At 64.1% G+C, this 57,671-nt stretch carries 45 protein-coding genes, 1 tRNA gene, 2 rRNA genes and 1 pseudogene (1 of these 49 running past the window's edge); 29 read left to right on the top strand and 20 right to left on the bottom strand.

What is annotated here, in order from left to right:
- Together NNX34_RS15025 and NNX34_RS15020 are read left to right on the top strand one after the other, a co-directional pair.
- Nucleotides 1-830, top strand: the 3' portion of a protein-coding gene (locus NNX34_RS15025) for an amino acid permease (RefSeq protein ID WP_255767332.1). It extends 664 nt beyond the left edge of the window; 830 of the gene's 1,494 nt are visible here — the last part of the coding sequence; the start codon falls outside the window, past its left edge; its stop codon occupies nt 828-830.
- Nucleotides 831-951: 121 nt separating this feature from the next.
- The gene (locus NNX34_RS15020; protein WP_255767331.1) at nt 952-2,646 is read left to right on the top strand and encodes a cyclic nucleotide-binding domain-containing thioredoxin-disulfide reductase; all 1,695 of its coding nucleotides are present in this window, start codon (nt 952-954) and stop codon (nt 2,644-2,646) included.
- Between the two features lie 28 nt (nt 2,647-2,674).
- On the opposite strand, the gene NNX34_RS15015 is transcribed toward NNX34_RS15020, so the two are convergent.
- Nucleotides 2,675-3,511: a PhzF family phenazine biosynthesis protein gene (locus tag NNX34_RS15015; RefSeq protein ID WP_255767330.1), complete on the bottom strand. Its 837-nt coding sequence runs from the start codon at nt 3,509-3,511 to the stop codon at nt 2,675-2,677.
- Between the two features lie 243 nt (nt 3,512-3,754).
- Here NNX34_RS15015 and NNX34_RS15010 point away from each other — a divergent pair, with 243 nt between their 5' ends.
- From NNX34_RS15010 to NNX34_RS14995, 4 genes are all read left to right on the top strand, one after another.
- On the top strand, nt 3,755-4,516 hold the full coding sequence (locus NNX34_RS15010) for a hypothetical protein (RefSeq protein WP_255767329.1): 762 nt from the start codon (nt 3,755-3,757) through the stop codon (nt 4,514-4,516).
- A 112-nt stretch (nt 4,517-4,628) separates the two neighbouring features.
- Nucleotides 4,629-6,008 carry an NAD(P)/FAD-dependent oxidoreductase gene (locus NNX34_RS15005; protein ID WP_255767328.1) on the top strand — a complete coding sequence of 460 codons (1,380 nt, stop codon included), beginning with the start codon at nt 4,629-4,631 and terminating at the stop codon, nt 6,006-6,008.
- Between the two features lies 1 nt (nt 6,009).
- Nucleotides 6,010-6,837: an SDR family oxidoreductase gene (locus NNX34_RS15000; RefSeq protein WP_255767327.1), complete on the top strand. Its 828-nt coding sequence runs from the start codon at nt 6,010-6,012 to the stop codon at nt 6,835-6,837.
- Nucleotides 6,838-7,000: 163 nt separating this feature from the next.
- Entirely contained in the window at nt 7,001-7,585 is a 585-nt protein-coding gene (locus tag NNX34_RS14995) for a DUF3060 domain-containing protein (RefSeq protein ID WP_255767326.1), read from the top strand.
- 68 nt (nt 7,586-7,653) lie between these two features.
- On the opposite strand, the gene NNX34_RS14990 is transcribed toward NNX34_RS14995, so the two are convergent.
- Complete coding sequence (locus NNX34_RS14990; protein WP_255767325.1) at nt 7,654-7,788, bottom strand: hypothetical protein; 135 nt, start codon at nt 7,786-7,788, stop codon at nt 7,654-7,656.
- A gap of 190 nt (nt 7,789-7,978) precedes the next feature.
- Between NNX34_RS14990 and NNX34_RS14985 the strand changes: the two genes are divergently transcribed.
- Complete coding sequence (locus NNX34_RS14985; RefSeq protein WP_255767324.1) at nt 7,979-8,785, top strand: hypothetical protein; 807 nt, start codon at nt 7,979-7,981, stop codon at nt 8,783-8,785.
- 122 nt (nt 8,786-8,907) lie between these two features.
- On the opposite strand, the gene NNX34_RS14980 is transcribed toward NNX34_RS14985, so the two are convergent.
- Together NNX34_RS14980 and NNX34_RS14975 are read right to left on the bottom strand one after the other, a co-directional pair.
- Complete coding sequence (locus tag NNX34_RS14980; protein ID WP_255767323.1) at nt 8,908-9,471, bottom strand: GrpB family protein; 564 nt, start codon at nt 9,469-9,471, stop codon at nt 8,908-8,910.
- Nucleotides 9,472-9,517: 46 nt separating this feature from the next.
- Entirely contained in the window at nt 9,518-10,618 is a 1,101-nt protein-coding gene (locus NNX34_RS14975; RefSeq protein WP_255767322.1) for an acyl-CoA desaturase, read from the bottom strand.
- A 315-nt stretch (nt 10,619-10,933) separates the two neighbouring features.
- Between NNX34_RS14975 and NNX34_RS14970 the strand changes: the two genes are divergently transcribed.
- On the top strand, nt 10,934-12,220 hold the full coding sequence (locus NNX34_RS14970; RefSeq protein WP_255767321.1) for a DUF3500 domain-containing protein: 1,287 nt from the start codon (nt 10,934-10,936) through the stop codon (nt 12,218-12,220).
- Here the strand turns inward: NNX34_RS14970 and NNX34_RS14965 are convergent.
- The 3 genes from NNX34_RS14965 to NNX34_RS14955 form a co-directional block, all read right to left on the bottom strand.
- On the bottom strand, nt 12,210-13,553 hold the full coding sequence (locus NNX34_RS14965; RefSeq protein WP_255767320.1) for an APC family permease: 1,344 nt from the start codon (nt 13,551-13,553) through the stop codon (nt 12,210-12,212). The genes NNX34_RS14970 and NNX34_RS14965 overlap by 11 nt on opposite strands.
- A 519-nt stretch (nt 13,554-14,072) precedes the next feature.
- Nucleotides 14,073-14,450, bottom strand: coding sequence for a fluoride efflux transporter CrcB (gene crcB / locus NNX34_RS14960; protein WP_255767319.1), 378 nt, complete (start codon nt 14,448-14,450; stop codon nt 14,073-14,075).
- A complete protein-coding gene (locus NNX34_RS14955) occupies nt 14,447-15,004 on the bottom strand; it encodes a CrcB family protein (RefSeq protein WP_255767318.1) in 558 nt (185 codons plus the stop codon). The genes crcB and NNX34_RS14955 overlap by 4 nt, the downstream gene beginning before the upstream one ends.
- A gap of 794 nt (nt 15,005-15,798) precedes the next feature.
- Between NNX34_RS14955 and NNX34_RS14950 the strand changes: the two genes are divergently transcribed.
- From NNX34_RS14950 to NNX34_RS14930, 5 genes and pseudogenes are all read left to right on the top strand, one after another.
- Complete coding sequence (locus tag NNX34_RS14950) at nt 15,799-16,311, top strand: universal stress protein (RefSeq protein ID WP_255767317.1); 513 nt, start codon at nt 15,799-15,801, stop codon at nt 16,309-16,311.
- A 223-nt stretch (nt 16,312-16,534) separates the two neighbouring features.
- Nucleotides 16,535-17,117, top strand: a pseudogene (locus NNX34_RS14945) (recombinase family protein).
- Between the two features lie 62 nt (nt 17,118-17,179).
- On the top strand, nt 17,180-17,881 hold the full coding sequence (locus NNX34_RS14940) for a histidine phosphatase family protein (RefSeq protein WP_255767316.1): 702 nt from the start codon (nt 17,180-17,182) through the stop codon (nt 17,879-17,881).
- A gap of 15 nt (nt 17,882-17,896) precedes the next feature.
- Nucleotides 17,897-18,457, top strand: a complete 561-nt coding sequence (locus NNX34_RS14935; protein WP_255767315.1) for a DUF3090 family protein — start codon at nt 17,897-17,899, stop codon at nt 18,455-18,457.
- Nucleotides 18,457-19,224 (top strand): SCO1664 family protein, encoded by a 768-nt coding sequence (locus NNX34_RS14930; RefSeq protein ID WP_255767314.1) that lies wholly within the window; start codon nt 18,457-18,459, stop codon nt 19,222-19,224. The genes NNX34_RS14935 and NNX34_RS14930 overlap by 1 nt, the downstream gene beginning before the upstream one ends.
- Before the next feature lie 103 nt (nt 19,225-19,327).
- Here NNX34_RS14930 and NNX34_RS14925 read toward each other — a convergent pair whose 3' ends face one another.
- Nucleotides 19,328-19,573 (bottom strand): hypothetical protein, encoded by a 246-nt coding sequence (locus NNX34_RS14925; RefSeq protein ID WP_255767313.1) that lies wholly within the window; start codon nt 19,571-19,573, stop codon nt 19,328-19,330.
- Between the two features lie 299 nt (nt 19,574-19,872).
- Between NNX34_RS14925 and NNX34_RS16220 the strand changes: the two genes are divergently transcribed.
- The gene (locus NNX34_RS16220; protein ID WP_255767312.1) at nt 19,873-20,490 is read left to right on the top strand and encodes a heavy metal-binding domain-containing protein; all 618 of its coding nucleotides are present in this window, start codon (nt 19,873-19,875) and stop codon (nt 20,488-20,490) included.
- Nucleotides 20,491-20,521: 31 nt separating this feature from the next.
- Here NNX34_RS16220 and poxB read toward each other — a convergent pair whose 3' ends face one another.
- Nucleotides 20,522-22,240, bottom strand: a complete 1,719-nt coding sequence (gene poxB, locus NNX34_RS14915; protein ID WP_255767311.1) for a ubiquinone-dependent pyruvate dehydrogenase — start codon at nt 22,238-22,240, stop codon at nt 20,522-20,524.
- Between the two features lie 79 nt (nt 22,241-22,319).
- On the opposite strand from poxB, the gene NNX34_RS14910 reads away from it, so the two are divergent.
- The 3 genes from NNX34_RS14910 to NNX34_RS14900 all read left to right on the top strand — a co-directional run bounded on the left by NNX34_RS14910 (nt 22,320) and on the right by NNX34_RS14900 (nt 30,421).
- Nucleotides 22,320-22,667, top strand: coding sequence for a hypothetical protein (locus NNX34_RS14910; protein ID WP_255767310.1), 348 nt, complete (start codon nt 22,320-22,322; stop codon nt 22,665-22,667).
- Nucleotides 22,668-22,930: 263 nt separating this feature from the next.
- Nucleotides 22,931-29,395: an ATP-binding protein gene (locus NNX34_RS14905; RefSeq protein WP_255767309.1), complete on the top strand. Its 6,465-nt coding sequence runs from the start codon at nt 22,931-22,933 to the stop codon at nt 29,393-29,395.
- A 900-nt stretch (nt 29,396-30,295) separates the two neighbouring features.
- Nucleotides 30,296-30,421 (top strand): hypothetical protein, encoded by a 126-nt coding sequence (locus NNX34_RS14900; protein ID WP_255767308.1) that lies wholly within the window; start codon nt 30,296-30,298, stop codon nt 30,419-30,421.
- Between the two features lie 314 nt (nt 30,422-30,735).
- On the opposite strand, the gene NNX34_RS16215 is transcribed toward NNX34_RS14900, so the two are convergent.
- Entirely contained in the window at nt 30,736-32,538 is a 1,803-nt protein-coding gene (locus tag NNX34_RS16215; RefSeq protein ID WP_370647282.1) for an ATP-dependent endonuclease, read from the bottom strand.
- 316 nt (nt 32,539-32,854) lie between these two features.
- Between NNX34_RS16215 and NNX34_RS14890 the strand changes: the two genes are divergently transcribed.
- The 7 genes from NNX34_RS14890 to NNX34_RS14860 all read left to right on the top strand — a co-directional run bounded on the left by NNX34_RS14890 (nt 32,855) and on the right by NNX34_RS14860 (nt 42,602).
- A complete protein-coding gene (locus NNX34_RS14890; protein WP_255767306.1) occupies nt 32,855-34,309 on the top strand; it encodes a DUF3375 domain-containing protein in 1,455 nt (484 codons plus the stop codon).
- Nucleotides 34,306-35,043: a DUF4194 domain-containing protein gene (locus NNX34_RS14885; RefSeq protein ID WP_255767305.1), complete on the top strand. Its 738-nt coding sequence runs from the start codon at nt 34,306-34,308 to the stop codon at nt 35,041-35,043. Before NNX34_RS14890 ends, NNX34_RS14885 begins: the two co-directional genes overlap by 4 nt.
- Entirely contained in the window at nt 35,040-38,351 is a 3,312-nt protein-coding gene (locus NNX34_RS14880; RefSeq protein WP_255767304.1) for an ATP-binding protein, read from the top strand. The genes NNX34_RS14885 and NNX34_RS14880 overlap by 4 nt, the downstream gene beginning before the upstream one ends.
- A 77-nt stretch (nt 38,352-38,428) precedes the next feature.
- Nucleotides 38,429-39,349 (top strand): oxygenase MpaB family protein, encoded by a 921-nt coding sequence (locus NNX34_RS14875; protein ID WP_255767303.1) that lies wholly within the window; start codon nt 38,429-38,431, stop codon nt 39,347-39,349.
- 316 nt (nt 39,350-39,665) lie between these two features.
- The gene (locus tag NNX34_RS14870) at nt 39,666-41,012 is read left to right on the top strand and encodes an HNH endonuclease signature motif containing protein (protein ID WP_255767302.1); all 1,347 of its coding nucleotides are present in this window, start codon (nt 39,666-39,668) and stop codon (nt 41,010-41,012) included.
- Nucleotides 41,013-41,273: 261 nt separating this feature from the next.
- The gene (locus tag NNX34_RS14865) at nt 41,274-41,975 is read left to right on the top strand and encodes a VOC family protein (protein WP_255767301.1); all 702 of its coding nucleotides are present in this window, start codon (nt 41,274-41,276) and stop codon (nt 41,973-41,975) included.
- A gap of 33 nt (nt 41,976-42,008) precedes the next feature.
- Nucleotides 42,009-42,602, top strand: coding sequence for a GNAT family N-acetyltransferase (locus NNX34_RS14860; protein WP_255767300.1), 594 nt, complete (start codon nt 42,009-42,011; stop codon nt 42,600-42,602).
- Between the two features lie 2 nt (nt 42,603-42,604).
- Here the strand turns inward: NNX34_RS14860 and NNX34_RS14855 are convergent, their stop codons facing one another.
- A complete protein-coding gene (locus NNX34_RS14855; RefSeq protein WP_255767299.1) occupies nt 42,605-43,498 on the bottom strand; it encodes a LysR family transcriptional regulator in 894 nt (297 codons plus the stop codon).
- 203 nt (nt 43,499-43,701) lie between these two features.
- On the opposite strand from NNX34_RS14855, the gene NNX34_RS14850 reads away from it, so the two are divergent.
- From NNX34_RS14850 to NNX34_RS14840, 3 genes are all read left to right on the top strand, one after another.
- Nucleotides 43,702-44,394 carry a thioredoxin domain-containing protein gene (locus NNX34_RS14850; RefSeq protein WP_255767298.1) on the top strand — a complete coding sequence of 231 codons (693 nt, stop codon included), beginning with the start codon at nt 43,702-43,704 and terminating at the stop codon, nt 44,392-44,394.
- 140 nt (nt 44,395-44,534) lie between these two features.
- The gene (locus tag NNX34_RS14845; RefSeq protein WP_255767296.1) at nt 44,535-45,599 is read left to right on the top strand and encodes a phosphatase PAP2 family protein; all 1,065 of its coding nucleotides are present in this window, start codon (nt 44,535-44,537) and stop codon (nt 45,597-45,599) included.
- Nucleotides 45,600-45,639: 40 nt separating this feature from the next.
- Nucleotides 45,640-46,950 (top strand): hypothetical protein, encoded by a 1,311-nt coding sequence (locus NNX34_RS14840; RefSeq protein ID WP_255767295.1) that lies wholly within the window; start codon nt 45,640-45,642, stop codon nt 46,948-46,950.
- A gap of 17 nt (nt 46,951-46,967) precedes the next feature.
- Here the strand turns inward: NNX34_RS14840 and NNX34_RS14835 are convergent, their stop codons facing one another.
- The 5 genes from NNX34_RS14835 to NNX34_RS14815 all read right to left on the bottom strand — a co-directional run bounded on the left by NNX34_RS14835 (nt 46,968) and on the right by NNX34_RS14815 (nt 52,805).
- Nucleotides 46,968-48,203: a beta-ketoacyl synthase gene (locus NNX34_RS14835; protein ID WP_255767294.1), complete on the bottom strand. Its 1,236-nt coding sequence runs from the start codon at nt 48,201-48,203 to the stop codon at nt 46,968-46,970.
- Nucleotides 48,204-49,883, bottom strand: coding sequence for an AMP-binding protein (locus NNX34_RS14830; protein ID WP_255767293.1), 1,680 nt, complete (start codon nt 49,881-49,883; stop codon nt 48,204-48,206). It abuts the gene before it with no gap.
- Nucleotides 49,884-49,913: 30 nt separating this feature from the next.
- Nucleotides 49,914-50,753 carry an SDR family oxidoreductase gene (locus NNX34_RS14825; RefSeq protein WP_255767292.1) on the bottom strand — a complete coding sequence of 280 codons (840 nt, stop codon included), beginning with the start codon at nt 50,751-50,753 and terminating at the stop codon, nt 49,914-49,916.
- Between the two features lie 130 nt (nt 50,754-50,883).
- Nucleotides 50,884-51,528: a response regulator transcription factor gene (locus NNX34_RS14820; RefSeq protein WP_255767291.1), complete on the bottom strand. Its 645-nt coding sequence runs from the start codon at nt 51,526-51,528 to the stop codon at nt 50,884-50,886.
- Nucleotides 51,516-52,805: a histidine kinase gene (locus NNX34_RS14815; RefSeq protein ID WP_255767290.1), complete on the bottom strand. Its 1,290-nt coding sequence runs from the start codon at nt 52,803-52,805 to the stop codon at nt 51,516-51,518. Before NNX34_RS14815 ends, NNX34_RS14820 begins: the two co-directional genes overlap by 13 nt.
- Before the next feature lie 162 nt (nt 52,806-52,967).
- On the opposite strand from NNX34_RS14815, the gene NNX34_RS14810 reads away from it, so the two are divergent.
- Both NNX34_RS14810 and NNX34_RS14805 read left to right on the top strand, forming a co-directional pair.
- Nucleotides 52,968-53,723: an ABC transporter ATP-binding protein gene (locus NNX34_RS14810; RefSeq protein ID WP_255767289.1), complete on the top strand. Its 756-nt coding sequence runs from the start codon at nt 52,968-52,970 to the stop codon at nt 53,721-53,723.
- Nucleotide 53,724: 1 nt separating this feature from the next.
- Nucleotides 53,725-56,199 carry an FtsX-like permease family protein gene (locus tag NNX34_RS14805; protein WP_255767288.1) on the top strand — a complete coding sequence of 825 codons (2,475 nt, stop codon included), beginning with the start codon at nt 53,725-53,727 and terminating at the stop codon, nt 56,197-56,199.
- 54 nt (nt 56,200-56,253) lie between these two features.
- Here NNX34_RS14805 and NNX34_RS14800 read toward each other — a convergent pair.
- The 4 genes from NNX34_RS14800 to rrf (NNX34_RS14785) form a co-directional block, all read right to left on the bottom strand.
- Nucleotides 56,254-56,341, bottom strand: a tRNA-Ser gene (locus tag NNX34_RS14800).
- Nucleotides 56,342-56,420: 79 nt separating this feature from the next.
- Nucleotides 56,421-57,029 (bottom strand): TMEM175 family protein, encoded by a 609-nt coding sequence (locus NNX34_RS14795; protein ID WP_255767287.1) that lies wholly within the window; start codon nt 57,027-57,029, stop codon nt 56,421-56,423.
- Between the two features lie 161 nt (nt 57,030-57,190).
- Nucleotides 57,191-57,307, bottom strand: a 5S ribosomal RNA gene (gene rrf, locus NNX34_RS14790).
- Between the two features lie 262 nt (nt 57,308-57,569).
- A 5S ribosomal RNA gene (rrf, locus tag NNX34_RS14785) occupies nt 57,570-57,671 on the bottom strand; the annotation flags it as partial.

Below are 57,671 nucleotides of genomic sequence, written 5' to 3'. Positions count from 1 at the left end.
ACAACGGCGGCATGTTCCCCAACGGCCTGCTGCCCGCCGTCGTCGTAATGCAGGGTGTGGTGTTCGCCTACGCCTCGATCGAGCTCATCGGCACGGCTGCGGGCGAGACCGAGCACCCGGAAAAGATCATGCCCAAGGCCATCAACACGGTGATCGTGCGCATTGCGGTGTTCTACGTCGGCACCCTGGTGCTGCTCTCGCTGCTGCTGCCCTACAGCTCCTACAAGGCCGGCGAAAGCCCGTTCGTCACGTTCTTCGGCTCCATCGGGGTGGACGGCGTGGACGCGATCATGAACCTGGTGGTCCTGACTGCCGCACTGTCTTCGCTCAATGCGGGCCTATATTCCACCGGCCGCATCATGCGCTCCATGTCCGTTGCCGGCTCCGCCCCGAAGTTCGCCGGGCGGATGAACAAGGCGGGCGTCCCCTACGGCGGTATCGCCCTGACCGCGTTCGTTGCCCTGCTCGGCGTCGTCCTCAACGCCGTTGTTCCCGCCCAGGCCTTCGAAATCGTCCTGAACGTCGCGTCCCTGGGCATCATCAGCACCTGGGCCATGATCGTCCTGTGCCAGATGGAGCTGACGAAGCGGGCGCGGCGCGGCCAACTGTCCCGCCCGTCCTTCCGGATGCCCGGCGCACCCGTGAGCGGCTGGATCACGCTCGCGTTCCTTCTCGCCGTGCTGATCCTGATGGCCTTCGACTCGCCCGTCGGCACCTGGACCATCGCCTCCCTGGCGGTCATCATCCCCGCGCTGATGCTCGGCTGGCGGCTCTGCCGCGACCGCGTCCTCGAACTGGCCGCGGTCCGCGACGGCGACGCCGGGTTGTAACGCCCGTAGTTCCGGCGGCCCCTCCATTTCCGGGTCCAATCAGGTAATCTCACTGCATCCTCAATCCATCGCCCGGCTCCGCGTTTCTCCGGATGAGCATCATCCCTGCGGAAGGATCACCATGACGGATATCAGTGAGCACCCCGCCCAGCGCACCGGTGCCGTGCCGCGTCTCTCCGACTCGCAATGGGCAAGGCTCCTCGGCATGGCCGCACCCGCCGACGTGGACGCCGGCGACCATGTCTTTCGTGCAGGGGATTTGAACTATCCAATGATCCTCGTCGAATCGGGGTCCATTGAAATGGTTCGCGACCCGTTGTGGTGGGACGACGAAACCGTTCTCAGCACCCTGGGGCCACGCTCATTCGGCGGTGAACTCGGGCTGCTCAACGGACAGGCCTCGCTCCTGTCGGCGCGGGTGAAGGAACCCGGGCGCATCCGACGCCTGGCCCGCGAGGATCTGCGGCTGGTCATGAACCAAGACGACGACCTCGGCGGGATCGTTCTCCATACCCTGTGGGAACGCCGCGAAGCGCTTCGCCGAGGCCCCGCCGCCATGACGCTCAAGTTCATCGGGACGGAAGCGTCGAGTGAACTGCTGGCTCTTCGCCGCTTCGCTGAACGCCTGGATTTGATCCATACCGTCTTCGTCGTCCCGGCGGACGGCATGGGTGCCATCGATGGCCACGGCATCGCAGCCGAGGACCTGCCGGCAGCACTCATCCAGGGCAAGCTGATAAAGCGTGCGACGCCGGGGACTATCGCCGAGCGCCTCGGGTTGAGTTACCAGCCCCATCAGGAGGGCTCGACGGACCTGCTGGTCGTTGGCGGCGGACCTGCCGGGCTCGCGGCGGCCATCTATGCAGCCTCCGAAGGGCTGAGCACGGTGGTGCTCGACGCCGTCGCGCCCGGCGGCCAGGCGGCGTCGACATCCCGAATCGAAAACTTCCTTGGTTTTCCCTTCGGAGTGGCCGGCGGAGACCTCATCCGCCAAGCGACACTGCAGGCGATCAAGTTCGGGGTGAGGATCTGGGCGCCCTGCGATGCGGTGTCGCTCGAGACGATGAATGACGGCCTACAGCTCACGCTGGGTGACGGCGCTATCCTCCATACCCGCACCGCATTGATTACGTCCGGGGCCTCCTATCGAAGTCTCGGAGTTCAGGGGTGGGAGGACTTCGAGGGACACGGAATCTACTACGCCGCTACCAGCCTCGAGGCGCGCCAAGTCGCAGGGCACCCTGTGGTTGTGGTGGGCGGGGCAAACTCAGCCGGCCAGGCCGCGCTCTATCTCGCCTCCCATGGATGTCCGGTCCATCTGGTGGTGCGGGGAACAGAGGTTGGGGCGCGGATGTCCTCCTACCTCGTGGACCGCCTGCGGGAGAATTCCCGGATCTCCATCCATACCGAGTCGAACATCATCGGTTTGGAAGGTGGCTCCGCCCTGGACTCGGTCCGGATCGATACCGCCGGTGCGGTGGATGCGCGCGGATTGTTCTGCTTCATCGGAGCCGACCCGGCCAGCGCCTGGCTGCCCACCCTGGACAGAGACACTGCGGGCTTCATCCGCACCGGAACCGACATCGCCATCCAGTCCCTGGATCAGTGGCAGCCGTTGGGCCGCGAACCGATGCCCTTTGAAACCTCCACCCCACGCGTTTTTGCAGCGGGGGATGTCCGTCACGGGTCGATGAAGCGCGTCGCGGCAGCGGTCGGCGAAGGGTCCAGCGCCGTCGCGTCCGTGCACCGGGCCCTTAGCGACCCTGCCAGCCCGCTCGCCCGCCCGCCGCGTTCTCCCGCTGACCGGAGCAGCTGACCGCGTCTCGGAACTCGCGGGCTGCACGCTACAGCCGGACAGTCCCCTCGATGCAGCCCGTGACCCGTCCGCCGACCCAGATTTTCCCGTCGCGGAGACTGATGTGCACCCGGCCCCGGCGTCCGAGAACTGTTCCCTGCGATGCCGTGAAGGGCGGGGCGGCCAGCCCGGTGTCGATCAGCCAGCGTGCCAGACCCGCGTTCAGGCTGCCGGTGACGGGGTCTTCCCAGACGGGGTCGCCTCCGACGAAGGCACGCACCTCGAACTGGGTTTCCTCCGTAGGTTCGTGCGGTCCCACCACACCGATTTCCAAGTCGCCGGCCTTGGCCGGGTCGGGCTGCAGGCTCAAGACTTCCTGGGCGGAGGAAAGCCGGACGCCAATCCATCGAGGACCATTAACCAGCCACGACGCATCACGGATGTTCTCCCGCGGGATTCCCAGAATTGCCGCTATCCGTTGGGCCAGCGGCTCGTCCACGGGTTCGTAGCGGCTCAGGGGCGGCGCCTCGAAGGCCAGTTGATCCTCCGCTACACGGATCGGGATCAGCCCTGCCGCACATTCCTGGATGAGAGTCCCGTCGAGCCGTGGCGATCCCCCGGCGTCCAGCCAGGCCTTGGCGGATCCAAGCGTTGGATGACCGGCGAAAGGCAGTTCTGCCATGGCGGTGAAGATCCTCACCCGGTAGTCGGCCTCCGGGCTGCTCGGTGGCAGGAGGAACGTCGTCTCCGAGAGGTTTGTCCAGGTGGCGAACCGCTGCATCTCTTCGGTACTCAGCCCGTCGGCGTCATGAACAACCGCCAACGCGTTGCCCCGATACGGCTCAGAGGAGAACACATCGACTTCGCTGTAGGGACGGACTTTCATGGCGCCACTGTAACAAGGTGCCTCCGGCGGGCCTGGCGCTGAGGCCCGCGCCAATCCACCCTGGTGGTGTTCAAACCTCCGGGAATTCAAGGTCTGCCGGGACGGTTATATAGGGGTAGAACATCTGCTTTTGGCGGCAGCCTAAACCGGGACCGGAGTCCACAGCCGATGACCGGGGTGTAGTTGTAATCTGGCCGTAGGTGGCTTGCGGCTCCGCCACTATCCATTCACGAGAGGATCATGATGTCTCGCCTTACTGCGGGGAACATCTTCAAAGTCACCGTCGCTCTTCTTTTCTTCCCTTTTATGCCTCTTCTGGTGCTGATGATCGGGGTGCGCAGGAGTAACTGGAAAGTGATCCTCGAGGGTGGCCTGTACGTTGCGCTCGTCCTGGCGGCCGTCGCCCTGCCCGGGACCGCAGCGCAGTTCATCCTCTCGTTCTTCGTGGTTCTCGGGCTCATAGCCGTAGCGGGCATGCGGTCCTACATGCTCCGGGACCTGTGGCTGCACCCCAGGACCCGGGGACCGCAGGTTATGACCCAGTCCCAGCCAGGGGCAGGGACCACGCCGCCGGAGGACTTGTCCTCCGCTTTGGCCTGGTCTGCCGCCCTCGCGAAACGAAACAGGAGCCGTCTTCCGTCCGAGGCGTACGCCAGCATTCTGGAAACCTGCCAGACGCTGGACGCGGTGATCGACGCCGAAACTCGCCAGCCGCTGGGCGATCCCCAATTTGAGTACGAACTGTCCGCCACGGTGCGCGACTACCTGCCGAGTGTCCTCCAGAATTACGTGGCCATCCCGCCGAAGATGCTGGAGACCAAACAGGCGAGCGGAAGGACCCCCAACGAGGAACTGGCCGAGCAGTTGCAGCTCCTTGCCGGACAGGCCGAGACGCTGCACGCCAGCCGTCACCGCCGCACCTCCGCGGAGCTGACCAATACGGGCAACTTCCTTCGGGAGCGGTTCGGGCACCGTCAGGGCGGCTACGACTTCGGGATTAAGTAGCCAGCACGACGCCGCCTGCCGGGGTGTTGCTAACGCCGGGCGCGGCCAGGTGAGCTTACAGTGACGTAGATCACATGATCGCCCGTCACACATCCACCTGCTTGGAGCGCCAATGACGACAGTCCACAGCACCCCGCCCACCCACGAGCTCGGCAGCAGCGACCGCGTATGCGTCATCGGCGCGGGCTGCTCCGGAATCACGGCGGCCAAAGTCCTCCATGAACGGGGACTTGCCTTCGATTGCTTTGAACTCTCGGACCGGGTCGGCGGCAACTGGGTATGGGGCAACAGCAACGGGGTGTCCGCGGCCTACAAGTCCCTGCACATCAACACCTCGCGCAGCCGGATGGAATTCAGCGACTTTCCCATGCCCGCGAACCTGCCCAATTTCGCACGCCACGACCAGGTCGCGGCGTACTTCGACGCCTACGTCGACCACTTTGGGTTCCGGGACAAGATCACCTTCAACACCGGTGTGGAGCACGTGCGTCCCCTGCCCGGCGGCGGCTTCGAGGTTCGGCTGAGCACCGCCGAGACCCGGCGCTACGGCTCGGTCATAGTGGCCAACGGCCACCACTGGGACCCCCGCATGCCGGAGCCGGCCTTCCCCGGCGCCGAAGGCTTCACCGGCGAGCAGATGCACTCCCACGACTACACGGACGAGCAACAGCTCACCGGCAAGCGGATCGTGGTGCTCGGCATGGGCAACTCGGCCATGGATATCTGTACCGATGCCAGCTACCACGCGGCCGAGACCTACCTCTCCCACCGACGGGGCGTGCACATCATTCCCAAGTACGTCTTCGGCAAGCCCTTCGACGAGATCGGAGCGCACGAGAAGATCCCGTCCCGGGTCCGCTGGGCCGTCGCCCGCGTGGTCATGCGCGCCGCCACCGGCCCGATGTCGCGTTACGGCCTTCAGGAACCCGACCACAAGTTCGCCCAGGCCCACCCGACCGTCTCCAGCCGGATACTCGACCGGCTGGCCCACGGCGACGTGGTCCCGAAGCCCAACATCCAGCGCTTCGACGGCGACAGCGTCGTCTTCACCGACGGCACCCGCGTCGCGGCCGACCTGGTGATCTACTGCACCGGCTACAAGATCTCGTTCCCGTTCTTTGACGCCGGCTTCCTCGACCCCTCCGGGGATAACGAGATCCGGCTCTACCAGCGGATGTTCCACCCGACGGTGCCGGGGTTGTACTTCATCGGACTGGTCCAGCCGCTCGGCGCGGTCATGCCGATCGCCGAGCGGCAGTCCGAGCTCGCCGCCGACCATCTCCAGGGCCGCTACGCCCTGCCCGAGCGGGCCGCGATGGACGCCGAGATCGACCGCCACCGCAAGGCGATCACCAAAAGGTACGTCGCCAGCAAGCGGCACACCATCCAGGTGGATTTCGTCGATTACATGCGTGCCCTGCGCAGCGAGCGCGATGCCGGAGCGCGGCGCGGAACCGCTGCGCAGGCCGCAACCGACCGTGTGGGGGCCTGACATGGCCGGGAACACTGAGCAGCACTCACGCCGCATCGCCGTCGTCACCGGCGCCGCCCGCGGCATCGGACATGCCACCGCGGCCCGGCTGTTGCGCAATGGTTGGAAAGTCGGCGCGTTCGACATCGAAAGTGAGGGCCTCGCCGAACTCAAGGACATTGCTGCCGCGCACGGCACGACGGTCGTCACGGGAGCCCTCGATGTCCGGGACGCCCATCAGTGGCGCGAAGCCCTGGCCTCCGTTTGCGAGGACCGCTTGGACCTTCTGGTCAACAACGCCGGGCTGCTGGCCGCCGGACCGTTTGTTGATACCGATCTTGAACGGCACCGCGCGCTCGTGGACGTCAACGTTCTCGGCACCATCAACGGTGCGCATACCGCGTTCCCGTACCTGAAAAATGCTGACAGGCCGGTGCTGCTCAACCTGGGATCAGCCTCAGCCATTTACGGGCAGCCCGATCTTGCCACCTACGGCGCCACGAAGTTCGCGGTCCGCGGCCTGACCGAGGCACTGGAACTGGAATGGGCGGAGCATGGCATTGCCGTGCTCGATCTGTGGCCGCTGTTCGTCAACACCGGGATGGTCAAGGGCGTCAGTATCGGGGCGATCCAGTCGCTCGGCGTGCGGCTGAATGAAACCGACGTTGCCGCAGCTGCTGTCGCCGCCGTGGAACGCAGCATCAGGTCCCGTCGCAATCGGAAGTGGCCCCGCAACGTCCATCACGCCGTCGGACCGCAGGCACGCTTCCTGGTCATGCTCTCCCAGGTGACTCCGAACTGGGCCAACCGGCTCATCACCGACCGTCTCACCCGGCGGCCGGCTGCCTGACCCCCCAGTGTTCTGCCGAGTTACATGGCCATGCCACCCCAGATGCTGGACAATAAAACAGGCAAGCGGAAGTGCCCAAAATGAGGGATTGCTCGGGCAGCTGCAGGTTCTCTCCGGGCAGGCCGACCTAACACCCAGCCCCGCCTAGCTGAGGAGAACCCGCATGTACCGAAGCCGCATCTCCGCGCCCGTGCTTACCGCCGTCGCCGGCCTGGCACTCATCACCGGATGCTCCGCTGATCCGGCGCCGACACCCGAGGAAACCGGAACCCCATCATCAACCAGCGTCGGAACACCGGAAAGCACCGCCACGGCCTCCGCGACAGACCCAAGCGCATCAACGGCATCAGGCGGCTCCGGTGCGACGATCACCCTCAGCCGGGGGCAAGAACATAAAATTACGGAAGCGAACACCAGCGTCAGCATTACCTGCTCCGGCGGCGGGGACATCGACGTCGAGACAAATGGCTCCACCGTCCGGACCACTGGTCAATGTGAAGACATCGACATCCGGGGCAATAACAACACCGTCAGTGGCGAGGACGCGGAAAACCTCGACATTGAGGGCAACAATAATGAAGTCACCCTCAGCAATGTGCCCGACATCGATGTGGACGGAACCGCGAACACTGTCGCCGTCGAGGTGACCCGTGACATCGACGTCGAAGGAGAGAACAACACCGTTACCTACACCTCCGGGGACCCCTTGATCGAAACCGAGGGTACGAACTCCGTCTCGGCCCGATGAACACGAGCATGGGCGGACGAGACGGCGGCGAGGTGAGCCGCGGGCTGAACCTTTAGCACTCTGGGCGCCTACCCCAGGCTCTCGAACACCATCGTCGCCTGGATGCGGTCGCCGCCGCCGAATCCCTTGCTCCCGCTGCTCGCGGTGGTGATGGTGTGAAGCCGGTAGCCTTTCGCGGCCTGATCATTGATGGCCTTTTCCATCCTTCCGTTCCTGACCGATTGGGCGCAATTCGACTCGATACAGGCCGCTGGTCCTTCGGTCGAATTCCGCCGTTTCAGACGCGAGCAACGATTTTTCACCTGCCCTTAAAGACGTTCCTGAATCCTTGTGGCCTGAGTTGTGGATATCGGCGGATAGACTGCAATTCAGCTTGATTCCAAGGAGTACTACATGTCGCGTCTCACCGTGGGGAACGTCCTCAAGGTCATATTTGCCGTCCTTTTCTTTATTTTTATGCCTCTGATTGTGCTCATGCTCGGCATACTCAAAAAGAACTTGAAGGTGATTCTCGAGGGCGCCCTTTACGTCGTCCTCTTTGTGGGCGCCTTCTCCGTCCCCGCGGAAAGCCCCTTCTACACCGCGGCGTCCTTTGTAGGTCTCGGCTCCATAGGTGTATCGTCCCTGCGGTTCTACATGCTTCGCGATCTTTGGTTGAGTCGGAGGGTTAAGAGCCCCGGGCGTAACGTCACCGGCCAGCCGAATGCACCGTGGCCGTCTGCCCCCACCCCCTCTCCGGCAGGGGCACCAACCGCTCCGTCTGCACAGGACCTGTCGCAGTCTTTGGCATGGGTTGCCGCGCACGCCAAGCAGAACAAGAACCGGCTTCCCGCAGACGCGTATGTCAGCATTCTGGAAACCTGCCAGACGCTGGACACAGTTATCGACGCGGAAGCACAGCAGCCGATGGGTGATCCCCAGTTTGAGTACGAGCTGACCGCCACCGTGCGGGAGTACCTGCCCGCCGTCATACGTGGATACTTGGCCGTTCCTCCCAGCGTGGTGGACAACCGCCAGGCGAACGGGAGGACCGCCAACGAGGAACTGGTGGAGCAACTTCAGCTCCTCGCCCGGCAAGCCGACACGCTGCACTCCAGCCGCCACCGCCAGACGTCGATGGACCTGGCCAACACCGGAAACTTCCTGCGTGAACGGTTTGGGCACCAGCAGGGCGGCGGGTTCGACTTCGGCATTAAGTAATGGTTGAAGGCGGTTAGGTGCCGGCGGTACCTGAGCTAAACCACGCTCGTCAGCACACCCCCGTCCACCCGCACCGCGGCACCGTTCGTCGCGGACGCCACGGGGCTGGCTACACTCCCCCGTTAGCGTCCGCGAGCGGCTCTTGCCCGTGCCTTGATCGCCAGGATGACGTCGGTCTTGGCGTCGGCGTAGTCGTTCATGTCCTCCCACTGCCTGCTGAGCAGCGCTCTCTTGGTGCTCTCATAGAGGGCGCGGTCATCCGCATTTGCCCGCAGGTGGTCGCGCAGGATGAGGTATTCGTCCACGGCAGGATCGTCCCGCCCGTACAGGTGCACGTGCACGTCACGGGCCGGTGTGCGTACGAGGCGATGTCCCGGTTCGCGCACCCGCAGTTCGTATCCGGCGGCGATAAGCGGATCGAGGTAGTCCTCTTCTGCGGTGATGTCCTCTACCGCAACCACGATGTCGATGATCGGCTTTGCTGCCAGTCCTGGAACCGCCGTCGAACCGATGTGCTCGATCCCGGCGTGCGCTGTCCCGAGGGCAGCCTCAATGCGGTGACGGTGAGTGAGATAAATTGCCGGCCACCGGTCGTCGTAGCTGTGGAGGTGAAGTTCGAGTCTCTCCGGCCCCCCGATCAGCTCCAGCGTCGTCACGTCCGGTCGTCGCGGTTTTTGGCTTTTCATCACCAGAGCATTCTTGCAGGGCGTCCGCTGACCCCGCGATCCGCACTTACACGCGGTGCGTGCTGGCCAGCGGGCATGCCCACGTATCGACCCCGCCGCGGCCCACCCTGTTGATATAGGCGGTGACGTCCTTCAAGGATTGGCCAAACCCGGTTTCGGTGTACCGCACGCCCAGCTGATCACAGTACTGGCGGACCAGCGGGGCAACTTTCCGCAAATTCGGGCGGGACATGGAGGGAAACAGGTGGTGCTCCACCTGGAAGTTCAGTCCGCCCATAAAGGTATCCACCCACCGGCCGCCGGTGATGTTACGGCTCATCAATACCTGGCGGCGCAGGAAATCGATGCCCGCTTCCCGGGGCGCAATCGGCATGCCGATGTGGTTCGGGGCGAAGGAAATACCCATGTACAGCCCGAAAACGGCGAGCTGGACGCCGATGAACGCTGCACCCTTGCCCGGTGAAAGCACGAGGAAAACCAGCGCCACGTAACTGACCAGGCGCACAGTGATGAAGCTGAGCTCCACCCACCGCCGCTTGATCCGGCCCTTTCCCAGTACCCGCTTGATGCCCTGCACATGCAGGTTGACGCCCTCGAGCAGGAGCAGCGGGAAGAAAAAGTAACCCTGTTTGGTGGCGAGCCAGCGTGTGAAGCGGTTCTTGCGCGCGTCGGCTGCCTCGGGGGTGAAGGCCAGGACGCCGGGAGCGATGTCCGGATCCGTGCCGACCTTGTTCGGTGCAGCATGATGCTTGCTGTGTTTTGCATTCCACCAGCCAAGGCCCATGCCGGCGAAGAGATTAACCACGATCAGCGAGACCCACTCATTCCACTTCGGCGACACGAAGATCTGCCGGTGCGCGGCGTCGTGCCCCAGGAACGCGATCTGCGTCATCAGCAACGCCAGCACCACCGCGGTCACCATCTGCCACCAGGTGTCCCCCAGCAGGATGAAAGCCAGGGCCAGCACCAGGCCAATCAGGGTTACCCCAATCAGCTTGGCCCAGTAGTAGCCGTAGTTCCGGCGCATATAGCCGGCTTCCTGGATCTGTCGGGTCAACGCCGTGAAGTCGCTGGTGTGCCGCTGGCGGGCCGGGCCAGCCGGCCGGCGTTTGCCTTCTCCACTCGCATCCACACTGGTACCCGTCATAACGGCGTCGTCCATAATTCACTTTCATATCGGCGGACAAAGTCCATGTCATATTAGCGAACAGCACCCGATTCGCTCCTCGGCCTTCGCCTGGGGTGCAGATCTGGTGCTGTGTGCATTTCCGGCTGGGGGCCGGTCGATCCTAAGTGTGCTTATCGTATATGCAAGACGTCTTTTTCGTTTCATTTCCGTGGCGGAACGCTGAGCCGTGTTGGTGCATAAGCCGATCCGTCTCCGGATACTCGACACCCGCTTTCAGGAGGCTCTCAGCAACCAGGAGGCGAACGGCAAGCGGCTTTTTCTACCGTGTTGACTATGAGATCTTCCGGAACCACCGATACCCTGCCCACGGCGTCGTCGTTGGTACGACGGCGCGCCCTGCGGGTCGTCTCACTCCTCCTGGCAGGCGGCCTCGCCCTCACCGGCTGCGCGGCCGACGTCGCTTCCACCTCCGGCACGGCATCCCCCTCTGCTGCGAGTGATTCGAGCAGCAGCACGGCCGCGGAAACAGGCACGGAAACGACGTCGCCGACGACAACCGAAGAGACGATTTCCTCGACGGCAGCTGCCGCTGAGGCATTCCTGGCGACGCTGAGCGATGAGCAACGCGAGACAGTCCTGTATGACTACGGCGACGCGACGAAGACAACGTCCTGGTCAAACTTTCCCGTGACGTTCGTCCAGCGTGCCGGCCTGAATCTGGCCGACCTGAGCGATGAGCAGGAGACCGCAGCATTGGCGGTGCTGCAGGCGCTGCTTAGCGACGAAGCGTACGACACGGTGTCCGGCATTATGGGTGGCGACGAGTACCTGCAGCAGAACAGCAGCAGCACCGAGCAGTCCCTCGGCCAGTACTACATCGCCTTCTTCGGCGAGCCGTCTGACACCGGCACCTTCGAAGTGCAGTTCGGCGGCCACCACCTCGGTATCAATGCGACCCTCGACGGCGCGGGTGACGCGATCACGTTCGCTCCCACCCACCTCGGTGTGCAGCCTGCCGTTTACACCGACGCCGACGGCAACGAAGTGCGGCCGTTCGACGGCATCTACACCGACGCGTTCGCATTCTTTGACAGCTTGACGGAGGAACAGCAGGCTGCGCTCACGTCGGGCGACGTCAGCATGTGTGCGCCTGGCGCTACCTGTGATTTCGACGCCGGAGCCGGCCTCACCGGCGCCGATCTGACCGACGCGCAGAAGCAGTTGCTCCTCGATCTCATCGCGAACTGGTCCGGCATGGCTGACGAGCAGACCGCTGCCGACTCCCGGGCGAAGATCGAGGCCACCCTTGATGACACCGTCATCGCGTGGTCCGGGGAGACCACGTACGACATGAGCACTGGGGACGGTATCTCGTTCTCCATCTCGGGGCCGAACGTTTATGTCGCCTTCCAGGCGCAGCAGGGCTCGGCAGGCGCGGATGTCGACGGAGTGTCCACCTCCGGATGGGGACACGTCCACACCATTTACCGCGACCCCACGAACGACTATGCCAACAGTGTGGCGCAGCTAGCGGCTATGGGCGGCGGCAACGGTCCCGTCGGCGGACCACCCGGGGGCGGCACCCCGCCCAACGGCGGCTCGCCGCGAGTTAGCTACTAGCGTTCACGCGCTCCTCGTGTTTGCGTCCGGCCCGGGCCGCGAGGAACAACAAGGATCCGATCGCAACGTAGACGGCAGCGCTGAGCCAGATGGCCCCGCTTTGTTGGGTGAGGAGCGCAATGCTCGCAATGATCGCGAGGACCGGCATGAAACGGGGGGCACTGAAGTGGTCATGGTCCACTTTGTCCTTTTTGAGGACGAGGACGCTGACGTTCGCGGACAGGAACACCAGGAGCAGCAGCAGCACGGTGGTTTCGGCCAACGAGGCGACATTTCCGGTGAGGGTCAGGACAATCGTTAGTCCGGCCACCACAACAATGGAGACCCACGGGGTGCGGCGGCCCGGCAGCACGCGGCTGAAGGCACGAGGGAGCAGTTCTGCTTCGGCCAATCCGTAGCCGACGCGGCTGGCCATAACCATAAACAGCAGTGCTCCGTTGGCAATGGCGATCAGGGCAATAATGCTGAACAGTCCGGGCGGGATTCCGACGCCGCTGGCGGCGACGACGTCGAGCAGGGGACCAGTGGAGTCGGCCAGTTCGGCCGGGGGCATAACAATGACCGCACCGAGAGCGATGAGGAGGTAGACGACCCCGGCGGTGCAGATCGCACCGAACAATGCGCGAGGGTATGCCCTGGATGGGTTACGTACTTCCTCGGCCATGTTTGCTGCGGCCTCGAAACCCAGGAAAGAGAAAAACGCGACGATCGATGCGGCGAAGGCGCCCTGGAACGGCGGTACGTCCGGTGCGAACTCCAGGAGCCGGGAGGGGTCCCCGTTGCCGGAGGCGAGGACGATGGCGGCGACGATGATGACGATGACGAGGCCGGTTACCTCGATGACGGAAGCTACGAGGTTCGCGCCGAGGGACTCCTTGACGCCGCGAAGGTTGATCAACGTCAGCAAGATAATAAATACGATCGCCGCGGGGGCAGCTGGCACGTCGATGAGCGCGGTGAGGTAATCGCCCGCGAAGGCGTTCGCGAGGGCAGCGGCTGTGGTGATTCCCGAGGCCATCATCAGGAAGCCGACGAGGAATGACACGTAGGGGATGCCAAAAGCCCGGTCGGCGTAGCGCGCGGCTCCTCCAGCGTGCGGGTACTTGGTGATCAGCTCCGCGTAGGTCGCGGCAGTGAGTAGCGCGACGACCAGTGCGATCAGCAAGGGTATCCAGATCGCGCCACCGACATCGGCCGCCATGGTACCCACGAGGGTGTAGATGCCGGCACCGAGGGTGTCGCCCACGATAAACGCGAACAGCAGCGGCGTACCAATTGCCCGCTTCAGCCCGGTTGGTGCTTTTGATGCGGTCGTGCCGGGATCTTTCATCATTGGGCTATTGGATTCCGTTTGCCGTCCCTGCGCAACTACTTTGGCGAAATCCAGTGGACCAAAAGCGTTGAGGCAGGTAGGCGAACACTATTTACCTGTCCGCGGGCCTATCGTCACTCACCCAGCGCCATAAGCTTCGCTCATGAGAGACGACGAGGCGCCGCGATCCAAGAAGTCCTGGGCCTTGATCTGCGGGCTGATCGTCCTGTTGAATACCCTGAACTTCGGGCTTCAATCCGGGCAATGCGTCGACTACATATCCGAATCCGGAGCGGTTTCCACTTGCTCCTTGGAGCCAGCGGTTGGCTGGCCAGGAAGTGTCCTCTTAGGAATCGTCAGCCTCGTTACGCTCGGGTACTGCATCAACCACTTACTCCGAGGGTCCCGCTGACCGATTCCTCAGCGGTACAAACGGAGGTCGGTCATCGGGGGGACGATTTTCGTGACGGTACGGGCCTATCGGCTGTCGGGACTCTCGTTGATCGGAGGAACGGTATGTCCGGCTGGTTCAGCTGGGGATCATAGAAGTGTTCCCCCCATGTATCCGGCGGCCGCGGCAATTGTGCTGAGGATAAGCATGCCGAACCCATTGGCCAGGGCAGGCAGGACGCGGTGTTCCTGAGCAAGACGGATGGTTTCGAAGCTGGCGGTGCTGAAGGTGGTGTATCCGCCGAGCAGCCCTGTGCCAATCATCAGCCTTGCAGGGTCGGGCAGCAGCAGGGTGGCCGCCATTCCGGTGACGATTCCCAGGAGCAGGGAACCGGTGACGTTGATGAACGTGGTGCCGACCGGATAAGAAATTTGCGTGCGGGCTTTGATGGTCCCGTCGAGTATGAACCGCAGCGCTGCGCCCAACCCGCCCGCGGCGCAGATCCCGGCGAAGAGCAGCGGTGTCACTGGTTTTCCTTTCGGTTTCGGGCAGTCCCGGCGGCGATCCCCGCGAAGGAAGCCGCGGCGCCCAACAGCACGGTGCCAAGGGCATAACCCACCGCCCCTGCGGGATGGTGGTGCAGGAGCAGGGCGGCATCGGTGGCCAACGCGCTGTAGGTTGTGAAGCCGCCCAAGACACCGGTACCACCGAATAAGCGCAGAGCACGGCGCCAGCCCGTGTCGTCGCCGCGGCTTAGCAGGGATTGAAGGAGAAAACCCAGAACGAAAGCACCGAAGGTATTAATCCCGGCAATGATGAAGGGGACCCCTTCCTCCCCGGGAGGGGGAAACAGCAGGGACAGCCCTTGACGCAGCCCGGTTCCGGCGGCCCCGCCGGCGGCAACGAGAGCGACATACCGCCATTGCACATGCGCCGGTGGAGGCGCGTCCGCAGCGTTGTCGTCTGCACCATCGATATCGACCGGCAGCTGTGCAGCGTCAATCTGTTGTCTTTCGGGGAACTGGCTGTCCGAGCCTCGGCCTTGCGCAGCGTCCGGGTGGGCGCCGGTATGGTCGCGCAAGTCAGGTTCCTCCTTGTCTCGGTCCGGATGTTCTATGCCTCGTGCCCACAGTGCTGGTGGCCCCGAATATTTGGTGGGGCGGAGACATTAGGCAGATAGCGCCGGGGCGGGTTTGGTTAGCATCCGGGCGTGGGAAAACCATGGGTCCAAGGGCGTCCAGCGGTATGGCGGTGCGCTGGGTGCAGCACCACTGTTGCCCACACGCCGGGCCTTCCCAGAGCGAGGATCCTCCTGCGGGTGATTCTGAGCAGTGACGAGTACGGTGGCTGGCGATCTGTGCCCCCGAGACGCGTGCCAGATTCGCAGCGGTTTCCACAGCATGAGGTTTTTGCTCTGGGCCCACACACAGGAGCAGTGGCACCGGCTGGCCGATGGGGTTCGATTTCACGGTCATCATTTCCTATCTCTGGGCATGCAAATGCTGAGATAGGGACTGTTGTCGGCGCATATGCCGAGGTTGGTTCCGGTGAGCCCCACCGCCGTGACACCATAAGTTACCGGTATCGCTTTCATCCTCCCATGCTCGCTCGCTCCCTCAATCCGCGCGGTTGAGGGTTGGTTTTCGACGACTGTTCTTATCTCATTACCCCTAGTGCGCCGAAGGCAGGAGTCCCGTGCAGTACCTGGCGATTCAGGCCACCACCAGCAACCCGCGCCGCATGAAGCATATGACCCTCGGCCCGAACAGGAGGTCTAAGCCTACGCCGCGGAGGTAGCCCCGCTGATGGCTGGCCTTGGCGTCCGCCTCATGCGAACTACTGACGACGACGGCCCGACACAAAGGAGTCCACATCATGTCCAATCCCAAACCTCAGGTCCTGGTCGGTGTTGTAACCGGAAGTACTGTTGCCTCGGTGGTCAAGGAAGCGGCAGCGTTCGCCGAGCATTTCGGGGCAGATTTGATTTGCGCCAACGTAGATGCCTCCAGCGACAAGGTTGAGGAACGGCCTGACGGTTCGGTGGTGTCTGTGCCCATCAACCCGGACCTGCCTTTTGAAGAGACCGAGGTTTTTGATCCTGAGTTGCGTGCAGAGATCGCGGGAATCCTAGACTCACGGCCCGTGACATGGTCTGTCCGCGCGCTGGCGGGTGGCCCCGGGCAGGAGCTTGCCCGACTGGCAGGCGAGCTGGACGTGCTCATGATTGTGGTTGGAACACGCGAATCCGGTATCCGGGGTGAAGCTGAAAGGTTTCTCAACGGTTCCGTCGCGGTGCATCTTGCCCACCACCAACACCGCCCGGTTGTAATGGTCCCTCAACACCCGGTCATCGACGATGCCGACCTACCCTGGAAAAGGGAGAAATAAATCAGAGACACTCATCCTGTTTCTCGGCACACCGAGTCGCGCTCAGAGGCTGCCCGAATGCAAAGGGAGCACAATCTGCCCGCAGGCCGGTCCTTCTACGCGGCACATGCAAGCGCACTTACTGGCATTGGCATGCCCGGATACCTGTTTGACCTCATGGTTCGCGTATACCCCGCCCGGGCATACGCCCGATGAAGGTAGCCCAATCGCTACATTCGCAACCATGAGTGCCCACATCGTCGGTTACGCCCGGGTGTCCACGAGTCAGCAGGACCTCACGGTCCAGCAGAACCAACTTGCAGCCCTCGGCGTCCCCTCGGACCTTGTTATACCGACCACGGGCTGACCGGCACCAACCGTGACCGGCCTGGGCTACGCCAGGCCTTGGCAGCGGTGCGTGACGGGGACACCCTGGTCATCACCAAACTCGACCGACTCGCCCGCTCTCTTCCCGACGCTCGCGACATCATCGAAGAACTCACGAAGAAAAACGTGAAGCTGAGTATCGGCGGGTCCGTCCATGATCCCTCGGACCCTGTCGGGCGGCTGCTTTCAACGTCCTCCCAATGGTCGCCGAGTTTGAATCCGACCTCATCCGTGCCCGAACCCGAGAAGGCATGCAGGTTGCCAAAGCCAAGGGCAGGCTTCGCGGTAAGCAGCCCAAACTCTCGAAGCTGCAGGAAGCACACGTGGTCTCCCTATGTAGCGCAGGGGAACATACCACCTCCGAGATCGCTGAACTCTTCAAAGTCGCTCGAAGTACGGTGTACCGCATTGTCCAACGAACACGCCCCACAGACAGCTAACGCACGACGCCGGCCCCACTCACCGTCCGTCCCTCCGCCACCCGCATGACTAGGCTGGGGGGATGGCAACAGTAATCCTCGTGCGGCACGGCCGCACCACAGCGAACGCCTCCGGTGTGCTGGCCGGCCGGACCCCCGGCGTCGAACTCGACCAGGTGGGCCGCGACCAGGCCACCGCGACCGGCGACCGGCTCGCCGTCGTACCCCTGGTCGGTGTGGTGTCGAGCCCGCTTGAGCGCTGCCGGCAGACCGCCCAGTTCATCCTGGACCGCCAGCCCGGCACCCCGCACACGCCGGTTGACGACGGCCTCACCGAGTGCGACTACGGCTCCTGGCAGGGCCGCACGCTCGAGGAGCTCGCGAAGGAGAAGCTGTGGGCGACGGTGCAGTCGCAGCCCTCCGCCGTCACATTTCCCGGCGGCGAGTCGATGGCCGCTATGCAGGCCCGCTCGGTGGCGGCCATCCGGCGCCACGATGCAGCCTTCGAGGCCGAGCACGGGCCGGGGGCCGTATGGGTGGCGGTAAGCCACGGGGACATCATCAAGTCGGTCCTCGCCGACGCGCTCGGCATGCACCTGGACATGTTCCAGCGCATCAATGTGGGTCCGGCCTCCGTGTCGATCGTGCACTACGGCACGGGGCGCCCCACCGTTCTCGCAACCAACACCGACGCCGGGGACCTGTCCTGGCTGGCGGCCAGGCCGACGTCGGACGACGCCCCGGTGGGCGGTGGTGCAGGTCACGCGGCACCGCCGGCCCGATGAGCCTAGAGTAGTTCTATGCCTACAACCGTTCACGATTTCGACTGGCCGGACCGCGTCGTCGTCGGCACTGTCGGCGTTCCGGGCCAGCGCACGTTCTACCTGCAGGTCCGCACCGGGAAGCAGATTGTCAGCATCGCCCTGGAGAAGCTGCAGTCGGCCCAGCTCGCCGAGAAGATCGACGAGATCCTCGACCAGCTCATGACCGTCGACGGCAACCCCTTCCACGTTCCCGCGAGCACTCCCCTGGAGCTCGTGGACAATGACGATCTCGAGGCCGTGCAGGAACAGTTCCGCGCCGGCGTGATGAGCCTGGGCTGGGACCCGACGACGGCGCAGGTCGTCATCGAGGCCTACCCCCTCGAAGAGGTGGATGAGGACGACGACGGCTTCCTCGAGGATGACGACGACGAGACGGACGACGCCGAAGAGGTGCTGCGGGTGCGGATGCCGGTCGGCACCGCCCGGGCCTTCGCGAAGCGCACGCGGGAAGTGGTGGGCGCCGGGCGTCCGATCTGCGTGATCTGCGGCCAGCCGATCGATCCCGACGGGCACACCTGCACCTTCCCCGAGTCCTGATGCCGGCACCGGACCTGGTCACCGCGGAGCTCACGCTCACCGGACGGCTGACGACGGCGTCCAACGCCACCTTCCTGGGCAGTATCGGCGACGCCGCCGTGGTCTACAAACCGATCGCCGGCGAAAAGCCGCTGTGGGATTTTCCCGACGGGTGCCTGGCGCACCGGGAAGTGGCCGCGTATCTGGTGTCGGAGGTGCTGGGCTGGAACATTGTGCCGCGCACCTGGCTGCGCGATGGCCGGTTCGGCGAGGGAATGGTGCAGCTCTGGCAGGAGACCGATCCGGAGCAGACTGCGGTGGACCTGGTACCGGAGGAGGACGTTCCGGACAGCGGCTGGAAAGAGGTCCTGCAGGGGCAGGACGAGAGCGGAGGGATCGTTTCCCTCATTCATGAGGACACCCCGGCGCTGCGGCGGATGGCCGTGTTCGACGTGCTGGTCAACAATGCCGACCGCAAAGGCGACCACATCCTGGCTATGAGCGGCGGGCACCGGTACGGGGTGGACCACGGGCTGACCTTCCACAGCGAGCACAAGCTGCGGACGGTGCTGTGGGGCTGGATCGGCGATGCGCTGAGTGCCGAGGAACTTGCGGGTGTTGACCGGGTTCTCTCGGGGTTGGAGGGTGAGTTGGGCTCGCAGCTGGCGAAGCTGCTCACTGCTGAGGAAGTTGCTTCGTTTGCTGCGCGGTGCGCCCGGTTGCGTTCGGCTGGGGTTTTCCCGGCTCCGAGCGGCGCCATGCCTGCGGTGCCCTGGCCGCTGTTCTAAGTCAGCGGCACTCGGGCACTACAAGTTGGGTGCAATTTCTTTGCCGGTTTCCCTAACTGGACGGCCGTTCCATTCGGTGCCGGCCCCAAGCTCCCCACACAGGTCACCTCGCGGTGCGCACCAGATAATCCAGAGCCCGGCAGGCCCGCCATCCAGTCCATATGGCAAAGATGCCTGCTCCTACAGCGGCAACAGCGGCAAAGACTGCCAGCAGCGACTGCTGCCCCGCGAATCCGTCGGCCGGGTCGATCCCAACCGTGAACGCGGCAAATAGTGTGCAGCCGACAGATACAAGCCACAGCACAAGTGTGGCGGCGAACATTCCGGCGACCGGGTGCGGACGGTTCATCAGTTTCCCCCTGAAGATGACAACCGGCACAGCCTATCCCACGGCCCATATGAAAAAGACGTTCAGGAAAGCGGGGTTTTCCAACTGAACCTAATGCCGGCGCGCCTTGCGGATCGAACCGTTGAAGTCTCCGCATAATAGACAAGCCTGCGCGGCGTTTAGCGTTTCAGCACACACCTGGATGAGTGTTCCAGATGCCGCTCGATCTAATTCTGTTCCCAGAATCGGGTCAGTACCCTGCGATTCAATTCGTGGCAGCCGCGCCAACGTAACCCCGCATATCGACGGTAAGGAATCCCGTGAAGGTAAGAGACATCGTTAAAAGCCACCAGCTCAACCCGGAGGATTTTGACCGCTGGATAAAGCAGTCGGAGTTCCAATTCAAATCCGGAATGACCGGCCTGAGCGTCGACGATGGCGTCGACACGAACGAAATGGTTCGCCAGTTCAACCAGTACCTTGCTCAGCAGAAGGTCCTGTTCGGCCAGGAGCAGGAACGCCTGGCATCCCTGCGGGCCGTCGAAGAGCAGGCTGCGTTAGCGAAGCAGTCCGCGATTGAGAAGATGTTCATCACCTCGGGCTTCAACTTTGAGGGGTACAGCATCACCAAGTACTCCGGCTACATTTCGGGTGACGGTGCGGTGTCCATGGACCGCCCTACACAGGGGTGGTTTAGCGGAGTAAACAAGGACGTTGGCGCGGATTTGCTCGCAGGGCTGTCAGATATCCGGCAAAAGGCCTTGGCGCAGTTGAAGGAAGCGGCATACGCTCTGGGCTGCAACGCTGTGATCGGAGTGGACTTCGACTACCTGACGCTGGACCCTGAGACTGCATCCAGCGCTGGCGGGACGCTCTATCTCCCGTTCCTCTTCGCAGTGACTGCAAACGGCAACGCAGTAGTAATCGAAAAGAACTAATGCAATTTCTTGTGCCTGACTGCTGGCAGGCTCAGAGCAGCTGCCGCGCGTTGGCCTTTGCCAGGTCGATGAGCTCGCGGCCGTTGCCGGCGAGCACCGTGCGCATCGCGTAGACCGCAAAGCCGGTGGCCTGCTTCGCGTTGATCTTCGGCGGCATGGAGAGCTCCTGCCGTTCCACCGCGACGGAGACGAGCGCGGGGCCGTCGTACGCGAAAGCACGGCGCAGGGCGCCTTCCAGGTCCTCCGGGCGCGTCACGCTCTCGCCGTGCATCCCCACCGCCTGCGCCACCGCACCGAAGTCCGGGTTCTCCAGCCCGGTGCCGAAATTGACGATGCCCGCCGCCTTCATCTCCACCTCAACAAAGCTGAGCGCCGCGTTGTCGAACACCACGATCTTGATCGGCAGCCGATGCTGCACCACCGTCAGCAGCTCGCCGAGCATCATCGCGAGGCCGCCGTCGCCGGCGAGGACCACCACTTGCCGGTTCCGGTCCACCGCCTGGACGCCGAGGCCCAGCGGGGTGGCCGCCGCCATGGTGCCGTGCCAGAAGGAGCCGATCAGGCGCCGTCGCGCGCCGATGTGCAGGTGCCGGGACGCCCAGATGACCGGAGTGCCGACGTCGGGCAGGAAGACCGCGTCATCGGCCGCGAGCTCGTCGATCAGGTGGGCCAGGTGCTGCGGATGGATGGTGCCCGGGCCCTGCTTCTCGAGGTCGTCGAGCTGCGCGCGGGTGCGGCGGTAGTGGTCCAGCGACTTCTCGAGGTGGGTGCGGTTCGACTTCCGCTCGAGCAGCGGCAGCAGCGCCGCCGCCGTCGCACGCACCCCGCCGACCATGCCCTGGGTCAGCGGCACGCGGCGGCCGAGCTGCTCGCCCCGGATGTCGACCTGCAGGATCTTCGCCTTCTTCGGGTAGAACTGCTGGTACGGGAAGTCGGTGCCGAGCATCAGCAGCGCGTCGCAGTCCTCCATCGCCCGGTATCCCGACGCGAAGCCGAGGAGCCCGGTCATGCCGACGTCGAACGGGTTGTCGTGTTCGATGACCTCCTTGCCGCGGAGGGCATGCACGATCGGCGCACCCAGGGCATCGGCGAGGGCGAGGACCTCCTCGCGCGCCCCCTCGACGCCGGCACCCGCCAGGATGGTCACGTTCCCGCAGGAGTTCAGGGTGGCTGCTGCCTCCTTCAGCTCCGCCGGGGAGGGCACGATGACCGGGTCGGTGCGGCGGACCGTGAAGACCCGCTCATCCGCGGCGTCTTCCAGCGCGGTGTCGCCCGCCATCACGAGCACGGCGACGCCCCTCTTCTCGATGGCCGTCCGCATGGCGATCTCCAGCAGCCGCGGCATCTGCTCGGGGCTCAGAACCATCTCGCAGAACACCGTGCAGTCACGGAACAGCTCGGTGGGTCGGGTCTCCTGGAAGTACTGGCTGCCGATCTCGTCGCTCGGGATGTGCGAGGCGATCGCGAGCACGGGGACCCGGCTTCGGTGCGCGTCGTAGAGCCCGTTGATGAGGTGCATGTTGCCGGGACCGCAGCTGCCCGCGCACACCGCGAGCTCGCCCGTCAGCGCAGCCTCTCCCGCGGCAGCGAACGCGGCCTCCTCCTCATGCCGGGTGAGCATCCACTCGATGCCCTTCTCCCGACGGATGGCCTCGGTCACCGCGTTCAGGGAGTCGCCGGGAACTCCCCAGATCCGCTGGATCCCATTGGCAGCGAGATTGTGGACAACGGTCTCGGCGATCGTGGGCATGCTGCTCCTCAGTTCGGCGCGCTCAGATGGCCGTCAGTCTAGGCGGCGGGATCGGGCTGTGCCAGAGGTGCGGCGATACATGCTTGTGCCCCGCCAGCCTGACGAGTCTGGGCTGGGGCTGAGGACGGCGGTGGTGGTCATCGTCCCCTGCGCGCTTGAAGAGGTGAATGAGGACGACGACGGCGTCCACCTTCCTGGGCAGCATCGACGAGGCCCGCCGTGGGAACGGATGGTCCGGCTCTGGCAGGAGACCGATCCGGAGCAGAACGCCGTGGACCCGGTGTTGCCCGACACGGTGCCGGCCTCAGACCGGAACGAGGTGCTCCATGGCCAGGACGGAAAACGGATCGTCTCTCTCGTCCACCAGGACACCCCGATGCTCGGGCGGGTGGCCGTATTCGACGTCCCGACAGACACTATGACCTAAATTGAATCGCGACGTTCATCGAAGTGGCATCATGGAGACCTGTGGATTTCGGGAGGTGGTAGCTAGGTGGCGGCCATATTTGTTGGCCTTTTCGGGCGTGAAGGATGGGTCTTGACGTACGCCGGACCCTACTGGCGCCTAATTGGCACCCATATCCTTGGTTTGAATTCATATTCGGAACTCTCGCACGCCCCCCGATTTCCTGTCAGCCGAAGGCTGCAGAGTTTCAGCTTCCCATCAGTGAGGTCCGTGACAGCCTCACGATGAGCGAGCCCGACCTTCTTCGCCCGAGTCGTGACGGCGACCAGTTTCACTACACGTGGGCAGCACGCCAATCCCTACGACTCCTCGACAAAGACTCCGGACTACATGCGCTCTTTGTCGAGGCCGTTGATCCCAGTGAACAAACGACAGGGACTGTCGCAGTCAGTGCCAGCGACAATGCGGTGAATCTTGACGACGATATCGGTACAGGCGACGAGGTCATCGACCTCGCGGAGTACTGGGGATCGAGCGACATTTCCCGCACAGAGCGTGTCGTGTATCGCCAGTTCAAACACTCCACGCGGCACGGCGATAGTCCTTGGACGCTTTCCTTTCTTACGAAAACGCTGATTGGTTTCGCTCGCAAATACCGAGACTTGAAGGCCAAGCACCAGACAGTTCTGGATCGTGTTCAGTTCGAGTTCGTCAGTAACCGACCCGCCGCTGTCTCCGCCATAGAGGCGCTCACCGACCTTCGAACCGGAGTCCCCTCGTCGGCGACTAGAACGATCCGCGAACGGCTCCTGGTGATTATTACCGCAGACGAAATCTCCGACCTGTGTCAAAGGTTGATAATCGACGAACGCGCACCCTCTCTCCTCAAGCTCCGTCACCTCCTTGACCTCGAAGTTGCGGACTTGCTGCCCGGCGCGCCGGGGGAACAAGCGCTGTTGCTGCGGGAGATGATCTCCAGTCGGGCAACCTCCATCGCCGGTGACAATCCTGCAGTGCGCCGCACCGATGTGTTAGCCTCCCTGAAGACTTCTGAGGACCAGCTCCTGCCCGCACCTAACCTCATTGCACCGCCTACACGTCCACTTGACAGGCGTCAGTTCGCAGACGTCGCTAGAAAGATACAGAAGTCCAACAACGCACTGACCGTTGTGCATGGCCCCGGCGGGGTAGGCAAGAGCGTCCTTGCCGGCGCATTGGGACGCAAGTTGCCGAACGGCTCTACCACCGTTGTGTTCGACTGCTTCGGCAACGGCTCGTATCGCCGTCCCAGCGCGCCGCGCCACCGAGCCAAACAGGGTTTTGTTCAGCTTGTTAACGAGCTCGCCGGACGCGCACTGTGTGATCCCCTAATTCCCTCCGCCAGCGCCGACGACGCCGACTACGCCCTCGCATTCATACGCAAGCTCACTAAGGCAGCCGAATCAGTCGCCACCACAGCCCCGGCCGCCCTACTCATGATCGTCATCGACGCCGCTGACAACGCCGCCATGATCGCCGACGAAATGGGCGAACACTCCTTCGTCCGCGGGCTTGTCCGCGAGTCGCTCCCCGAAAACGTCCGACTCGTCCTGACTTGCCGCACTGAACGTATCGGTTTATTAGGACTCCCGGCCGACTACCAGGACATACCTTTGCAAGGTTTCGACCTCAATGAGACCTTGTCCCATCTGAGAACGACCTACCCAAATGTCTCTGCCGCAGATGCCTCGGAGTTTCATACCCAAACTAGCCACAATCCTCGAGTGCAGGCAGCCGTTCTGGACGCGACTAACGATCTCCGCGAAGCCCTAGCATGGCTGGCACCACATCCGACCTCGCCCGGACAGGCACTTGACTCCTTTATCGAACGGCATGTCGCCGAGCTCCGCGACAGACAGCACGCCTCGTCCTCTGATATTGATGCGATTTGCGTTGGTCTCGCGTCCCTGCGGCCCATGATCCCCGTTCGCGTTCTAGCTGAACTGGCCAATATTCACCCGTCCGTCGTACTCAGCTTCATCTCGGATTTGGGGCGTCCGCTTCTCGTGGACGGCGATACGGTGCAGTTCCGTGATGAGCCTACCGAAACGTGGTTCCGTAATCATTACCGTCCTGCAGGGAAAGACCTCGACTCCTTCATCGAGCGACTTTCACCGATCGCTGACCAGGATGCCTATGTTGCCGCCTCGCTGCCCGCACTGCTCTTCGAGGCTAACCGGTTCGATGACCTCGTTCAGCTCGCCCTGTCTGACGACCGACTTCCTGACAATGACCTTCCCGCCCCACAACGGAACGAGATCCAGCGGAGTGAGATCGCTCAACAGCGCACCCATTTCGCTTTGGCAGCCGCGTTGCGGGCCGACCGTGACTTCGAAGCTGCGCAGCTCGCACTGCGCCTGGGAGCGCTAACCGCTGGACGCACACGCCGCCTCGATTTAATCCGCGAAAACACAGACCTGGCCGCACGGTTCCTGGATCCTGCGGTGCTTGAACAACTCATGGCGACCCGGAGCCTTACGGCAGGCTGGCCCAACTCTAATCTGCTTATAGAAGGCGCTCTTCTGGCCAGCGCCGCAGGGCAGACCGACCAGGCCCGAAACCGTTTGCGAAGCGCAATGTCCTGGATGCATGCTTGGATACGGCAAGCACACCGCGACGGCTCAAAATCAGGTGTACAAAACTCAGATTTCCTCCAAGTCAGCTGGGGGCTGCTCAATGCCGTTGGCCCTACCGCCTGTGTACAGTTCCTGCGAAGTTGGCGACCGCGTAGCCTCGCCTATGACGTGGGAGTGGACATTGCCCGGCGCTTGCTTGACGCGGGACGCCTTGCCGAGCTTGTCGAGCTGGCCCGCTCTGCCCGGGGGCTCCACCTCAAACTCGCGATTGCTCATGCCTGCGCCGAGCGTGATGTGGACATGGACGCTGCAACCGTGGCGCACCTCCTCCGGCCTTTCCTGAAAAGGAATAGAACGGCCAAGCTGAACGGTCTTGCAGATCGACGTTCCACATCGGACGATCCGTTTCACAACGGCCTAACCGCCATCATATGGCTAACCGGGCAAGCGGTCGCCCGCGAGGTTCTCGCTCCCACGGCAGCCGCCCAGCTCTTGCGCGGCTACCTCCCCGAGAACCTCGGGTATCAAACCGGATCGTGGCACGACCGGGACATATGGTCTCCAGTCCTTGGGCTGACCCTGTGCGCTCGTTTCGAAGGACGAGTGATCGACCCTATCGACATACAAGGTCCGCACATTCGGGAAGCCCGCGAACGTGAGAAATTCGAATCATCTCAAGATCTGCGCGCCTACCGGACAAACGTTGAGCCGCTAGTCTCTTGGGCCGCCGCGTGGGTCGATCTTATTCTCGATCAAACCCCCGAAAAAACTGAGGGCTTCAGCCAGCGCATATCCGAGTTCCTGCAGGAAGCACCTCCCGCCTGGCGCCAAGAACGGATTGACCAAACCAAAGTCAACACGGTCATGCTCCTCATCGGACGTGCACTTGCTCGGTTTCCAGGGATCGCCGATCCTGCGGCGGTGCTCGCCTACCATGCCGGGAATAAAGACATAATCATGCGACGGACTCTGATCAACCTTATTCGACAGACTGCCGCTGACCCCGCAAACCATGGGCTGTCTTTCGAACTTGCCAGGCGCTGCCATGAGGACCTTGCCAACGCGAGGGAGGACGCAGGTGAACTCGCATCCGACTTCGTTCAGCTCGCTCGGGCTACGCACCGAATATCCCCCGAAGAATCTATCGTCCATTTTCAGGCGGCTATCGACATCACGAATGCCATCGGCGACGACGCCTGGGTGCGTTGGAAGACGCTATTAGACATCGCAGGTCATGCCGGGCAGGGTACCCTTTCCCAACCTGCCCGTGCCTACCGGTTGTGCCAGATCGGCGAGAGTTTAGAGCCTTACCTCTACGATTATTTGTCGCATACTGATGCCCTTTCCGTCGCTGCCCGCCTCTCATTGCCCGAGGCTCTTGCAGCGGGGTCGCGGTGGCGCGACCGGCGTATATCTCCGATTCAGGACCTAGCCAACGCGATTACAACGAACCCTGCGCTGCTGTTGAACAGCGACCCTTTGGCCGCTCTTGTGTTGCTTCCTCTAGGGAGTTGCTACCCGGACCACACTGCTTTGGGATCGGCCCTAACCACCGTTCTGGACGACGCAACGCCAGTGATTGTCACCTACCTCCGGTTTCGACGGAACAATAAACTGACAACGGACGCCCTCGACGAGCTCCTCAACCTGTCATGCGTGCCGCGGACAGCCATCGCGCACATCGACCCCTCGCTGCTCCAGGCCTCCAGCGCTTCCGCATACCATTTCACAACCAACGATCACCCCGGCAAGGATGCAGAAACCTCCTTCGTGGACGTCGACCTCCTGACAGCGGCCGGTTGGACTGCTGCACTGCAACGCGACGATCAGGGGTACCTCCGACGAGACCTTTTCAGCTACGTAGCCGATATGGCGGGGTCGGTGCCTGGGATCCTGCGAGCGTTCATAGCGTGTCCGACAACCAAGTACCAGGATCTCTCCAGCCTGCTGGATTCGTTGCAAGGTCGGTCGGTTTCGATGGCCACACAGGCTGCACTAGATGAAGTTTTATCGACACAGGTCGCTCGTTTCGCTCCAGACCTACTTCTTGTTCCCTGGGACACTCTCGACTATCAGAGCGCACGAGTACTGAGTGGCCGCCATACCGACTACGAGCACATAGCAAGTCGAGCGTTGGCAGAACAACAGTCTTTCACCGCCGATCAGGCGTACGCGCTGGCCACGCATCTGGGGCGTCGCCTCACCGTTGATAAAGCCCTCGAGCTATTCGACGTTGCATCCTCATACTTCGACGACCCTTCGCCTTTAGATGCCCACGACGGACATCATCCTCACGGAATAACGACAGAGATCTGTGACACTGAGACAGCTCTCGCCACCGTCATATGGACCGCGCTCGGAGATCCCGCAGGGAAGACGCGATGGGAAGCCGCACATAGTGTCCATTTAGCTCTCACCCTCGGCCATACTGGCTTAGTTTCGTCCCTTCTGGACCTGGCCTCTGGGCTGATCGATCCCGGGCCTTTTCTCGACAGCCGCCTAGAGTTCTATGACAGACATGCACTCCAATGGCTGCTATTTGGGATCGGTCGCGCGACGGTCGAACCAATCGGGCTGGCCACGGCAGCACTTTGTGAGGACCTTCTGATGAAGGTCGTCGCCGGCACACCCCATGCTGTGAACACACCCTTGGCGCGTGATAGCCTACTTCGTCTTCACTCTGCTGGCCTGATCACGCTCGATTCCGCTGAAAAGAACCGAATTGAGCAAGCTGGCAGACCTATCGGCACGACCCGCCCCGACTCCATAGCGGAGGTCTCGTCCCAGAAAGAGGTCAAGACAAATTCCGAAACAAACACTCTTTCACGGCCAGAGCCTGCCCGAAACGAACCCGGACGAGGAGACTCCCGCCGCCTCATTCCTGGATTCCCCGCGGAAAAAGTCGCTAACGAGGTCTCAGCTACATTGGCAACCCAATCGGCTGCGGACGATGATGCGGACGATGATCGGTTCAGGTTCTTTTTCGATTTTCGTCAATACTGGTGCAATCCGCTCGGAGATGCCTTCGGGCTAAGCGAACGCTCGATCGAGCGCCTTGTCATGGAAGTGTTGGTCGAGCACTGGGCAGTGTCATCGCGTGGTCGCCGCGAGGATGACAACCGCCATTCACTCGGTCTGTATCCTGAAGGCGCCTACACCCACAAAGGGGAATGGCCAGAAGAAGAAGACCTCGACTTCTATCTGGCAATTCAGGGCCTATGCGAGGTCGCCGGCGTCCTCCTGCAGCATCGACCCGTCGTCCAGCGATACGACGAAGACGAAGAGACAGGAAGTTCCGAATACTCCCGGTTCCTTGAGTGGCACATCCCCAGCCGCGACGACGGACGTTGGCTATCTGATCGACGCGATGCCGCACCGGAGTATGCTCGACTCGAGTCAGAGGACCCTTCGGGGTTAGGGGCTGGGCGCCGCGACCCGTACTGGATATACCGGATCACTCCCGCTAGGTTCAGACAGGAATTATTCCTCGCGCCCGAACAGATTGTCGTGTGGGGATTCCGATCTGCTGCGCACTACTCGCAACGCGAAACAGTCAGTGTTCGTTCGGCTCTCGTGACCGCCAAAAGTGCCCCCGCCCTACTGAAAACGCTACAAACATCCCCTGACAAGCATGCCTATCGAATCCCTGATACCTCCGACAGCGAATTCCAGTCCAGCGTCCCTGGATTCGAACTCACTGGATGGATCGAGCCTAGCGGATATACCTCCGGACGTGATCGGCAGGATCCGTATGCGAAATCGGTCAGCTACCCGCCCATCCGTCCCACTAACGGAATACAGCCCCTCGAATCGCTGGCCCCGGACGCGGACCTCCGCCTCTGGCGAGAAGGTGAGAAAATCGTAATCGAGCAGACAACATGGGATGACCTAAGTGACGAGAGGAACGCTATTGGGTCTTCTGGCGATACCCTGACTGCCAACCTCTCCTGGCTCACTGGGGTGCTGGACAAGCTCGATCGATGGCTCATCGTGGAAGTCGAAATTATGAGGCGCTCGAATGATTCTGCGGTTCGCGGCTCAAAATATAACGATGACGAGGAACACTTTTCCCTCCTGCGCCCTTACACGAAATACTTCTTGATCGACACGACGGGAAATGTCCATGAGTTCTAACGCTGACCGCACTCTACAACTTGGACGTGACCTCGCGGAGGCCTTGGATCCCAGCGATGTCGTTGGCCGCTGGATGTCGCACCATCTAGCAGAACTAATTGCGCGCTGCGAGCAGGATCCCGAGGATCGTGAACTCGCTGCGTCCACGCGAGATGTAGTTCTGAAACTATGGGAACACAAAGCTGGCGCCCCCTTCCGGACCAAGCCATTCACATATGTGCAACCCGTTTTGCGAGCGATCGAACGGCTAGACCCCAACCCGGACCCTTGGGCTTTCTATCGGCCATTTGATCAGGAAGTGCCCAGCGTCCAAGCACTCTCCACCTATCCCCTCCTACAGGCGGCATGCGCTATGGATCGCGAAGCCGGGCGACTCATCCGTCTATGCGTAGCGGCCTCAGCTGAGGAGGCAATCTCATGCGAAGAGTCATGGGTAATAGCGGGTAAGGAAACAGCGAAAACAGAGGAGGATCGAGCTGTCCAAGCTCTTGAACAGCTAATCCGGCGCGTGAGGATGCGGCAGGCGCTTGACCCTCGCGATACACCAAGCCCGGACAGTGAAATAAGGATTATGCCCACATCCGCGAGCCCCGCCGGACTCGCAGCCGACGACGGTATGGGGAACGAATTCTTCAGTGTGGACGATCATAGGAGCAAGACAGACGGGTCTTTCGATTCCATAGACCCGCTCGCTTTAGCGCTTCGGACTGCAATCGCTGACTGCAATCGGCTGATCAATCAACTTGCAGACTTGGTGCAAGCTTCAGCAAGCAATGACGAGGAACGTCCAGGCTGATAAGTAGCTCGGAATGAGTAAGTCGGTTCGATCCTGATTAGACAGTCATTTCTGGAGCAACATCTCCACTTACTGCTTCGAGAGCACCTTCAAGAGTTCGCGAAGTGACATGGTTCATCAGCGTTATCGCCACGGCGGCGACACAACTCCTGCCCCATATGAAGCGCTGCCCAAACCCCTTGCTGTCCCGCGACGTGGCCACAGTGCCGTCCAACAGCGACCAGGCCTGAATACCGTGTTCTTCAAAGCGTTCCGGTACAGCATAGGAATTTCAAGGTGGGTACAACGGTTCGGGACGAGAAATGTCAGTGCTGCGTGGTTTGATGACGATATCGATCAAGGAACCTCAACCTAGCGAAAGGAAGGATCATGCACACCCCTTTTGTTCGAGTTCGTCACGCGGCAGCACCCGTCCCGAGCGGTTGTCGATGGTGCGGTCGCGATCAAGTGGCTCACGGCTTGTTCTTCACCCGCGCGGTCGGCAACCACTTCTACGTTGAGCCGACCTCCGAGCAGCGTCTCGCGCGCATGCGAGCGAGACGGCTTACTTTGCTAGGTTGACGAGCCTGTCGAATTTTTGGCGGAGGTCACGGGGGACATCCTCGGGCTCCTTTAAACTCAGGGCCAACGCCACAAGCATGTCGGGTTTGCCTGTAGGGGCGGGTGTTGCATGAGTACGGATCATTTCAAGCACACACTTACTGAACTTCCCGTCACGGTGTTCCTTGAAGTCAGCGGGGCACCAGAGACGCTCGTCAACGCGTGGCCAGTACAGATTTGCTGCAGTAGACCACTGCTCGTCGCTAAAGATGTCCTCAATCTCATTCGGATCTCCGACATAGAAACACTGTAGGTTTGGGTCGAGTCCCGCGTTGCGCAGCTTGTCCGGGTGAAAGACATGCTTGGCGTTCGCCTTAGAGTCTTCGTCGACGAGGAAGACGACGTTGCGTCCATGTCCGTGTAAAAATCCTGCAAAGTGCCTGGCCCCTTCATTGTTGTCACAGGGCCATATCGCGATACCAGAGGACTCAAGGTGACGGCCTGTGGCGAGTTTGAACAGCACGGGCAGTGCACGCGCCTCGGACTCACCCTCAACACCGACGAACAACCGCTCGTGAAGAAGGACTGTATTGCGGAGACCGACGCTTGCAGCGATAGCACCCAGATGTGACCCGACTTCAGAATCATCGGCAAGGCGTTCAATGACAGTACGGTGTTGTTCATGCTTGACATGCACTACGTCGCTGATGTCAGTACCATCAATTAGGTTCATGGAGTGGGATGCGATGACTACGGTAACTTTGGGATTCTTTGATTGCTCATGAATCAGAGTCATCAACTCACGCTGGTGCCCATAATCTAGATGAGTGTCTGGCTCGTCGTATAGCAAAACAATGTCTTCTCCTGAACGAGCGAGGAGTGTTGCGTTATACTCCCAAGTCGCCAGTGCGACGCGTCGTGCGCGTCCCGCACCGGAGAGCTGAAGGTTGATCTCTTCACCGGCTTGGTTGGTGACAGTGATGTCTGTCGATTTCAACCCGTTAGCGCCAACAAAGTTGACGGAGGGCCTAATTTGCACGTCACCGATGTCGCGTACATTTTGCGTGATATATATTCGGATTGCTTCGGCGTCTTTGACCAGTTGCGCCTCTAGTTGTTTCTCAACCCTGCGAATGCTGCCGCTAAATGCATCAGATTCCAAGTGCGACCTGTAAGCCGTGGTAAGGGTGTCTTTGATCGCTACCTCCGCGTCAACAGCGCTTGTCGCGTCGAATCGGCGTCCAGCAGGAAGAGCCTTGCCAAGCCCGGGATCAGCACTTATCCATTCATCCGTCTGCGGCGCACCCTCTGCCACTACCTTCAAACGTTCCAAGTAATCTGACTTGCTGCCTTTTGACTGATCCAGCCCAAGGGTCACCAGCCTGTCTTGGAGTTGCGGAATTGTGAGGGTATCCAGTTCCCTAAGACGAGCATCCTCAGGAACAGACCGAAGCACCTCTAAGGCTGCCTTGGGACCTTTGCGAAGAATTCGACGGACCTGCAGCTGCGATGCACCAAATTTACTTTCTTCAGCTTTATCGAGGTGAAATGTTCCCGCGACAAACGTTTCTTTCACACGCTCAACCACTCCATTCGAAGAGGCCGAAACGGTGCCATCATCACTACTTACGTACGTGCGATCTGACTCGGTAGGAGAGTAGCCGTCTAGGAGAAACAAGATTGCATGAATAATGGCGGACTTTCCGGCGTCGTTATGCCCGGCTAGAACAGTCGGAGATCCGAGGCTTAGTAAAGGAAGATCCTCGACAGATCGAAAACCCTGGATCGAAATACTCTGCAGCTGCACGTGCTCCCCCTCATAAGATGTTTCCTGAGTCTATGAGAAGTCTGGCACGTGCAACCCCCAGTAGCCTCTGGGTGTCTTTAGGTTTTTTGGGAAGCCCTATGGGCGATCGGTCCTTTGGCCAGATGTCAGGCAACATTGTCCAATAAGGCGAGGAGTTTTTGGGCGGCTGAGACCACCTAACACAATGAGCTGTGGATCTAGAAACACCTCCTAGTCCGCTTGCCCCCCGTCCCGCGCCCTTGACCCACCCCGCCCTCCCACCCGGCTAAAATCGAGGAGGCCCGTTTTCCCCCACCGAACGGGCGGAAAGCGCAGAATGTCCTTCATCGAGAATGCCGTTGCCCGCTGGGCCGAACTGCAGCGGCTCCAGGCCTCCCCCGGCTGGAAACTGACCAACGCCAACGCCTGGGTCCCGGCGCTCTTCCGCGAGGCCTTCACCCGCACCCGGCCGCGGGTTCCGCTGGACGACTTCCACGCCATGACGGACTCCTTCCTGAACCGCCTCCGTATGGACGGCGTGCAGCTGCGCGAAGACTGGACCGGACGCAACTACGCCGATGACTGGGTGGCCCGCCGCTTCCTGGCCCGCCCCCGCGCGGACGGAAAGTTCGTCTACGAACTCACCGAATCCTCCGCCCGCTTCCTCTCCTACCTGGACGGCTACACCAGCGACAAAACGTCGCTGAACTCCTCCCGGCTGGCCACCCTGCTGGACCGGGTGGAAAACCTCGCGCAGGAATCCAACCCAGATCCCGCAGCGCGCATCGCAGTCCTTAAAGAAGAGGTCGCCCGCCGCGAGGAAATGATCCGCGCCCTGGAATCCGGCGAGGCTCCCCCGCCCCTGCCGGACGACACCGCCGTCGAAGCCGCCCGCGATATCCTCGACCTCGCCGCCGCCCTGCCCGCCGACTTCAAACGGATGCGCGACGGCCTCGAAAAAATGCTCCATGACCTTCGCCAGGAAATGGTGGAATCGAACGCCGCCAAGGGCCTGACCATGGGCGAAATTCTCGAAGCGGACAAGAAGCTGCGCAGCACCGCCGAAGGCCGCACCTACGAGGGCTTCACCGCGTTCCTGAACGACGCCGACCAGCAGGCCCGCTTCCGCGCCGCCATTGCGGAGGTGCTGGAACGGGACTTCGCCGATGACATGAGCCCCGAAGACCGGCAGAGCCTCTACCGGCTGATCAGCGACATGCGGGACCAGGCCACCGAAATCCACCGCATCTACGGCCGGCTCTCCGAATCCATGCACACCTACGTGCAGAGCGACGAGTACCGCGAATCCGTCCAGCTGCGCCAGCTCATCCGCGCCGCCGAAACCGCGATCCACAAGGCTCCGCGCGGACGCCGCCGGGCCGCCGTCGTACCCGCACCGCAGCTGCACGGCTCGGGCTTCGAATCCCTCAGCATGGTCCGGGTCTACAACCCCGAAGACCACGCCGCCCCGCGCACCCTGCCCGAACCGCCGCAGTTCACCGAGGCGGACATCCACCGCTCGGTCCGCACCCCGCGCGCGGACCGGCGGGTACTGGCCGACGCCGTCTCCCGGGCGACGGCGACCCGCGCCAGCGCCACCGTGGCCCAGGTGTTCGAGCAGCTGCCGCCCGAACACCGGCACCTGAACAGCATCCGTGCCCTGCTTGCCGGCGGCGCTGCCGATTTCGATGCAAGCAAACCCCTTGAATCCGTCACCTTTACCCAGATCGACGGCAGCGAGCGCACCGCGCTGCTGCCCGCCGTCGCCGTCGCGAAAGCCCCCGAAAAATGAGCGAGACCACCGCAGAACTGTCAGCACCCCCGGAGGAATTCGACCCGGAGCTGGAAGAAGAGCAGGACGAGCCCGCCCCGCGGGACCTCCTCGTCGACGGCCCGGAACTGTTCCCCGGCGACACCGGCACCCTGCCGCTGAAGCTGCGCCAGGCCCTGATCCGGCTGCTGCGCGGCCCGTACCTGGACGCGAACTCGAGCGACAACGTGTACGAGACCGTGGTGGACAACCAGGAGCAGCTGCGCGTCCGGCTGAGCGAACTGTTCCTCACCCTGGTCATTGACGAGGACCGCAAGGTCGCCCTGCTGCGCCCGGTGGAAATGGCCGAGCCGCACACCTCCGCCCTGCAGCGCCAGCGCGAAATGACCCGCGAGGAAACCCTGCTGCTGCTGCGCATGCGCCTGATCCTGGACCGCCACACCGGCACCGGGAACGAGGCCACCATCGCCCGGCAGGACATCATCGAGGTGCTCGAGGGCTACGTGGATCCGGGCCAGCGCGACGCGAAGTCCGTGGAGGACCTGGCCGACGCCGCCATCCGCAAGCTCGTGCAGGACCGCAGGCTGCTGCTCCCCACGGAGCTGGACAACGTCTGGGTCATTTCCAACGCCCTGCCGCTGGCCCTGCCGTACAGCCAGATCGGCGACATCATCACCTTTATGCAGACCCTCGGAGGGGACGACGCAGACGGCACCCCCGCTGACGAAATGAACGACGGCGAGGAGCCGGCATGAGCATCGAAACCACCCTCCCCATGGGAGACCTGATCAACCCCGGCCAGAACCGGCTCGCCTCCGTGCAGATCGTCAACTGGGGCACCTTCGACGGCGCCCACACCATCAAGGTGGACCGCGCCGGCACCCTGCTCACCGGCGACTCCGGCGTCGGCAAATCCACCATCTTCGACGCCATGCTCCAGGTGATGGACGCACGCCCCCGGATGAACGAGGCCGCACAGAACAACTCCGGCACCAACGCCGAGGAAAAACGCAACGCGTTCTCCTACATGCGCGGACGCCTCGGCACCCAGGGAGCCGACGACGGCGCGGGCACCGCCTACCAGCGCCCCGGCGCCACCTGGTCCGCCGTCTGCCTGACCTTCGACAACGGTCTGGGCCAGATCACCAGCCTCTCTGTCGTCATGGACCTGCCCGCCACCGGCACCGAGCACAACCTAGGCCGCTACTACCTGGTGCACAACCGCCCGCTGGACCTTCAGGCCCTGCAGGCCGGCATGCGCGGCCGCTTCACCAAGGGAAGCCTGGAAACCCTGCTGCCCGGCGCGGCCGTGTTCGATTCGCACAAGATGTTCGCCGAACGCTACCGCCACGCCCTGGGTGTGGAGGACGAGAAGGCCTTCAACCTGCTGCGCATCCTGCAGACGGGGAAGGGCCTGGGCGGCACCGTCAATGACTTCTTCCGCAACAACGTGCTGGACACTCCGCGCACCCTGACCGCCGCCGAAGAGGCTGTGGAGGACTTCAGCCACCTGCGCAGCATCCGCCGCCAGCTAGAACGCGCCCGGCAGCAGCGCGACCACCTGCAGTCCGTCCCCGAACTGCACACCCGCTACCGCGAAGCGGCCGACGCCCTGGCGCACAACCGCGCCCTGGCGAAGGAAGGCCTGCCCGCCTACCGGCAGCGCCTCGCCCTCGAAGGCGCGCAGCGCACCGCCGAGAAGCTGGAGCAGGCCGCAACGGAAGCCCGCTCCGAACTCTCCGCCGCCGAAACCCGCCGGGCCACGCTGAAAGACCAGCGCGACGCGCTCAGCACCCGGTACACCGAGGAGGGCGGCGGAGCCATTGCCACCCTGGAACGGGAACTCGCCGCCGCTGCCGCGCAGCTGCGTTCCCGGGAAACCGTGGAGAACGCCGCGAAGGACGAGCTTGCCGCCGCGGGCATCGACGTCGACTTCTCCCCCGCCGGCCTGGTCACCGCCCGCAGCCGTGCCGCGGAGCTGGTGAAGTCGCTCGGCACCGAGCTCGACGCCGCCCGCGAGCGCAGCAGCAACGCGCACGGCGAGGCGTGGTCCCTCAAGGGGCAGATCGCGAAGCTGGAAAACGAGATCGGCTCCTTCCGCCGCCGCACCTCCAACATCCGGCAGGACTCCCTGGACCAGCGGACCCGGATCTGCGCCGCCACCGGCATCGACGAAGCGGATATGCCGTTCGCCGGTGAACTGATCGACCTGCCCAACGAGCACGTCCAGTGGCGTCCGGCCGCCGAGCGCACCCTGCGCTCCCTCGCCACCGCCCTGCTGGTGCCGGGCGAGCACATGGCCGCCGTGACCCGCTACCTCAGCGAGAACGACATGCACGGGTACGTCCGCTGCATCGACGTCTCGGTTCCCGTGGACGGCCCCACCGAGCCGGGCCCGGATGACCTGATCACCAAGCTGCTCACCCACGACTCCGCCATGGGCGACTGGGTGCGCCGGAAGATCACCGCGCACTACGACTTCGTCTGCGTCGAGGACCCGGCCGGGCTGGCCGACGTCGCCAAGGGTGTGAGCCTGGGCGGTGCGGTTAAGCGCAACCGCAGCACCACGGAAAAGGATGACCGGCACACCAAGGCCTCGGACAACGTCCTGGGCTTTGACAACAAGGACACCGTCGCGGCGCTCGGCAACGAGCTGCTGGCCCTGCGCGGCGTCTTCGAGGAAGCGGACAACCTCTCCCGGCAGCACGCCCAGGAGCAGGACGAGCTGGTCCGCCGGCTCGCCGCCGTGCGTGCCATTGCCGCCGATGACCGCACCTGGGAGGACCTGTCGGCCGACGCCGCACGGGCCGCCGTCGCCGTCGCCAATGACCGGCTGGAGTCGGCCCGGGATGCCAACGCCGACCTGGAGCAGATCCGCTTCGAACTCGACACCGCCGAGCTGGACCTCACCGCAGCCACCGAGAAGGTCGGGGTGCTCAAGGGCGACGCCGCGAGGCTCGACGCCGACAGAGCCGCCGCCGTCGAGCGCCGCACCGCGCTCTCGGCGAAGGCACCCGAGGCCCTGTCCGAGGGCCTGCGTTCTGCGCTGGCCGAACTGTTCGAACCCTTCGGGGAACTGACCGACCCGGCCCGCCTGAAGGAGGCCGCCGGCGAGGTGGAACGGTCCCTGATCACCGAGCAGGCCCGGCTGGAGAAGACCCTGCTGGAAACCCGCGCGAAGCTGGAACGCACGTTCGAGACCTTCAGCGACAAGTGGGGTTCGGACTTCGGCACCTCCGTGGAGTCCGCCGGCGCCTACGAGGACCGGTTCGAGGACATCATTTCCGAGGGCCTGCCGCAGCGCGAGGCCGAATTCCGCGAATACTTCAACAACCGCACCTACGAGCGTTTCAGCGACCTGCTGCAGCTCCTCGATGAGGAACGCCGCAGCATCTCCTCACGCCTGCTGCCCCTGAACTCCGTGCTGCGCCGGGTGGAATACTCCGCCGGCAGCCACCTGGAGATCGAGGTCGCCACTACCGTTCCGGACGCCGCGCACAAGTTCCGCACGGAACTGAAGAACGCGCTGCCCATGATGGGCTCGCGGCAGGATAAGGCGGACATGGACGCCCGGTATGCCGCGCTCGAGGGCCTGGTGGACCGGCTGAAGGATCCCGAGGAGAAGCGCTGGCGGGCCGAGGTGCTCGATGTCCGCTCGCACGTGACCATCACCTGCACCCACCGCCTCGCCAGCGGGCACACCTTCACCAACCTGCAGGCGTCGCTGATGTCCGGCGGCGAGGGCCAGCGGTTCACCGCGTTCATCATGGCGTCCGCGCTGGCCTACCAGCTGGGCATTGTGTCCCAGGGCTTCAGCACCTACGGCACCGTGATGATGGACGAGGCGTTCGTGAAGTCGTCGCTGTCCTTTGCCGAGGCGTCCATCAACGCTCTGCATGAGTTCGGCTTCCAGCTGCTGCTCGCGGCGCCGGAGGACAAGGTGGACCTGTCCCGCTTCCTGGGGTCGGTCACGGAAATCCTGCGCGACGACGTCAGCAACCGTTCCGGCGTGATGGAACGGGCCATGGGCAACTCCCGGTCGGTGGACATCCTGCTGCGCTAGGTTCCCGGCTGCGCTAGGCGAGTTCCGGCGTCGGGCCCCTCTGGCACGACGTCGGCGGCGGGACGAGACTGGGGAAGATGAGCGCTCTTTCCCTTCCCCGGTTCATCGATTCCTGGCGCCGCCAGCTGATCGGCACGTTCAGCAACAACGCCGTCGAGATTCCGCAGTGGGAGCTCGAGCTGGCGAAGGGCGACGACGCCGGCCACTTCGGTCCGGACTCCGCGGTCTGGGCGGTGCACGGTTCCATGACGACGATCATCGCCGGGGTGCGGGCCTTGCTGCTGCAGGCGCTGCATCCCGGGGCGATGGCCGGGGTGCACGATTTCTCCGACTATAAGGAGGATCCGCTGGGCAGGCTCGCCGGGACCATCCGCTGGATCTTCACCGTGACCTACGGGGACACGGCCGCCGCCAAGGCGGGCTCGGACTGGGTGCTGCGGCTGCACGAACGTGTGCACGGTACCTACGTTGACGCCGACGGGGCGGTGCGGCCGTATTCCGCCAACGATCCCGAGATTGCCCGCTGGGTCCACCTGGCCTTCACCGATGCGTTCCTCTCCTCGCACCAGCGCTACGGCGGACCCATTCCGGGCGGTGCTGATGCCTATGTGGCGGAGTGGGCGGTGGCGGGTGAGCTGATGGGCATTCCGGATCCGCCGCGCTCCGAAGCCGAACTGCGCAAGCAGATGGCCGGCTACGATACGCAGCTGCGCAACAGCGACTACGTGCGGGAGGCGTTGGGGTTCCTGCAGCGTCCTCCCCTGCCGCGCAACCAGCTGCCCGGCTACAAGGTGCTCTTCGCCGGGGCGGTTGCCAGCCTGGAACCCCGGCACCGGAAGCTGCTGGGGCTGCGGGCTCCGCACCTTGGTCCGGTTCCTCTGCCGATGAAGTTTCCCGTGAAACTTGTTTTGGGTGTTATCCGGTTTGGTTTGGGCCGGCAGGGTCCCAGCGAGCGCTCTGCCCGCGAGCGTATTGCGCGGCTGGCGGACGGGCGGTAGGGCGGCGCACCCGGGGTCGTCTGAGAGCAAGTAGTGGTCGTAAAAAGACAGGTATCAGAGGAGGCGCCGACCACCGGGTTTTGGCACTTTTGGGGCCCGGAAATGTCAGTGCCGGATGAAATCCTTAAGCATGGATCAGGTCGGGGATACCGGGCAGAGCACCGGACCGAAAACTGAAGAGCAAGGCAATGGCGGTCGGCAGGCGTCGCTCGCCGTGTACCGGGCGTCGGTTCCGGTGCCTACTCCGGAACCAGTTACCCATGAACCTCCTCGCGAGGCGGGCAGCAGCGAATTTGCGGATGGTTTCACTGGAACCTTGGCGCTGCAGAACCCGGAATCCTTCGACGAAGAAGCCACCGGCGAAACCCTGGTCCAGGTGGCACACCTGATCGCGTGGGCGCAGGCGCAGCAGGCTCGGCTGCTCACCCGAATGCACACCATCTTCCTGGACAGTTATGCCGCCGCGTCGGGGCAGGTGGAACCCGGCATGGCCTTTAGCCTTGCATCCTCCGAATGCGCGGCCATCCTTCACGTTCCGCAGGTAACCGCCCAGCGGATGATGTTCGAGGCCAACCGCCTGACCGGCAGCCATACCGCCACGCTGAAGGCCTTGGAAGACGGACGGCTCAGCTACCCGCACGCGCAGGTGGTGCTTGAGCAGTGCGAAGGTGCTCCCGCCGCCGGGCTGGCGGAGTTCGAAGCGGACCTGATTGCCGCGGCCGAGGGCCGCACGAGGGCACAGTTCTCCTGCAAGGCCCGCAGGCTGCGCGAGGCAAAGTATCCGGAGACCGTTCCTGAACGGCACCGGAGCGCGTTCGAGCAGCGCAAGGTCACCCTGCACCGGGATGAGGACGGAATGTCCTGGCTGTCGGCGCACTTGGCCGCAGCGGAAGCGCAGCAAATCTACACCGCCCTGAGTACTGCTGCCCGGGGTGAACAATCAGCAGGGGATCCCCGGACCCGGGACCAGTTACGTGCGGACATTCTGGCGCAGCTGCTGCTGGGAGGCTTCAGCGGGAAGCAGGGAAGGCCCACGGCTTCAGGGGCGGGCGGCAGCAGCGCGGGCGGCGGCGGCGATCTCTCCGACAGCGGTCCAGATCCCCTCGGCGTCCTGCCGAGGGCAGAGATCATGGTCCTGATCAACGCAGAGACCCTCTTCGGAGCCGACGAGCAGCCCGCCGAACTGCACGGCTACGGACCCATCAGCGCTGAAGCCGCCCGCCGGCTCGCACGTAACGCCACGCGCTGGACCGGACTCGTCCAGGACCCTCGAACCGGCGAGATCCTTGGTGTCGGACGACGCCGGAAAGTCCCGGCAGGATTGGCCAGATGGCTGCGTGCCCGGGACGGGACCTGCAGGTTCCCCGGGTGCCGGGTCAGCACCGCAAATTCGGACATCGACCACACCATCGACTGGGCCAAGGGTGGACCCACCGACCACGGGAACCTGGAACACCTCTGCCGGCGGCACCACCGGTTCAAGACCCTGGGCTACTGGAAAGCCTGTCAGCCCACACCTGGAGCCATCGAATGGACTTCTCCTACTGGCCGCATTTACCGCACGGAGCCCTTCTTGGAACTGGGCCCGCCGAATCCGGCGCCAGAACTGCATGCAGACCATCAGGAGAAGGAACCCCTGCAGGAACCGGCACCGCCGTTCTAGGCAGGCCCGGTCCTTGCCGCCAGCAAGGTGAACAGCTCGGTCCACAAGAGCCCGCGCCCCTGAACACCTCGCCTATCTCCTTCCTCGTGCTCGTCCCTTCGCAGAAAGAGGTCAACGCGACCGTCTCCAATACACCAGGCGGATTTTCCTTGTAGATGCATTCGACGTCGGATTTACTGTTCGCACACGCACAGGAGGCACTCAGAAATGACGAGCTCGAACGCTGCAGCTGAATCACGCATCAAATCACGGAACAGAGACATGCTGTCGGGTCAGGTGATCGCCAAGGCCAAACTGACCGACTGGCGCAAGTTGGCCCAGGGGCTGCACGCCCGCTACCTGATCAATGACTTCGGCACTGGCGCACGGTTCGTAACCGCAGTAGGTGAAGCGGGCAATGCGCTCGGACACTACCCGAGCGTGTCGATCGGCAACGGGTACGTAGACCTCAAATTGGTCAGCCCTGACGCCATCTACCGCGACGGCGAAGGCACCGAACACGTCGTCGAATGGGTCACCCAGCAGGATGTCGACCTCGCGAGGCTGATCACCGGGATCGCCGCGGAGCACCAGATCGACGCCGACCCGGCCTCCGTCAGCGTCCTCGAACTCGGCCTCGACACCGCAGACTCCGCGACCATCGCCCCGGTGTGGGCAGCCCTGCTGACAGGCAACGCAGACGCCCAGGGCCACGGGTCACCCAGCGACGAGATCCGGGACTCCACGGGGCGGATACCGAACCTGTGGTTCGGCGACGCCAACGAACACGGGAGCCAGCGGTTCCACGTCGAGGTCTACGTGGCGCCCGAGGTGGCCGGGCAACGAATCAACGCCGCCGTCGCCGCAGGGGGAACCGTCGTGGATGACACTAGTTCGCCGTCGCTCACTGTGATTGCCGACCAGAACGGCAACACTGCGGTCCTGTGCGTCGCCGAGATGCCTGAGGCGGAGGCTGGATCTTGACCTTCTCGAACCCGTGACAGGACGGACATGGCTATGCCACACGTAATTCAGCCACTCACTCCGGCAACCTTTCCAGCGTGGCTGGCACTCGCGCAGAAACACAACGGGGTCTGGGGCGGGTGCTACTGCTCGTATTTCCACAGCGACACTGAGAACACCGTCAAGAGCGAGTACGACGGGCCGACCTTCAAGCAGCGACTCGTGGCGGAAGGCGCAGCACACGCCGCACTCGTTTTCGACGGCGACAACGCAATCGCGTGGTGCCAGTACGGCAGTCCGCTCGAGCTGCCGGGGATCTACCACCGCAAGCAGTACGACGCCGGCGAGACCAGGCCGGCGCCGTGGCGCATCACGTGCTTCTTCGTCGACCGCGACCACCGACGGTCCGGTGTGGCACGGGAGGCACTGGACGGCGCGCTCGAATTGATCGCGCAGGCAGGCGGAGGCGAGGTGGTCTCGTTCCCCAATGAACTCGCCCCCGACAAGAGAACATCGTCCTCATTCCTTCACAACGGAACGCGCGCCATGTTCGAGAAGGCAGGATTCACGTTCGAGCGCCGTATCGGTAAGAACAAGACCGTGATGCGCAAGACCGTCCAACCGGCCCTGCGGCTGACGCCGGGTTGAACCTATGTTCTCCCCGCCGCCACCGCCACCAGCTCGGCCGCGACTCCGGTCAACCGGCGGGGACCGGACCAGATGGCCGTCAAAGGACGCGTGATTCCCTCGCCTTCGAAGGGAACCCGCAGCAGTTCTCCGCTGGCGAGCTGGTCGCGAACCACCAGTTCGCTCAACACGGCAGGGCCGGCCCCGGCAGCAACAGCAACCCGCACCGCAGCATTGCTGCTGAGCACCTGGGCCGGCTCGACGACGTCGTACCCGGCGAGAACTTCCTGCAGCGCTTCGCGGGTACCGGACCCGGATTCCCGAACCACCAGTGGGGTTTCCGCCAGTTCCTGCAAAGTGATCCGGGTCCGGTTGGCCCATTCGTGATTCGGATCAACCACCACCACCAGCTCGTCCTCGCGGACCACCAGGGCGTTCAGCCGCACCGGAAGATTCGGAGTCTCCACAAACCCCAGTTGGAGGGTGCCCCGCTGCACCTCCTCGATGACCTGCGCCGAATTTTCCACCCGCACATCAATGCGGGCCTGCGGCAGCCGGCGCTTCAGCTCGGCAAGCCAGGCCGGCAACAGCATGTCGGCGATGGTGAGGCTCGCCCCCACCCGGAGTTCCAATGTCTCGCCGCTACGGCCGCTCCGCACCACGCTGTTGAAGCGCTGCGCCGCCTCCAACAGTTCCCGGGCCGAGTCCGCCAGCAGGAGTCCCATTGCCGTGGGCGCCGAGCCGCGTGGGCTGCGTTCAAGCAGGGGAGTTTTCAGATCCGCTTCCAACTCGGCAATGGCCCGGCTCGCATTGGGCTGGGCCATGCCCAGTTTCCGCGCCCCGGAAGCCACGCTGCCCTCATCCACCACGGCAACGAACAGTTCCAGCACCGAAAGGTTCGGCCACGTATGAGCCATATCAAAAGCATATAAACCCATGCCGGATTGCAGGCTACCGGACGGTTCGATCCGGTGGGACCATCAAAATTAGTGGGCGCAGCCTGGGCCTCACGGGTGGACATCGCCTCGCGGGTGGGACATCGCCTCATGCCGGCACCGCCGTTGGAGGGCTTCAGAGCGCGCCGAACCGCGAACCCTGACACCTCACACCGGAAGGAACTATGCGCAAGAGCATCCTCGCCCTGCTGATTGCCTGGCTGCTCGCAGTCGGCACCCTGGTCTCCTGTGCGGCGTCGGATTCCGAGTCATCGGGAGGCACCGCCACGGCAGAAGCATCAGCCAGCCCGTCGGCGGAAACTTCCATCCCGGCTGACCGCATGGAGCAGGTGGCTCCCGCGGATGCGAGGGCAATCACCGACCCCGCAGACCCCAAAGCCACCCTGGTGCTGTTTACCGACTACCAGTGCCCCTACTGCGCCCAGATGGACACGCTGATCCAGCAGGCCAAGAACGATTACGGAGATGAGGTCCGCATCCTTGTGCGGAACTACCCGCTGCCCAAGCACCAGAACGCAGCGCCGGCTGCCCGGGCCGTGGAAGCCGCCGCGGAACAGGGCGCCCAGGAGGCGATGGCTGCGTCCATCTTTGAGCACCAGCAGGACTGGAAGAACCAGAGCGACGTCGATGACCTCTTCGTCTCCTACGCGGAGGACCTGGGCCTGGACACCGAGAAGTTCCAGGCCGACTACACGTCGGACGCTATTAGGGATCGGGTGGTCCAGGACCTGGAAGACGCCCAGGACCTCCAGCTTCGCGGCACCCCGTCGCTGATCCTCGATGACCGCATCCTGGAGCTGGACTCCGTGGATTACGGCGCCATCCAGGAACAGCTGGACGCAGCTCTGAACAAGTAGGGCCGGGTCCCCGGCGCCGGCCGGGTGCAGGCTCCCGGGTCAGGCAGGACGGAAACACGGCCCCGGTGTGATCGAAAGCATACTGAGGGTGGGGGTCCTTCGATAACAGGTTTATACCAATCTTGGGATAAAAATGTCTCATGACTATCGAAGCCGGCTCCGTCCGCCCTGCCTGGCGCCGCCTCTTCGGCGTCCCCCTGATTGTGTCGGTCCTCTTTACCGTGGTCATGCTGGTGACCGCCGTGGTGACGGGTCTGCCCGTCCGGGATCCGGAAGGATTCCTGGGCCCGAGTTACGTGCGCCTGCCGCTGATGGTGCTCCTGATGATCGCCGCCGACGTCGTGCCTCGGGTATTCGCTCGACGCCGGGAGCTGGGCGGCGTAGGAGCCGCGACGTCCGATGTGCTGCGGACGCGCTGGTCCGGCCCCCGGCTGGCTGTGGCCGTGGCGGGACTGATCACCTTCTACCTCGCGTACATGTCCTACCGGAACCTCAAGAGCTTCCTGCCGTTCCTGCAGGACCACCTGACGGACCGGCTGCTGGAGGAATCGGACAAATGGCTGGCCGGCGGAAGCTACCCCGGCGATGTCCTGCATGAACTGCTGGGCACCGGCTTCAGCGCCGATCTCCTCTCCGGCGTCTACATGCTTTTTATGGTCTTCGTTCCGGTCTCCCTCGCCGCGGCGCTGGTGTGGTCCAACAACCTGCAGCGCGGGGCCTGGTATGCCACAGCCCTGTCCTTCAACTGGATCCTCGGCACCGTCAGCTACTACGCCCTGCCGTCCCTGGGTCCGGTCTACTACGATGCCGCACCGTTCAGCGACCTGCCGGAAACCGCCGTCTCAGGCCTGCAGGACAGCCTGTATGAAAACCGGATCGAGGTGCTGGCGAATCCGCTGGCCACCGACGCGGTCCACGGCATTGCAGCCTTCGCTTCCCTGCATACATCCATCGTCTTTACGGCAGCACTGGTGGCGCACCTGACCCGCCTGCCGAAGGTGGCGCGGTGGGTTATGTGGATCTACCTACTCCTGACCACCCTGGCCACGGTCTACTTCGGCTGGCATTACGTCCTCGATGTGTTCGCCGGACTTGCCCTCGGCGCTGTGTCGGTGTGGCTGGCCGCGAAGGCCGTAAACGCCGGGAACCGGAAGGCGCCGGCAACACCCGACGTCGAGCCGGAGCTCGCCTCGTCTGTGCGGTAGGCTTCGTCAGCGGGAACCACCCCTACTGAGAGGCGGCACGTTGAGCCAACATCCAATCGTGCTGCCTGGCTACCTGGCTCCCAAGCCACGCAGGTTCAGCCCGCTCAAGGTGGCAGTCGTAACCTTTGTGAGCCTGTTTGTGGTGGTCACCCTTGTTGCCGCCTATCTTTGGGTCGAGTACTTGACGTATACCGAGGCCGCCGAGGATTCCCGAGCGGAAGGCTACATAGTGGTGACCTCACGCAGCACTGTGCATTACGCGTCGGACCCGCTCCCCGCAGACATCAGCGAGGAAGACTACGCGTCCTTCTGGGCTGAACCTGCCCTGAACACCCCGGACGCCCTTGCACTGCTGGACGTCATCAACGAGGGATGGAAGGCGCGTCTCCAAGAGGACGTGAAGCACATGGAGTACAGGGTGGACGGGATCGTAGACCCAGCCAAACGTGCCAACGCCCAGGCCGCCGTGGACGAGATAGCCGAGCTCGCCTCACACGGCACGGTCCAGGGTGCGAAGAGTGCGGTTTATGGCGACTTGGCACAGCTGTCCAGAAAGACCTGCCACCGCTGGGACACGGACGACGTCTCCTACCAGGCCAACGGGCATCCCATTCGAAACTGGACTACCACCCAGCCCCAGATCCTGTCGCTGCTGGAATCGGAGGACTCTACAAGGCAGGCAACCAGCCTGGTGGCCAAGGTCTACCCGGCTGCCTTTGAAGCCGCCCACCCCCGTTTCTGCAAGTTACCGATACCGCCGGAGAGCAGCCATCCGGGCGATATGAACCTCCTGTTCTCGGTTACCCATGAGGCAGATATGCTGCTGGAATCCCTGGAGACGCACCCCAACGCCGCGGGGCAGCTGACGGCGGAGGATTACGAGGCCTTCTGGAACAGCCCGATAATGACGTCACCGGAAGTCCAGGCCTACCTGGACCGGGTGGGGGAAAAAGCCGTCATCGACCACCGCGGGGCGGCGGCCTACAGGCAAAAGCGCGAGACCGATCAAATCGTGGATCCCGGCGTGCGGGATCATGCCCAGCAGTACACCGACTGGGTTCTCGATGAGGCCGCGAAGGATAACGGCAGAAGGCTGGCCGTCGGTATGGTCTATGCAGATCTCGTGGAGTACTGGGATGCCGCCTGCACCGGGGAACCGGACCGTTGGCTGCATCCGTCACCGGTAAAACGGAACATCTGGAACTCTCGCCTGGAACCCGACTTCAATACGGGCTACGTGTCGTCGGCCTGGAGTAGCCGGGACAGCGAGTGGAGTGACGCAACCTTCAAGTTGGCCGTGGAGTTCTATCCGGAGGCTTACGCGGCCGGCGTCGACTCCTACTGCAAGTAGCTCCTGCGGGAGGAACGTCAGGTCACAGGACCGAAGGCCGCCACAGCGTTTTGGCCGCCGAAACCGAATGCGTTGGTGAGCGCGTAGCGGACGGGAGCCTCACGGGCGGCACCGGGGACATAGTCCAGGTCGCACTCCGGGTCTTCAGTGGCGTAGTTCAGCGTGGGCGGAATGATGCCCTCACGGATGGCCATCACGCAGAGCAGGGATCCGAGGGTGCCCGCAGCACCGATGAGGTGTCCGGTCATGGACTTGGGTGCCGTGACCGCAAGCGACGACGCGTGCTCGCCGAAAGCCGTGTGCAGTGCAAGGGTTTCGGTCCGGTCATTGGCCTGCGTGGAGGTCCCGTGGGCGCAGATCAGGTCCACATCCTCGGGGTTCAGCCGGGACCGGTCCAGGGTGCGGCATATAGCTTGGGCCGCATACTGTCCGCCGGGTTCCGGGGCCACAATGTGGAACGCGTCGGACGTCAGTGCGCCGCCCAGCAGCTCCGCGTACACCTCGGCACCACGGGCACGGGCATGGCTGAGCAGTTCCAGCACGCACACCACGGCTCCCTCGGCAAAGACAAAACCGTCCCGGTCCGCATCGAAGGGACGGCTGGCTTCCTGGGGAGAATCGTTGTTCCGGGACAGCCCCCGCATGGCGCTGAGCCCGGCGAACATCACGGACGTAATGGCTGCATCGGTTCCGCCGGCCACCACCACGTCCGCTTCGCCGGCAAGCAGGGTGCGGCGTGCCTCCAGCAAAGCCTGGGTACCGCTGGCACACGCCAGGGCGCTGGCATTCACGGGACCATGAACCACCAGATCGATGGCCACCTCGCAGGCCGGCATATTCGTCAGCGACGACGCCACGAAACTGGGGCTGATGGGCCGCAGCCCGTCACGGCCGAAGATCTCCGTGGCGGCCTGGATTTCCGGATACCCGGAGACAGCACTGTTGATGATCACCGCCGCGTCGGTGTCTGCCAGCGATGGTCCCAGTCCGGCGTCGGCCACCGCCTCGCGTGAGGCCGCCACTGCCAGCTGGGAGGCGCGGGAGGACCGGCGCAGCCGCTTGACCGGCAGGTACTGCGCCGGATCAAAGTTCTTCACCTCCCCGGCAATCCGGGTGGGAAACTCAGAGGCATCGAAGGCAGTGATCTTGTCGATCCCGCTGCGCCCGTCCTTCAATCCCGCCCAGGTTTCGCCCCAGGTACCGCCGAGCGGCGTCACCGCCCCCATGCCGGTGATGACCACGCGCTCGTCCATCTACTCCGCCTTCCGGACCGGCGCCGGTACGTGCATCCGGCCGTCCAGCCAGTCCTGCGCCGCGGAATCCGCCACCTTGTAGTGCATCTTCTTTCCGGTGGCGGTCATCGGCACTTCGTCGACAAAACGGTAGCCACGGGGCCGCTTGAAATCGGCCAGCCCGGGATGGGCCAGGCAGAACGCATCCAGCCCGTCGGCGTCGAGCTCCGCGTCCCGGCGCACCACGTACGCCACCACGCGCTGGCCCCACCGGTCATCCGGCACTCCCACCACCACGGATTCAAGGACGCCTGGATGGTCTGCGAGCGCGGCTTCCACCTGCACGGGATGGATGTTCTCCCCGCCGGAAATGATCATGTCATCGGTCCGGCCCATGATGGTCAGGTAACCTTCCGCATCCCAGGTGGCCATGTCCCCGGGGTAAAGCCACCCGTCGTGGAACTTCTCCTCCTCCACATGCGGCAGGTTGGCGTAGCTGAACCCGGATTTCGGCGAGCGCATGATCACCTCGCCGATTTCGCTGCCGTCCCGGGCGGCCAGTTCGTGCGGCTGCCCGCGGCGGCCTTCAAACACGCGGACGACGGCGACGTCGTCGTCCGTGCACGCCCGCCCGGCACTGCCGGCATGGGCGGGGAGGTCCTCGGGCCGCAGGAAGGTGTTCCAGAAACCCTCGGTGGTCCCGTAGCCGTTGAAGATCCGGGGCGTGAGCAGTTCCTGGTACCGGATCGCTGCGGCGCGGTCCAACGGTGCACCCATGGTGACGATGCCCCGCAGGGTCTCCAGGTTCCGCGGATTCTTTTCCTGCTCGACGGCGATCATCTCCAGCGTGGTCGGGGCGCCGATCAGATACGTCAGCCCCTGCTCCCCCACCCAGTCCAGTACCGTGGCCGGGTTGAAGCTGCGCAGCGGCACCACGGACCCGCCGATGTAGAACACCGGGTTGGGCCCGCCGGAGTGCAGGCCGCCGCGGTGGAACCACGGGGTCATGTTCAGGGTGCGGTCCTGCGGGCTGAGCGGAAAGTGCATGATGACGTCGTGCGCGCTCATCAGCTCGGCGATGGACGGCAGCGGCACCCCCTTGGGCATGCCCGTGGTGCCCGAGGTGTAGAAGCGGGTGCTTTCCTCGAAGGTGGAAAAGTCCTCGGGGAGGTCCGGCAGGTCCCCGGCGGCCTGCTCGACGGCGGTGTCGAAGTCCTGCCCCAAATGCCCGGAGCCCAGTCCCCAGGCCCCGGAGTCGGGAGCGCCAGCCACCAGGACCAGCGGCGACACCCCGGCAAGCTCCAGCGCCTGCGCAGCCGTCTCGGTGTGCTCGGCGTCCACAACGAACACCGCCGGATCACTGTCCCGCAGGATATGCGCCGTCTCCGCGGGCGCCAGCCGGTAGTTCACCGGAACGCTGACAGCCCCCAGCCGCTGGGTCGCCAGGTACAGGAGGGCGAATTCGATGCCGTTGTAGAGCTGGTAGAGCACCCGGTCCCCGCGGCCCACGCCGCGCTCGGCCAGGGCGCGCGCCACGGAGTTCACGGCGTCGCCCAGCTGGGCGTACGTGAATTCCCGGCCCGACGGCGGATCGGCGAGGGCAACGCGGTCAGCGTACCGGGCCACATTGCGTGCGAAGCCGGCCGCGTAGGTCAGGGAGTGTTCGAAGTAGTTCCGGTAACGGGCGGGATCGTAGCTCACTGATGCTTCCTTTCAGTCCGGACGGCGCCCTTACCGGCTGCCGCCTCGGGTGGGCCGGGTTGGCCGGTCCGGCAGGGCGACCGGCGGGCCGGACGCGTCGGAATGGAACGGCGGGGCAATGACCGAGAGGCCGCCGTCGACCGCCAGGACCTGGCCGGTGATGTACTCCGCACCCGGGGAGAGCAGGAACTCCACCGCGGCGGCCATTTCATCCACGGTGCCGGGACGGCGTTTGGGCAGGCGGGAAATGACGCTGTCCATGGGCGCCATGCCGTCCATGGAGTAGAAGTAGTCCAGCGAATCGGAATCGATCAGCCCGCCGTTCACCGCGTTGACGTTGATGCCGTAGGGGCCGAATTCCACCGCCATGAACCGGACAAAGGACTCCACTGCGGCCTTGTAGGAGCCGAGGGCGGCATAGGTCGGGAAGGCCCGGGTACTGCCGTAACTGGTGAGCGCGACTATCCGGCCGCCGTCGTCCATCAGTTTCACCGCTTCCTGCGCGCCGAGGACAAACGGCCGCACGTTCACGGCGTATGCACGGTCCAGATGATGGGTTTTCAAGTCCAACACGTTCTTGAACGCGGCGGCAGCGGCGTTGTTGATGAAGTAGTCCAGCCGGCCGTATTCGTCCGCTGCGGCATCGAAGAGCCGGACAATGTCTTCGGGGTTCTCCACATCGGCCTGCACCGCTATGCCGCTGCCGCCGAGTTCCTGCAGCGTGGTGACCACTTCCTTGGCCAGCCCGGCATTTCGGCGGTAACTGACGACGACGGCGGTCCCCTGCGCCGCGAGCCGCTCCGCCACGCGCCGGCCGATTCCCCGCGAAGCACCGGTGATCAGCGCAACCTTTCCGCCGCCATGTCCCACGTGTGTCCTCCTGCGCCCGGCTGTAGTGCATCACACCTTGTCACCGGTGCCGTCCGGGAAACAAGACCCGCAACGAAACCTGCGCTACACGAGTGCCCGACCCGGCTACGTACCCTGCGGCACCCGCCGGTCAGGAGCGGAGATAGGCCAGAGTCGCCAGCACCCTGCGGTGGCCGCTGTCCGACTGGGCAAGCCCGAGCTTCGCGAAGATATTGCCGATGTGTTTGCTGACCGCGGTTTCGGAGACGGAAATGGCCGAGGCAATGGCGGTGTTGCCCAGCCCTTCGGCCACCAGCCCCAGCACTTCGAACTCGCGCGGGGTCAGCGACCGGATGGGATCCTGGTTGCTGCGCCGGCTGAACAGCTGGGCGATGACCTCCGGGTCCATGACGGTGCCGCCGTCAGCCACGCGCCGCAGTCCGTCCACGAATTCGCCGACGTTGCCCACCCGCTCCTTCAGCAGGTAGCCCACGCCCTGGGCGCCGGAGGCCAGCAGCCGGCTGGCGTACCGGTCCTCCACATACGCGGAGAGAACCAGCACCGGGAACTCAGGAACCCGGGACCTCAGTTCCAGGGCGGCCCGCAGACCCTCGTTGGTGAAGGTCGGCGGCATCCGGACGTCCAGCACGGCGCCGTCGGCGCTGCCGGGTTCGAAGGCCGCGAGCAGGTCATCGGCGTTGTCCCAGGAACCCACCACGTCGAACCCTTCGCTCTCGAGCAGCAGTTTCAGCCCGGCGCGCAGCAGGGCATCATCTTCGGCGATTAGAAGGCGCATGGCAGTTCCACCCTTATGTTTGTTGGTCCGCCCTCGGGGCTGTTCAGCACCAGCCTGCCGCCGAACGCGGCGGCACGGCGGGCAATCCCAGCCAGACCTGTGCCGGAGCCGTTGGCATCAGCCGTAGCCTGCGCGCCGGCGGCCGGATCCACCCTCGCGCCGCCGCGGCCGTCGTCGTTCACCAGGATCACCAAGACGTCCTCCCGAGCCGTTGATTCCGTGCGGAGCACCACGTCGATCCGAGAGGCGCCGGAGTGTTTCGCAGCATTGGTCAGGGCTTCGGCCAGGACGAAATATGCCGCCGATTCCACTGCTGCCGGCGCGCGCAGCAGACCCTCCACGTCCAGGGAGCAGGGTATGGGCGAGCGGCTGGTGAGGGCCGAGGCCGCACCGCCCAGGCCGAGTTCGTCCAGGACCGGCGGATAAATATCGTGTACCGCGGCGCGCAGTCCGGCGAGTGCTTCCGACGCGGCATCCTGTGCCCGCCCGATGAACGGTACGGCGGCCGCCGGGTCGGTTTCGGCCGCGCGCTGGGCCAGTCCCAGCATCATCACGACGCCGACCAGCCGGTTCTGCGCGCCGTCGTGCAGTTCGCGTTCAATCCGGCGCAGCTCCGCCGCATGGGCGGCCAGGGCACTGGCCCGGGCCGCCGAGAGGTCGGAAATGCGGCGGGCCAGATCCGCATACCGGCGCGGGGAAAGGATCCCCAGGGTCGCCGCACTGAACCGCCGTGCCAGCCAGGGCAGCAGCAGCCATGCCCCGGCGGCGTATATGAGTCCCAGCAGCATCATCAGGACGGCATCGCCCCAGCTGCGGACGAAGATGGTCAGTTCCAGCGGTGCGTCCGGCGGGAACAGCTGCCACAGGGGCGCCGCCGCTACATAGAGCACGGCGCCGAAGGGAAGCGCCAGGGCCAGCGCCGCTGCCAGTACGGCAAATGCGCAGTGGAAAAGCAGCCAGGAGAGGTCCCGCTTCGTTTCCGGAGCACTCAGCAGGGCGGCCAGCTCGGTGAACGAATACCTACCGGTGAGGCGGCGCCGGTCAAAGGGAATGACAGCAGAGGAGAACGCCGCCGAACGGGCCTGCGCCCTGGCGGCCAAACGGTTCAGGAGGTCCAGGAGGGTAGGCACCGCATACAGGCCCACCCCCAGGGCCACGAACGGAAGCAGCCCAATACCGGCCACCAGAACGGTCAGGGACGCCAGCCAGTACCAGCCCTCGCGCACTAGGAAGGCCGCATCCCGGAGACGGGTCTTGGCGCGGCTGGGAAGTCTCACCCGTTGAATTATGCCCGACCCCCATCGGGCTGTCGGTATAGCCAGCTATACCCCAAACCGGGCTATTGGCTGTATCGGATCCGGTTTCCGGAATCCGTAGCGTCGAAGTCAGCAGGTCAGCTCACCCCACGAACCCGCACCCCTCGACCAAAGGATGACCCGATGTACTCCGACGCCTCCGAATTCTCCGGCCCCGCAGCCCTCCAGCTGCAGGGCGTGTCCAAGAGCTACCGGTCCGGCAACACCAGCGTGCCGGCTCTTCGCGATGTGTCCCTGGCGGTTCCGGCCGGCACCTTCACCGCCATCATGGGACCCTCCGGTTCCGGCAAAAGCACGCTGCTGCAGTGCGCAGCCGGACTGGACGCCCCGGACAGCGGCCGGGTGCTGCTGGGCACCACCGAAATCTCGAAGCTGCACAGCAAGGCCCTGACCCGCTTCCGCCGGGACCACGTCGGTTTTGTATTCCAGTCCTACAACCTGCTCCCCCAGCTGACCGTCGCGCGGAACGTGACACTGCCGCTGCTGCTGGCCGGACGGGGCACGGACAAGGCCTGGCTGGACTATGTGCTGGAGGCAGTCGGGCTGTCCGGACTGGGTGAGCGGAAGCCGCAGGAACTCTCCGGCGGCCAGCAGCAGCGGGCGGCCATCGCCCGGGCACTGATCACCCGCCCGGATGCCGTCTTTGCGGACGAACCCACCGGCGCCCTGGACTCGGGCACTGCACGCCAGGTGCTGGACCTGCTGCGGCACACCGTCTCCGCGCTGGGCCAGACGGTGGTGATGGTGACCCACGACCCGGTGGCAGCCGGGCACGCAGACACGGTCATTTTCCTTGCGGACGGGCGCCTCGACGGCAGCATGACCGGCGCCACCGCCCACGACGTCAGCGAACGCATGGCCAACCTCGGGGAGCGCTAACATGTTTTCCCTTGCCAGAGCATCCATCCGGCACCACCGCGGCGGATTCGCCGGGGTTTTCGTAGCCGTGTTCCTGTGCGCCGCGCTCATCACCGCGATGGGCGTCCTCATTGAGTCCGGAACCCGCGGCGGCATTGCCCCGCAGCGCCTGCAGGGGGCCGACGTCGTTGTAGGTGCGCCGCAGGCCCATCCCGTGGTCGAAGACATGGACGCTCCGTTCGCCGAGCGCGTCCTGCTTCCCGCCGAAGCGGTGAACGAAATCGCAGCCGTTCCCGGCGTCGAACGCGCCGTGGGCAGCATCGAGCTTCCCCTGGCCACCACCGACGGTACGGCGGTTTCCGCCGCCGCCTGGGACTCCGCGGCCCTGACTCCCTACACACTGACCTCGGGGGAAGCTCCCGAACGGGCAACCGAAGTGGTGGTGGATGAATCCTTCGGAGTAACTCCGGGCACCTCGCTTACCCTTACCCACGGCGGGGAGCCCACCGAGTACACGGTGTCCGGCGTCGCCGCTCCCGAGTCGGGGGTGGACACCGGCCCTGCCGCGTTCCTGAGCACCGCCGGCGCCCAGGCCCTGTGGCCGCACGGCGACACCGTGGCCACCGTCGGCGTGATCGCCGAACCCGGCATCCGGCCGGAGCAGCTCTCCGCCGATATCGAGGCGCAGGTGGCCGACGTCGTCGGCTATACCGGGGACCGCCGCGGAGACGTAGAGAATCTCGGCGGGTCCGCCGCCCGCTCCACGCTGCTGCTGCTCAGCGGGTCGCTGGCAGGTGTGGCCGTGATGACCGCGGTCTTTGTGACTGCAGGAACCCTGTCCCTGTCCATCATGGCGCGGCGCCGGGAATTCGCGATGCTGCGCGCAGTGGGCGCCGGAGCGAACCAGACCCTGGGCCTCGTGATGCGTGAAGTCCTGCTGGTGTCCAGCGCTGCCGCCGTGCTGGGCGCGGCACCCGGTTTCCTGCTGGCATGGTTCCTGGGCAACCAGTTCGTTGCCGGCGGCGTGCTTCCGGAATCCTTCCTCCTGGCCTACAGCCCGCTGCCGGCCCTGGCAGCAGTGGCCATCAGTGTCGCCGCAGCAGTGGGAGCCTCGCTCGTCTCGGCGCGGGGCACGGTCCGTGCGGCGCCCACGGATGCCCTGCGGGACTCCGTGACGGAGGCTTCCCGGCTGGGCCGCGGACGCGTCATCACCGGGCTGTCCCTGCTGGCGGCCGGTCTGGTTGCGGCTTTGGTACCGATTGCGGTTCCGGGCACTGCGGGCCTGGCGTCGGCAGCCTCCAGCATCCTGCTCCTGATGATCGGCGCGGGCCTCCTGGGACCGTGGCTCGTGACGGGTGCCTTGAGACTGGTTCGGCCGCTGGTCCGCCGCAGTCCCTCCGCGTCGCTGGCCCTGGCGGAGGCCAACGCCAGCGCCTTCCCGCGGCGGCTGGCCTCGGGAATCGTTCCACTGGCGCTGGCCATTGCGCTCGGGTCCGTGCAGTTCTTTATGCCGGCCACCGTGGCAACGGAAGCCGGGCGGCAGTCCCGTGACGGGGTGGTGGCCGGGTATCTGGTCAACGCTCCGGGGTCAGGAGTGTCCGAGGATCTCGCCGACCAGGTGGCTGAGGTTCCCGGGGTGGAATCCACCTCGCCGGTGGCCCGTTCCGCGGTCCTGGCCAAGGCCGGCTTCGCGGGGATGGAGGATGGCGTGCAGCCCTATGCCATTCAGGGCCTGGCCTCTGAAAACCTGAACGGAACCCTGGACCTCGACGTCAACGAAGGGTCACTGGACCGGCTGGGGGACGCCGACACCGTGGCACTGAGCGTGGACCTGGCCCGGGAATCCGGTACGGCTGTGGGTGAGGACTTCGACTTCTACTACGGGGACGGCACCGAGGCGACCGCCGTCGTCGTCGCCACCTACGAACGGGGGCTGGGATTCGGGGATGTGGCGGTGGCGAATGAGACACTGCGCAGCCACACCACTACCGGGTTGAACGACTACCTGCTGGTCAGCACGGCGGCGGATACCGATCCGGGAGAACTGGCCTCTGCCGTGGACGGACTGGGGCTGACGCTCCTGGATAAGGAGGAGTTCGGGGCGGCCGGAGCCGCGCAACGGGATGCCGACTCATGGGTTTCGGTAATCGCCATGCTGGTCCTGCTTGGGTACCTTGCCGTCTCCGTGGTCAACACGTTGGTGATGGCGACGGCGCGGCGCCGGCCGGAGATGCTGCTGCTGCGGACCCTGGGGGCGTCGGATACCCAGCTGCGGCGGATGATGGGAGCCGAGTCCCTGCTGATAGTCGCGGCCGCCGTCGTCATCGGCACCGTCCTGGCCCTGCCGCCGCTGATGGGAATCGCCGTGAGTATCTCGGGGGTGCCGCTGCCCACGATCGTGCCGACCGTGTACCTCGGCCTGGCCGGTGCGACGGCGGCACTCGGGCTGGGCTCTATTGCGGTAGCCACGCGTGCCGCGCTGCGGGCCGAGCGGTAGCTGTTCGGGCAAAAAGAAATACCCCGGTCCGAAGACCGGGGTATTTCTTTGTCCTGGCGGAGGATGGGGGATTTGAACCCCCGAGGGCGTTAACCCAACACGCGTTCCAGGCGTGCGCCATAGGCCGCTAGGCGAATCCTCCAGGCTTGCTCCCGTAGAAGCAGATATAAGACTACCCGACACAGGCCCAAACCAACGAATCGACGTCATTGAGGGGCAGCTTACGCCGAGCCGGTTCGTCTGCGGCCGAGGCCGTGGAGCAAGGCATTGATAATGACAATTCCCAGCCAAGACCAGATCGCCGCTTCCGGACTCCACAGGATGGCAATGGGAATCGAGGCCAGGAAAACCGCAGGGGTGACCGGGGCGCGGACCTGCGCGAATGCCGGAAGCCGGGGATCCACGTCATCCCGGAAAAGGCCCGTGCGGCTGCAGTAGATCCACAGCCCGGTATTCGCGGTGCCGATAAGCCCCAGGGCCGCCGCATAAATCACGACGCCGAGCACCTGGTCTCCGTAAAACGCCAGCATGTCGGTGGCGTACCCCAGCAGTGCGACGAACAGCAGCAGCACCAGGTTCAACTGCTGCAGCCGGCCGGTGAATCCCCGAAGGAGCCGGAAGAGCCGGTGGTGGCTCAGCCAATAGGCGGCGGTCACCACAAAGGACAGGACGTAAGCGCCGAACTCCGGAAGCTGCGCGGCCACGGCCTCCCCAAGCTCGTTTGCCGGCACCTGGGGCACCCGGATATCCACGGCCAGCAGCGTCATGGCGATAGCGAAGACGGCGTCGCTGAAGAACATGGTGCGGTCCAGGTCCGGACCCGAATTCACTCGCGCAAAGCCTTTGCTGTTGCTGTTTTCGCCGGCCACCGGACCATGCTTGCGCACATCCCTCAGCGGGTCGAGCCTCGGCTGGAGAAAAACGGCCCGGGAGGTGGAGTTAAACAGATAAGGACCCGCACATCCTTGTGCGGATCCTTATCCCAACGTATGTCCGGCGGTGACCTACTCTCCCACATCCTCCCGGATGCAGTACCATCGGCGCTGTGGGTCTTAGCTTCCGGGTTCGGAATGGGACCGGGCGTTTCCCCCACGCTATGACCGCCGTAACCCTAGCCCCGACGGCAATGCGTCGGGAAGTCTGATTACAGGCTGCCCTTTCGGGTTCTGCTCGTTAATCTTACCGCGTCTTCCATACGGTTTTGACCACGGCGGGGCAACCGGGCTTGTCCTGGATGTCGGAAGAAACACAGTACTGAACAACAGAGTGCGGAACCCAGCAGGCCCCTGTGCCGGCGGGTTCTGCCTGGCCCGTTAAAGAGGAAGAGCCCGTACCAGCACTGGTACGGGCTCAACCTGTATTCAAATATTGTCCGGCGGTGACCTACTCTCCCACATCCTCCCGGATGCAGTACCATCGGCGCTGTGGGTCTTAGCTTCCGGGTTCGGAATGGGACCGGGCGTTTCCCCCAC

The organism is Arthrobacter sp. zg-Y1116 (assembly GCF_024385485.1).
In the GTDB taxonomy this organism is placed as follows: Bacteria; Actinomycetota; Actinomycetes; order Actinomycetales; family Micrococcaceae; genus Arthrobacter_B.
This window is presented reverse-complemented; position numbering and strand designations above follow the sequence as displayed.

Excerpts from the sequence above, each read along its gene's own strand:
- poxB (WP_255767311.1), bottom strand. The coding sequence starts at position 22,240 with ATGCCCACGATCGCCGAGACCGTTGTCCACAATCTCGCTGCCAATGGG.
- NNX34_RS14990 (WP_255767325.1), bottom strand. The coding sequence starts at position 7,788 with ATGGAAAAGGCCATCAATGATCAGGCCGCGAAAGGCTACCGGCTTCAC.
- NNX34_RS14880 (WP_255767304.1), top strand. The coding sequence starts at position 35,040 with ATGAGCATCGAAACCACCCTCCCCATGGGAGACCTGATCAACCCCGGC.
- NNX34_RS14965 (WP_255767320.1), bottom strand. The coding sequence starts at position 13,553 with ATGATGAAAGATCCCGGCACGACCGCATCAAAAGCACCAACCGGGCTG.
- NNX34_RS15000 (WP_255767327.1), top strand. The coding sequence starts at position 6,010 with ATGGCCGGGAACACTGAGCAGCACTCACGCCGCATCGCCGTCGTCACC.
- NNX34_RS14940 (WP_255767316.1), top strand. The coding sequence starts at position 17,180 with ATGGCAACAGTAATCCTCGTGCGGCACGGCCGCACCACAGCGAACGCC.
- NNX34_RS14855 (WP_255767299.1), bottom strand. The coding sequence starts at position 43,498 with ATGGCTCATACGTGGCCGAACCTTTCGGTGCTGGAACTGTTCGTTGCC.
- NNX34_RS14890 (WP_255767306.1), top strand. The coding sequence starts at position 32,855 with ATGTCCTTCATCGAGAATGCCGTTGCCCGCTGGGCCGAACTGCAGCGG.
- NNX34_RS14820 (WP_255767291.1), bottom strand. The coding sequence starts at position 51,528 with ATGCGCCTTCTAATCGCCGAAGATGATGCCCTGCTGCGCGCCGGGCTG.
- NNX34_RS14935 (WP_255767315.1), top strand. The coding sequence starts at position 17,897 with ATGCCTACAACCGTTCACGATTTCGACTGGCCGGACCGCGTCGTCGTC.
- NNX34_RS14910 (WP_255767310.1), top strand. The coding sequence starts at position 22,320 with ATGCTTGTGCCCCGCCAGCCTGACGAGTCTGGGCTGGGGCTGAGGACG.
- NNX34_RS14970 (WP_255767321.1), top strand. The coding sequence starts at position 10,934 with ATGAGATCTTCCGGAACCACCGATACCCTGCCCACGGCGTCGTCGTTG.
- NNX34_RS14805 (WP_255767288.1), top strand. The coding sequence starts at position 53,725 with ATGTTTTCCCTTGCCAGAGCATCCATCCGGCACCACCGCGGCGGATTC.
- NNX34_RS14865 (WP_255767301.1), top strand. The coding sequence starts at position 41,274 with ATGCTGTCGGGTCAGGTGATCGCCAAGGCCAAACTGACCGACTGGCGC.
- NNX34_RS14975 (WP_255767322.1), bottom strand. The coding sequence starts at position 10,618 with ATGACGGGTACCAGTGTGGATGCGAGTGGAGAAGGCAAACGCCGGCCG.
- NNX34_RS14950 (WP_255767317.1), top strand. The coding sequence starts at position 15,799 with ATGTCCAATCCCAAACCTCAGGTCCTGGTCGGTGTTGTAACCGGAAGT.
- NNX34_RS14925 (WP_255767313.1), bottom strand. The coding sequence starts at position 19,573 with ATGAACCGTCCGCACCCGGTCGCCGGAATGTTCGCCGCCACACTTGTG.
- NNX34_RS14845 (WP_255767296.1), top strand. The coding sequence starts at position 44,535 with ATGACTATCGAAGCCGGCTCCGTCCGCCCTGCCTGGCGCCGCCTCTTC.
- NNX34_RS14885 (WP_255767305.1), top strand. The coding sequence starts at position 34,306 with ATGAGCGAGACCACCGCAGAACTGTCAGCACCCCCGGAGGAATTCGAC.
- NNX34_RS14850 (WP_255767298.1), top strand. The coding sequence starts at position 43,702 with ATGCGCAAGAGCATCCTCGCCCTGCTGATTGCCTGGCTGCTCGCAGTC.
- NNX34_RS15015 (WP_255767330.1), bottom strand. The coding sequence starts at position 3,511 with ATGAAAGTCCGTCCCTACAGCGAAGTCGATGTGTTCTCCTCTGAGCCG.
- NNX34_RS14810 (WP_255767289.1), top strand. The coding sequence starts at position 52,968 with ATGTACTCCGACGCCTCCGAATTCTCCGGCCCCGCAGCCCTCCAGCTG.
- NNX34_RS14875 (WP_255767303.1), top strand. The coding sequence starts at position 38,429 with ATGAGCGCTCTTTCCCTTCCCCGGTTCATCGATTCCTGGCGCCGCCAG.
- NNX34_RS14980 (WP_255767323.1), bottom strand. The coding sequence starts at position 9,471 with ATGAAAAGCCAAAAACCGCGACGACCGGACGTGACGACGCTGGAGCTG.
- NNX34_RS14985 (WP_255767324.1), top strand. The coding sequence starts at position 7,979 with ATGTCGCGTCTCACCGTGGGGAACGTCCTCAAGGTCATATTTGCCGTC.
- NNX34_RS15020 (WP_255767331.1), top strand. The coding sequence starts at position 952 with ATGACGGATATCAGTGAGCACCCCGCCCAGCGCACCGGTGCCGTGCCG.
- NNX34_RS14835 (WP_255767294.1), bottom strand. The coding sequence starts at position 48,203 with ATGGACGAGCGCGTGGTCATCACCGGCATGGGGGCGGTGACGCCGCTC.
- NNX34_RS14995 (WP_255767326.1), top strand. The coding sequence starts at position 7,001 with ATGTACCGAAGCCGCATCTCCGCGCCCGTGCTTACCGCCGTCGCCGGC.
- NNX34_RS15005 (WP_255767328.1), top strand. The coding sequence starts at position 4,629 with ATGACGACAGTCCACAGCACCCCGCCCACCCACGAGCTCGGCAGCAGC.
- NNX34_RS15010 (WP_255767329.1), top strand. The coding sequence starts at position 3,755 with ATGTCTCGCCTTACTGCGGGGAACATCTTCAAAGTCACCGTCGCTCTT.
- NNX34_RS14930 (WP_255767314.1), top strand. The coding sequence starts at position 18,457 with ATGCCGGCACCGGACCTGGTCACCGCGGAGCTCACGCTCACCGGACGG.
- NNX34_RS14905 (WP_255767309.1), top strand. The coding sequence starts at position 22,931 with ATGAGCGAGCCCGACCTTCTTCGCCCGAGTCGTGACGGCGACCAGTTT.
- NNX34_RS14860 (WP_255767300.1), top strand. The coding sequence starts at position 42,009 with ATGCCACACGTAATTCAGCCACTCACTCCGGCAACCTTTCCAGCGTGG.